At 67.7% G+C, this 57671-nt stretch carries 44 protein-coding genes (1 of these 44 cut by a window edge); 20 read left to right on the top strand and 24 right to left on the bottom strand.

Features of this window, described 5'->3' with window-relative positions; genetic code table 11:
* On the bottom strand, positions 1-158 hold the start of the coding sequence (sufB, locus tag FHS55_RS04625; protein WP_183188446.1) for a Fe-S cluster assembly protein SufB. It extends 1315 nt beyond the left edge of the window; 158 of the gene's 1473 nt are visible here — the first part of the coding sequence; the start codon lies at positions 156-158; its stop codon lies off the left edge, out of view.
* 180 nt (positions 159-338) lie between these two features.
* Positions 339-1505 (bottom strand): cysteine desulfurase family protein, encoded by a 1167-nt coding sequence (locus FHS55_RS04620; protein WP_183188445.1) that lies wholly within the window; start codon positions 1503-1505, stop codon positions 339-341.
* A gap of 345 nt (positions 1506-1850) precedes the next feature.
* Here FHS55_RS04620 and FHS55_RS04615 point away from each other — a divergent pair, with 345 nt between their 5' ends.
* Complete coding sequence (locus tag FHS55_RS04615; RefSeq protein WP_183188444.1) at positions 1851-2516, top strand: alpha/beta hydrolase; 666 nt, start codon at positions 1851-1853, stop codon at positions 2514-2516.
* A gap of 95 nt (positions 2517-2611) precedes the next feature.
* Here the strand turns inward: FHS55_RS04615 and FHS55_RS04610 are convergent, their stop codons facing one another.
* Positions 2612-2980: a hypothetical protein gene (locus FHS55_RS04610; protein ID WP_183188443.1), complete on the bottom strand. Its 369-nt coding sequence runs from the start codon at positions 2978-2980 to the stop codon at positions 2612-2614.
* 210 nt (positions 2981-3190) lie between these two features.
* Positions 3191-4360 (bottom strand): anhydro-N-acetylmuramic acid kinase, encoded by a 1170-nt coding sequence (locus FHS55_RS04605; protein WP_246339812.1) that lies wholly within the window; start codon positions 4358-4360, stop codon positions 3191-3193.
* A 183-nt stretch (positions 4361-4543) separates the two neighbouring features.
* On the opposite strand from FHS55_RS04605, the gene tyrS reads away from it, so the two are divergent.
* Together tyrS and FHS55_RS04595 are read left to right on the top strand one after the other, a co-directional pair.
* Positions 4544-5800, top strand: a complete 1257-nt coding sequence (gene tyrS / locus FHS55_RS04600) for a tyrosine--tRNA ligase (protein WP_183188442.1) — start codon at positions 4544-4546, stop codon at positions 5798-5800.
* A gap of 280 nt (positions 5801-6080) precedes the next feature.
* Positions 6081-6227 (top strand): hypothetical protein, encoded by a 147-nt coding sequence (locus FHS55_RS04595; protein WP_183188441.1) that lies wholly within the window; start codon positions 6081-6083, stop codon positions 6225-6227.
* A gap of 85 nt (positions 6228-6312) precedes the next feature.
* Here the strand turns inward: FHS55_RS04595 and FHS55_RS04590 are convergent, their stop codons facing one another.
* On the bottom strand, positions 6313-9843 hold the full coding sequence (locus tag FHS55_RS04590) for a YhdP family protein (protein WP_183188440.1): 3531 nt from the start codon (positions 9841-9843) through the stop codon (positions 6313-6315).
* 152 nt (positions 9844-9995) lie between these two features.
* Between FHS55_RS04590 and FHS55_RS04585 the strand changes: the two genes are divergently transcribed.
* On the top strand, positions 9996-10460 hold the full coding sequence (locus FHS55_RS04585) for a peroxiredoxin (protein WP_183188439.1): 465 nt from the start codon (positions 9996-9998) through the stop codon (positions 10458-10460).
* A 69-nt stretch (positions 10461-10529) separates the two neighbouring features.
* Here the strand turns inward: FHS55_RS04585 and prfB are convergent, their stop codons facing one another.
* Entirely contained in the window at positions 10530-11660 is a 1131-nt protein-coding gene (gene prfB / locus FHS55_RS04580) for a peptide chain release factor 2 (protein ID WP_183188438.1), read from the bottom strand.
* 269 nt (positions 11661-11929) lie between these two features.
* On the opposite strand from prfB, the gene FHS55_RS04575 reads away from it, so the two are divergent.
* Positions 11930-12547, top strand: coding sequence for a glutathione S-transferase family protein (locus FHS55_RS04575; RefSeq protein WP_183188437.1), 618 nt, complete (start codon positions 11930-11932; stop codon positions 12545-12547).
* 35 nt (positions 12548-12582) lie between these two features.
* Here the strand turns inward: FHS55_RS04575 and FHS55_RS04570 are convergent, their stop codons facing one another.
* Positions 12583-15021, bottom strand: coding sequence for a penicillin-binding protein 1A (locus FHS55_RS04570; protein WP_183188436.1), 2439 nt, complete (start codon positions 15019-15021; stop codon positions 12583-12585).
* 94 nt (positions 15022-15115) lie between these two features.
* Positions 15116-16444, bottom strand: a complete 1329-nt coding sequence (locus tag FHS55_RS04565; RefSeq protein ID WP_246339811.1) for an N-acetylmuramoyl-L-alanine amidase — start codon at positions 16442-16444, stop codon at positions 15116-15118.
* 869 nt (positions 16445-17313) lie between these two features.
* Here FHS55_RS04565 and FHS55_RS04560 point away from each other — a divergent pair.
* Positions 17314-20262: an Rne/Rng family ribonuclease gene (locus tag FHS55_RS04560; RefSeq protein WP_183188435.1), complete on the top strand. Its 2949-nt coding sequence runs from the start codon at positions 17314-17316 to the stop codon at positions 20260-20262.
* Between the two features lie 65 nt (positions 20263-20327).
* On the opposite strand, the gene FHS55_RS04555 is transcribed toward FHS55_RS04560, so the two are convergent.
* A complete protein-coding gene (locus FHS55_RS04555; RefSeq protein ID WP_183188655.1) occupies positions 20328-21497 on the bottom strand; it encodes a pyridoxal phosphate-dependent aminotransferase in 1170 nt (389 codons plus the stop codon).
* A 189-nt stretch (positions 21498-21686) separates the two neighbouring features.
* Between FHS55_RS04555 and FHS55_RS04550 the strand changes: the two genes are divergently transcribed.
* The 6 genes from FHS55_RS04550 (at position 21687) to aat (ending at position 27270) form a co-directional block, all read left to right on the top strand.
* Complete coding sequence (locus tag FHS55_RS04550) at positions 21687-23153, top strand: M48 family metalloprotease (protein ID WP_246339810.1); 1467 nt, start codon at positions 21687-21689, stop codon at positions 23151-23153.
* 53 nt (positions 23154-23206) lie between these two features.
* A complete protein-coding gene (locus FHS55_RS04545) occupies positions 23207-23980 on the top strand; it encodes a DsbA family protein (protein ID WP_183188434.1) in 774 nt (257 codons plus the stop codon).
* 168 nt (positions 23981-24148) lie between these two features.
* On the top strand, positions 24149-24586 hold the full coding sequence (gene aroQ / locus FHS55_RS04540) for a type II 3-dehydroquinate dehydratase (RefSeq protein WP_183188433.1): 438 nt from the start codon (positions 24149-24151) through the stop codon (positions 24584-24586).
* Positions 24587-24619: 33 nt separating this feature from the next.
* The gene (accB, locus tag FHS55_RS04535; protein ID WP_425485783.1) at positions 24620-25090 is read left to right on the top strand and encodes an acetyl-CoA carboxylase biotin carboxyl carrier protein; all 471 of its coding nucleotides are present in this window, start codon (positions 24620-24622) and stop codon (positions 25088-25090) included.
* 10 nt (positions 25091-25100) lie between these two features.
* A complete protein-coding gene (accC, locus tag FHS55_RS04530; RefSeq protein ID WP_183188431.1) occupies positions 25101-26453 on the top strand; it encodes an acetyl-CoA carboxylase biotin carboxylase subunit in 1353 nt (450 codons plus the stop codon).
* A 139-nt stretch (positions 26454-26592) separates the two neighbouring features.
* Positions 26593-27270, top strand: a complete 678-nt coding sequence (gene aat, locus FHS55_RS04525) for a leucyl/phenylalanyl-tRNA--protein transferase (RefSeq protein ID WP_183188430.1) — start codon at positions 26593-26595, stop codon at positions 27268-27270.
* Here aat and FHS55_RS23895 read toward each other — a convergent pair.
* The 3 genes from FHS55_RS23895 to FHS55_RS04510 all read right to left on the bottom strand — a co-directional run bounded on the left by FHS55_RS23895 (position 27201) and on the right by FHS55_RS04510 (position 29694).
* Positions 27201-27848, bottom strand: a complete 648-nt coding sequence (locus FHS55_RS23895) for a DUF2155 domain-containing protein (protein ID WP_183188429.1) — start codon at positions 27846-27848, stop codon at positions 27201-27203. The two genes, aat and FHS55_RS23895, sit on opposite strands and share 70 nt — an antisense overlap.
* A 145-nt stretch (positions 27849-27993) precedes the next feature.
* A complete protein-coding gene (locus tag FHS55_RS04515) occupies positions 27994-28449 on the bottom strand; it encodes an NADH:ubiquinone oxidoreductase subunit NDUFA12 (protein WP_183188428.1) in 456 nt (151 codons plus the stop codon).
* Between the two features lie 48 nt (positions 28450-28497).
* A complete protein-coding gene (locus FHS55_RS04510; RefSeq protein ID WP_183188427.1) occupies positions 28498-29694 on the bottom strand; it encodes an MFS transporter in 1197 nt (398 codons plus the stop codon).
* Between the two features lie 612 nt (positions 29695-30306).
* Here FHS55_RS04510 and FHS55_RS04505 point away from each other — a divergent pair.
* From FHS55_RS04505 to FHS55_RS04490, 4 genes are all read left to right on the top strand, one after another.
* On the top strand, positions 30307-34032 hold the full coding sequence (locus tag FHS55_RS04505; protein WP_183188426.1) for a vitamin B12-dependent ribonucleotide reductase: 3726 nt from the start codon (positions 30307-30309) through the stop codon (positions 34030-34032).
* A 59-nt stretch (positions 34033-34091) separates the two neighbouring features.
* Positions 34092-34340 carry a hypothetical protein gene (locus tag FHS55_RS04500; RefSeq protein ID WP_183188425.1) on the top strand — a complete coding sequence of 83 codons (249 nt, stop codon included), beginning with the start codon at positions 34092-34094 and terminating at the stop codon, positions 34338-34340.
* 82 nt (positions 34341-34422) lie between these two features.
* The gene (locus FHS55_RS04495; protein ID WP_183188424.1) at positions 34423-34974 is read left to right on the top strand and encodes a GNAT family N-acetyltransferase; all 552 of its coding nucleotides are present in this window, start codon (positions 34423-34425) and stop codon (positions 34972-34974) included.
* A 186-nt stretch (positions 34975-35160) separates the two neighbouring features.
* Positions 35161-38109 carry an autotransporter outer membrane beta-barrel domain-containing protein gene (locus FHS55_RS04490; RefSeq protein ID WP_183188423.1) on the top strand — a complete coding sequence of 983 codons (2949 nt, stop codon included), beginning with the start codon at positions 35161-35163 and terminating at the stop codon, positions 38107-38109.
* Positions 38110-38377: 268 nt separating this feature from the next.
* Here FHS55_RS04490 and FHS55_RS04485 read toward each other — a convergent pair whose 3' ends face one another.
* From FHS55_RS04485 to FHS55_RS04465, 5 genes are all read right to left on the bottom strand, one after another.
* Positions 38378-38593 carry a cold-shock protein gene (locus FHS55_RS04485; RefSeq protein ID WP_183188422.1) on the bottom strand — a complete coding sequence of 72 codons (216 nt, stop codon included), beginning with the start codon at positions 38591-38593 and terminating at the stop codon, positions 38378-38380.
* Between the two features lie 246 nt (positions 38594-38839).
* Positions 38840-39052, bottom strand: coding sequence for a cold-shock protein (locus tag FHS55_RS04480; RefSeq protein WP_183188421.1), 213 nt, complete (start codon positions 39050-39052; stop codon positions 38840-38842).
* A 261-nt stretch (positions 39053-39313) separates the two neighbouring features.
* Positions 39314-39631, bottom strand: a complete 318-nt coding sequence (locus FHS55_RS04475) for a glycine zipper domain-containing protein (protein ID WP_183188420.1) — start codon at positions 39629-39631, stop codon at positions 39314-39316.
* 179 nt (positions 39632-39810) lie between these two features.
* The gene (locus tag FHS55_RS04470) at positions 39811-40134 is read right to left on the bottom strand and encodes a glycine zipper domain-containing protein (protein WP_183188419.1); all 324 of its coding nucleotides are present in this window, start codon (positions 40132-40134) and stop codon (positions 39811-39813) included.
* 218 nt (positions 40135-40352) lie between these two features.
* Positions 40353-42632, bottom strand: a complete 2280-nt coding sequence (locus tag FHS55_RS04465; RefSeq protein ID WP_183188418.1) for an NADP-dependent malic enzyme — start codon at positions 42630-42632, stop codon at positions 40353-40355.
* 166 nt (positions 42633-42798) lie between these two features.
* On the opposite strand from FHS55_RS04465, the gene FHS55_RS04460 reads away from it, so the two are divergent.
* On the top strand, positions 42799-44868 hold the full coding sequence (locus FHS55_RS04460) for a hypothetical protein (protein WP_183188417.1): 2070 nt from the start codon (positions 42799-42801) through the stop codon (positions 44866-44868).
* Positions 44869-44970: 102 nt separating this feature from the next.
* Here FHS55_RS04460 and aspS read toward each other — a convergent pair whose 3' ends face one another.
* The 3 genes from aspS to FHS55_RS04445 form a co-directional block, all read right to left on the bottom strand.
* Positions 44971-46851, bottom strand: coding sequence for an aspartate--tRNA ligase (aspS, locus tag FHS55_RS04455; protein WP_183188416.1), 1881 nt, complete (start codon positions 46849-46851; stop codon positions 44971-44973).
* Positions 46852-47009: 158 nt separating this feature from the next.
* A complete protein-coding gene (locus FHS55_RS04450) occupies positions 47010-47783 on the bottom strand; it encodes an MgtC/SapB family protein (protein WP_183188415.1) in 774 nt (257 codons plus the stop codon).
* Between the two features lie 81 nt (positions 47784-47864).
* Positions 47865-48338 carry a DUF992 domain-containing protein gene (locus FHS55_RS04445; protein WP_183188414.1) on the bottom strand — a complete coding sequence of 158 codons (474 nt, stop codon included), beginning with the start codon at positions 48336-48338 and terminating at the stop codon, positions 47865-47867.
* A gap of 164 nt (positions 48339-48502) precedes the next feature.
* Between FHS55_RS04445 and rnd the strand changes: the two genes are divergently transcribed.
* Positions 48503-49663, top strand: coding sequence for a ribonuclease D (gene rnd / locus FHS55_RS04440; RefSeq protein WP_183188413.1), 1161 nt, complete (start codon positions 48503-48505; stop codon positions 49661-49663).
* A gap of 17 nt (positions 49664-49680) precedes the next feature.
* On the opposite strand, the gene FHS55_RS04435 is transcribed toward rnd, so the two are convergent.
* The 4 genes from FHS55_RS04435 to FHS55_RS04420 are packed head-to-tail and all read right to left on the bottom strand — an operon-like array spanning position 49681 to position 55437.
* Positions 49681-51195, bottom strand: coding sequence for a Ppx/GppA family phosphatase (locus FHS55_RS04435; RefSeq protein WP_183188412.1), 1515 nt, complete (start codon positions 51193-51195; stop codon positions 49681-49683).
* Between the two features lie 3 nt (positions 51196-51198).
* Positions 51199-53499, bottom strand: a complete 2301-nt coding sequence (locus FHS55_RS04430; RefSeq protein WP_246339809.1) for an RNA degradosome polyphosphate kinase — start codon at positions 53497-53499, stop codon at positions 51199-51201.
* A gap of 8 nt (positions 53500-53507) precedes the next feature.
* Positions 53508-54290, bottom strand: coding sequence for a P-loop NTPase family protein (locus FHS55_RS04425; RefSeq protein ID WP_246339808.1), 783 nt, complete (start codon positions 54288-54290; stop codon positions 53508-53510).
* A 25-nt stretch (positions 54291-54315) separates the two neighbouring features.
* Positions 54316-55437, bottom strand: coding sequence for an AI-2E family transporter (locus FHS55_RS04420; protein ID WP_183188411.1), 1122 nt, complete (start codon positions 55435-55437; stop codon positions 54316-54318).
* A gap of 204 nt (positions 55438-55641) precedes the next feature.
* On the opposite strand from FHS55_RS04420, the gene FHS55_RS04415 reads away from it, so the two are divergent.
* Both FHS55_RS04415 and FHS55_RS04410 read left to right on the top strand, forming a co-directional pair.
* A complete protein-coding gene (locus FHS55_RS04415) occupies positions 55642-56388 on the top strand; it encodes a class I SAM-dependent methyltransferase (RefSeq protein WP_183188410.1) in 747 nt (248 codons plus the stop codon).
* Between the two features lie 129 nt (positions 56389-56517).
* Positions 56518-57663: a benzoate/H(+) symporter BenE family transporter gene (locus FHS55_RS04410; RefSeq protein ID WP_183188409.1), complete on the top strand. Its 1146-nt coding sequence runs from the start codon at positions 56518-56520 to the stop codon at positions 57661-57663.
* Positions 57664-57671: the final 8 nt, after the last annotated feature.

Genomic DNA, 57671 nt, shown 5'->3' with positions numbered 1-57671 from the left:
CATTCCGGCTCGTCCTTCTTGGCCGAAATGAAGCGGACCGTGTCTTCGCTGAGGCCCTTCGGCGCCTTCTCGGATTCGATATCCGTGAAGAAACCGTACTTGTACTGATCGACATCGATGGAGCGGACCTGGTCCACTGTCTCTTGTACGGCCGGCATCGTCTCATCTCCTCTCCCGCGCGGGTTCAAGGCCCGCGGGTCAGGTCAACACGTCACATGCGCGAGCGGCATGGGCCGCTCCCCGCTCCGATCCATCGTCTGCACGATCGACCGGCCTTTGCCCCATGCCAAGCAGGCGGCATGGGCTGTTTCGTTGCGCCGCTCACGCGGCTCTTGGCCTTACGCCGCGCGGCGACGCAAAAGGCCCGGCATCACCCGGCGGAACGCGCCGAGTGCCCGGTGGGCATCGTCTTCGCCGCTCGACCAGCCGAAGGACAGGCGAAAGGCCGACCGCGCGATGCGCTCCGGCACGCCCATCGCCGCGAGCACATGCGAGGCGGCCACCTTGCCCGACGAACAGGCCGAGCCGGCGCTCACCGCCAGGCCCGCGAGATCGAGCGCGATGACCATGGTCTCGGCCGGCACGCCCGGGAGCGACAGGCAGGACGTGTTGGGCAGGCGATCGACATCCCCGACGAGCAGGACAAGCTCCGGAAATTCGCACCTTAGAGCGCTTTCAAGCCTCGCGCGCAAGGCAGCGATACGTATTTGTTCTGATTCCAAACTGGCCCGCGCGCTCACCGCCGCCGCGCCGAACGCGGCAATGGCCGGCACGTTCTCGGTGCCGCCGCGCCGCCCCCTCTCCTGCCCGCCGCCGGGCAGCAGCGGGGCGGGCCGCAGGTCCGGATCGGCGATGACGAGGGCGCCCGCCCCGGGGGCGCCGCCGATCTTGTGCGCGGAGATCGACATGAGGTCGACGCCGAGTGCCGCCATCGAGGCCGGCATGCGGCCCGCCGCCTGCACGGCATCGGTATGCATCAGCGCCCCGTGGGCGTGGGCGCGCTGTGCCGCCTCGGCCACTGGCTGGATCACGCCCGTCTCGTTATTGGCGAGCATGAGCGAGACCAGCGCCCGGTGGCCGGCTTCCGCGTGCCGGGCGAGCGCCGCGTCGAGCGCCTCCAGCCGCAGGCGGCCGCGCGCATCCACGGGCAGCACCTCGACCCGCTCGGCGGGGAAGCGATGGCCTCGCAGCACCGCAGCATGCTCCACCGCGCTGGTGATCAGGACATCGAGCGCGAGCGGCTCCTCGCCCCGCCGGTAATCGGGCGTCAGCGCCGACGCATTCGCCTCCGTCCCGCCCGAGGTGAAGACCACGCCGGCCGGATCGCCCTCGACCAGCGCCGCCACCCGGGCGCGCGCCAGATCCATCACGGCACGGGCCGCCCGCCCCTCGCCATGCACGGACGAGCCATTGCCGGTGGTGTCCAATGCCTCCAGCAGCGCGCTGCGCGCTTCCGGACGCACCGGCGCGGTGGCATTGTGGTCGAGATAGATGCGTTCATTCATTGTTGCGTCTGCGGGCTCGAATTCCGGCGTTCGCGATCTATATAGTCAACCAATGCCCGTTCCGCCTGTCTCTTGCTCGATTTGCTTGCAAAATAAGGCGGCCTCCTGCATAGCTTGGCTTCCGTCATCTCTGACAAAGGCGCCGGATCCGCAGGTTGTGGGCGCAACCACTGCAACCCGACGTAGAATATTAGAATTATTCTAATAAGTTAGGGTTCGCATCCCGTCTCGTCAAGGCGCCTGCGGTAGACTGCCGCTCTGCGAACGCCGCGCCAAGGCACTGCCGCCCGGCCGCGTTCGCGACGGAGAGCACACCGGGCGCGCCAATCCAAGGTCTCGAACTTCATGCCTGAAGTCATTTTCACCGGCGAGAAGGGGCGGCTTGAAGGCCGCTACCAGCCGGCCAAGACGCGCCACGCGCCGATCGCCATCATCCTGCATCCGCACCCCCAGTTCGGCGGCACGATGAACAATCCGGTGGTCTATAACATGTACTACCAGTTCGTGAATCGCGGCTTCTCCACGCTGCGTTTCAACTTTCGCGGCGTGGGCCGCAGCCAGGGGTCGTTCGACCATGGCCAGGGCGAACTGGCCGATGCCGCCGCGGCGCTCGACTGGGCGCAGTCGATCAACCCGGATGCGCGCGCCTGCTGGATCGCCGGCTTCTCCTTCGGTGCCTGGATCGGCATGCAGCTGCTGATGCGCCGCCCGGAGGTGGAAGGCTTCATCTCCATTGCCGCGCCGGCGAATCTGTACGACTTCTCGTTCCTCGCGCCCTGCCCGTCCTCGGGCCTGTTCGTGCATGGCGACAAGGATGCCGTCGTGCCCTTCTCCGCCGTCACCGGACTCGTCGAGAAGCTGAAGACGCAGAAGGGTATCGTCATCGAGCAGCAGACCGTGCCGGAGGCCAACCATTTCTTCGACGGCAAGACCGAAGACCTGATGGAAGTGGTCGGCACCTATCTCGACAAGCGCCTGCCGGGCACCGCGAAGAAGATCACCGCCGCCTGAGCCATCCGCGCGTTGCGGGATAAACCTGTCCTCTGCATGAAAAAAGGCCCGGCGCTCAACACGCCGGGCCTTTTTGCTGGGAGGAAGGCGTCGCGTCAGTTCAGCACGAGCCGCGAGGGCTCGTTGACGGTGACCACGTCGCCACGGCGCACGATCTCGACCGCGCGGGTCTCACCATCGATGGGACCGGGCACGGAGAAACTGACCGCCTGCTCCGGCTGCAAGGTCGCGGCAACACGGACCGGTGCGCCATCGGCGACGCTGAGCGTGGCGATGACGTGATAGCCGTCACGTTCCGGGGTGTAATAGGCCGTGCCCTTCACGTAGCCGAGCTGGATGCTCTGCGCGGTGGCCGGGCGCAGGCCCGCGGCCTTGTCGGCGGCACGGACCGGGGCGATGACGGCGACGGCAACGAGCCCGCCCGCGACGGCGAGGGGCAGAAGGTCTCGAATGAGGCTGCGCATGTCGACTGCTCCAAAGTTCTGTCCAGGCGTTTTGATAGGAAGCTGCCTGCCTGGCGAGCCGGACTTCCGGGAGCCCTCAAGATAGCCAACAATTGCTGCGACGCATCATTCGCTTCTGCATTGCACCAATGCATTTCAGGAATACTGCGACAATCCGGTCCGAATTTCAGATAAATTGAAAGTCGCCTTCAGCTTTCCTATCGGTAGCGGTTACTGGGCACCGCTTGGCCGTGTGACAACGCCGCCCGTCAGCGGCCGGGGCACGCCGGTGGTGGTCGGAAAGCTGATCGGCAGCCCGCGCAGCGCCCGCATGGCGAGAAAAGCGAAGGCCTGTGCTTCCAGCGTATCACTCGACCAGCCGACCTCCTCGGCGGTGTACACGGGCATGCCGAGGCGCGCGGCCAGCATGGCGAGGAGCGTGGGATTATGCGCCCCGCCACCGGCCGCAATCGCGAGCGCCGGGCGGCGCGGCAGATGCGGCAGTACGGCGGCCACGGTGGCGGCCGTGAGCGCGGCAAGCGTCGCCGCGCCGTCTTCCGTGCTCAGACCGTCCAGCCCGGCCCGCGCGGCGACCCATTCGCGAAAAGCGTTTCGATCCAGAGACTTGGGGGGCGGAACGGCGAAAAAGGGATGATCCATCAGCCGCGCGATCGCCGCCTCGTCGACCCGCCCGGCGGCGGCGGCGGCGCCATTGCGGTCGATCGGTGCGCCGGTGCGCGCGCTCATGAAATCGTCGATGAGCGCATTGGCCGGGCCAGTGTCGCAGGCAATCGGATCGGCGTCTCCGTCGAGATAGGTGATGTTCGCCACCCCGCCGAGATTGAGCACCAGCACCGGCCCGGCCTGCGGCAGGCCGCGCACGAGCGCCTGATGATAAACCGGCACGAGTGGCGCCCCCTGCCCGCCCGCCGCGACATCGGCCGCGCGCAGGTCATGGACCAGCGTCGGCCCCGGCGGACCGGTCAGCGTGCGGAGGCCCTGCGCCAGCGCCGGCCCGTCGCCGATCTGCACGGTGAGGCGCTCCTCCGGCCGGTGCAGCACGGTCTGGCCGTGGAAGCCGACCACGGCGACATCGCGATGCTCGGGGAATTCCTGGAAGAAGGCCGCCAGCGCCGCCTCATGGCGCGCGGTGAGCCGCTGCTCGGCTTGCCCCAGCACGCCCGGGCGGGCCGCGCGGTCGGCCAGCCCGCGGGCATCTTCCAGCGCGCGGGCGAGCAGTGCGCGGTCGGCCGCGTCATAGGGATAGGTGCGACCGGGCCCAAAGGCGGCAACCGTCTTGCCATCGGTCTCGATCAGCGCCACGTCGACGCCGTCGAGCGAGGTGCCGCTCATCAGGCCGATCGCCTTCAGGGCCTTCATCGTCAGAAGGGTCTTCGCCATCACATGCGTCTCCCGAACTGGCGCCGGGCCTCGCGGGCGCTATGCGCGCATCCCGGGGTGCTTTCGCCACACGAAACTGATACATGACCGCGGACCCGAAGGCTCCCACCGGGGCCGATCGGTTCGCCCGATCATGATCTAATTCGCCGTTCCTAACATGGCGTTGATGCCGGCAGGCCCGAGATGAGCACGTTCCGATCCGATTTCCTCCGCACCCTCGACGAGCGCGGCTTCATTCATCAGATTTCCGATGAGGAAGGCCTCGACAAGCTGTTCGCGACGGAGACGGTGACGGCCTATATCGGCTTCGATCCCACCGCGCCCAGCCTGCATGCGGGCGGCCTGATCCAGATCATGATGCTGCACTGGATGCAGGCGACCGGTCATCGCCCGGTCTCGCTGATGGGCGGCGGCACCGGCATGGTGGGCGATCCCTCCTTCAAGGATGACGCCCGCCAGCTGATGACGGTCGACACCATCGAAGCCAACATCGCCTCGATCAAAAAGGTGTTTGCGAACTACCTCGCCTATGGCGAGGGCCCGCGCGACGCGCGGATGATCAACAATGCCGACTGGCTGCGCGATCTCAACTACCTCGAATTCCTGAGGGATGTCGGCCGCCATTTCTCGGTCAACCGCATGCTGTCCTTCGACAGCGTGAAGACCCGGCTGGATCGCGAGCAGTCGCTGTCCTTCCTCGAATTCAACTACATGATCCTGCAGGCGTACGACTTCGTCGAGCTGAACAAGCGCTACGGCGTGCGTTTGCAGATGGGCGGCTCCGACCAGTGGGGCAACATCGTCAACGGCATCGATCTCGGCCACCGCATGGGCACTCCCCAGCTCTACGCGCTGACTTCGCCGCTGCTCACCACGGCCTCGGGCGCCAAGATGGGCAAGTCGCTGAACGGCGCGGTGTGGCTGAACGCCGACATGCTGGGCGCCTACGAGTTCTGGCAGTACTGGCGCAACACCGAGGATGCCGACGTCTCGCGCTTCCTCAAGCTCTACACCACGCTGCCGATGGACGAGATCGCGCGGCTGTCGACGCTGGCCGGCTCCGAGATCAACGAGGTCAAGAAGATCCTCGCCACCGAGATCACCGCCATGCTGCACGGCCGCGCCGCCGCCGAGGCGGCCGCCGAAACGGCCCGCAAGACCTTCGAGGAAGGCGGCCTCGCCGCGGACCTGCCGAGCGTCGAGGTGGGTTCGGTCGAACTGGAAGCGGGCATCGGTGTGCTTGCGGCCTTCGCCGAGAAGGCCGGGCTGGTTGCCTCCAATGGCGAGGCGCGCCGGCAGGTCAAGAGCGGCGGGCTCAAGGTGAACGACGTCGTCGTCACCGACGACAAGCAGGTGCTGACCCCTCGCGACCTTACGCCGGAGGGTGTGATCAAGCTCTCCTTCGGCAAGAAGAAACACGTGCTGCTGCGGCCTGCCTGAACGGCGGCGCCCGACATCTCCCCCCGCGACGGTGCTGCTGGATGCCGTCTTGATCAGGAAGCCTTGCGCGGCCTGATTTGGCGGCGCCGGAGGCCTTGGCGCCGCAGGTCTTGGAGCCGCAGGTCTTGGAGCCGCGTGTATTGGCGCCGCGGGTATTGGCGCCGCGGGTATTGCCCGAGACGACAGAGTGGCGTGAGCGCGCGATAGCCGCCGGCCGGCCGCCGGCTGCCGGCTGCCGCCTGGAAACATGCTCACTTCCAAGACCTTCGGGAGTTTTTCGGTGAGATCGATTCAACCGATCGACATCAACCGCAAGCAGCGGGCCGACGCTCCCGAACGCCGCGACATCGGGCATCCCTGCGAGGGCCGTCCCACGGTGGCTGGCCGCCGGCGCTCCGCCTGGAAGCGCCAGCGCACTTCAACGTGAATTCCGGTTCACCCGAAATGCTCCAGGTTCATGTCTTGACGCGTTTTCTTCACGCGAACCGGAACCCGCTTCGCGCGAAAACGCTCTACCGGGTCGGCACCGGCACCAGCGCTGGCGGCGTCGGGTCGGGCGCCTGGCGGAATTCGAAGATCTTGCGCAGGAAGCCGGGCGCAACAGCCGAAATCGGGTTTACCCGCAGGGTCGGCCCATTGAGCGGCCCGACCACCTCATAGGTCACGCCGACCAGCCCCTCATTGGGCCCGCCGCCCAGCAGGAAGCCAAGCACCGGCAGCCGGCTGAACAGGTTGTTCAGGCCATAGGCCGGGACATAGGTGCCGCGCACCGAGATCCGGTCATTGGCGAAATCGAGGTTGCCGTCGAAGGTGGAACCGATGGCCGGCCCCCAGATGGCGCCGTCGCGAATGTCGAGTTGCTCGGCCGTGCGGGTGAATTCCACCTGCAGCTTCTGGAAGGCGATGGCCGAGCCCGGCGAAGGTCGCCCGTCGCCGCGCGCGGGGGCGGCGGCGATCAGCCGGTCGAGCCCCGGCTCGCCGCGTATCACGAAGTCGCGCATGTTGATGACGCCGGCCTGCGGCGCGCCATCGCCGCGCGGCGCGTCGACATCGAGCCACAGGTCGCCGCCATAGATGCGGGGATAGAGATTGACGAAGCGCAGCAGCGCGCCGGCATCGCTGGTCGCCACGCGCAGCCTCGGCTGGCCGCCATTGGCGATGAGATCGCCGTTCACCGCCCCGCCACGCCCCACCAGGGCACCCAGCGAGAAGGCGGTGAGGTTGCCGCCCCGCCGCGACAGCTTGAGCACGGCGTTGCGCAGGGTTTCACCGCTATTGCCGACCACGACGTCGAGATTCACGTCGAGATCCACGTCGAATGGCTTGTCGTTCTTGCGCCCGGCGATCGGCGCCTGCAGCAAGTTCTTGAGGAAGGCGCGCGCCTCGATGATCTCGCCGCGCACGGTGAGGCGCAACACGCCGTCCGAATTGTCCGCCTTCACGCTGGCCTTGTCGCCGTCGGAGAGCTGGAAGGTGGGGAGATAGGCGGAGACGAGCCCCGCCTTGGCATCGAGTTCCAGCGTGCCGCGAATATCGACGCCCTGCCCGCTGATCACCAGATTCTCGAACTTGGTGCCGTTGCTGGTCGAGGAGGCCTTGGCGGTCAGGCGCGCCGGGCGTCCCGGCGGCTTCGACCAGCCGGGCACGAGTTCGGCCAGACGCGCACCTGTGAGATCGACATCGACATCGGCGACCCGACTCTTCGGGCCGATCGTCCCCGTGAGCTTGACGCCGATCGAGCCCGACACGCCGGCCAGTTCAAGATTGAGCTTGGTGCGCGCGGCGTCATCCAGCGTCGCCGCCAGCACGAAGGTGGGATCGCCGGTCTTGGGCCGGGTGAACTCGAAGCTTGCCGGCGCGCCGCCGATCTTGCCCTCGCCGCGCAGCACCGTGGCCGCAGGCGTCATGAAAGCCCTGACGCTCGCGTCATCCAGCGTCTGGCCCAGAAAGACCTTGTCGGCGGTGAAATTGGTGAGATCGGCGTCGAAGGCGTAGTCGACATCGGCGGGGGTGATGTGGTCCGACAGCTTGATGTTGACCTGCGCGGTGCCGGTGAGCGTGCCATGCACCGATTCAGGATCGATCTGCTCGTTCGACACCCCCCGCAGGGGCGGCATCGAGGCCAGTTCGACCGCGGCGGAAGCGGGGCCGTCGAGCGACACCACCACCTTCGCGGGCGGAAAAAGCATCGCCGTCTCCGGCACGTCGAACACCACGTTGGAGAGGTTCATGTGCCGGCCTTCGGGCGTGTCCACCGTGCCGTTGGTCGCCGTGACATGGGTGCTGCGGGCATCGACGCGCACCGCGACGTCGGCGCCGCGGATCGCCGGCAGTTCCGGGACCGGCTGCAGCCTGGCGCCGGTGCCCTGGATATTGATGGCGATCGATTCGGGCGGCAGCTTGATCTGCGGGTTGCCGATGGCGCGCAGCGGCATATTCAGCGCGATGTCGGCCTTCGTCACGTCGCCGGCGATGACATGCTCGCCCACCCATTTGCGCACGTCCGGCGCCGCCGTGATCGGCCACATGCGCTTGAGCGCATTGACCGGCAGCGACGTCATGTTGGCAGTGAGCGAAAAGAACGGATCGGCCGCGCCGAGGTCGAGCACAAGGCCCAGCGTCATGCCGCCCTGCGGCCCCTTGAGCGTGCCGGGCAGCACGGTGAAACGGCGGTTCGCCAGATCGATCTGGCCTTCGAGCGCGACATTGTCGAGCACGAAGGGCGGCTCCTTCTCCGCGTAGGGGCCGCCGCCGGCGAAATTCGCGGTCGCCGAATCGATCTTGATCCGCCACACGCCGTCATCCGTACTGCCGTTGACGACGGCGACGATCTGGGTGGCGAACGGCCCCGCCTTGATGCTGACAGGCTGGAGATTGATCACATGCAGCGCCGGATCGAAATGGAAGGCCACCGAGGCCTCGTCGAGCCGGAACCGGCTGGCCTTGTCGGTGCCAAGCTGCACGTCACCGGCGCCGATGACCGCCCGTCCCTCGCTGGAGAGCAGCGTGCCGGCGGCATCGATATGAGCGGCGATGTCCAGCGACAGCGGCGAGGTGGCGACGAGGTCCGCGTCGGCCTTGCCCGCCGCGATCAGCAGATCGCGCGGCGACAGGTCGCGCAGGCGCAGGGCAACCGCGCGCTGCCCGTCCGCGAGGCCGCCGACGGTGGCCCGCGCCGACCAGCGTCCGCCGGTGCCGCCGGAGCCGAGGTCGAATGCCACGCCCCCCTCGGCCGGGCGCGACACCGAGATATCGATGTCGTCGAAGGTCCACTGGCGGCCGCTGATCTCGCTGCGCACCAGCAGGGTGCCGTCCTTGAGGCCGATCTGGTCGAGCACGCCGCCATCGAAGCCGCCGCGGTCGATGCCGTCGGCGATGGCGGCCAGCGCGGCAAAGCGCAGCGGCCCGCCGGCGGTCTGCCGGGCTGTCTCGCTGGCCGTGTCCCCGGCCGGTTTGCCGGCAGCCACCTCCGGCGAGGGGGGCGGCAATGTCGTCTTGCCGGGCGCGGCGCCCAGTGGGCGTCCACCTTCGGTGGAAATCGCGACGGCGCCGTCCTTGTCGATGACCACCGTGACCTTGACGCCGACCAGATCGACGCGGCGCGGACGCATGATCCAGGGCAGCAGCGAGTTCTGCATCTCCACTTCGGCCTGCGGCGCAAGGGCGATCACCTCGCCGGCGGGATCGCGCACGACGATGTTGCTGGCCTGCAGCAACATGCCGCCATCGCTGGCGCGCTCGGCCGTGATGGCGCCGATCTGCACGGTCTGGCCCGGCCCGAGGCGTGCTTCCAGCGCGCGCTCCACATAGGGCCGCGCCATGTCGACGGTAATGATGCCGGTCATGAAGAGGGCATAGATCACCAGGCTCGCGGCTATGGCGAGCCCGAACGTGCCGCCGGCCGACCAGCCGCAGACGCGCAGCCAGCGCGGCGCGCGCCGGGCACGCGCGGCGCGATGGGCCTCGCCGGGACGGCGAACCCGGAGCCGCTTGACGCCCCGCTTGGCGTGAGCATCCACTTTCCGCGACGTCGGCTCTTTCATGAACGGCTCGATTCCCCGCACGCTACGCCATCATGCCCACAGGCCACCGCCAGCGGCGACCCTTTTCGGCACCCGGCGCGATGCCGGGCGGTCAGCCGCTTGGTCGTGGCCAAACCAGCCGATCCATTTAAAACCCGCCGAAAGGAAGGCAAATGACAATCGCTGTCGGCAGTACCGCACCCGACTTCTCACTTACCACCGATACGGGGGAGAGCGTAGATCTCGCCGGATCGTTGGGTCACAAGCTCGTGCTGTATTTCTATCCCAAGGCGGGAACCCAAGGTTGCACCATCGAGGCGCATGACTTCAACCGGCTCAAATCCCAGTTCGACGCAGCGGACACGCGGGTGATCGGGGTCTCGCCTGATTCGGGCAAGGCGCTGGCGCGCTTTCGCGCCAAGGAAGGGCTGGACTTCGCGCTCGCTGGCGACGAGACGCACGGGCTGCTCGAAGCCTATGGCGTCTGGACCGAGAAAAGCATGTACGGCAAGAAATACATGGGGGTGGAGCGCACCACCGTGCTGATCGGCCGCGACGGCCGCATCGCCCGGATCTGGCCGAAGGTGAAGGTCGCCGGCCATGCCGAGGAAGTGCTGGCCGCGGCGCAGGCGCTATAGCCGCGCGCGCACCGGAGGCGGCGCCGGGAGCGCCGCCGCTGGGCTGCCGGGCTGCTCAGCTGCCGCGGCTCAGTCGACGTCGTCGATGCTCGCCGGGCCGCCGCCATAGGCGCGCTGGGCGAGCGCCGCTTCCATGAACGGGTCGAGATCGCCGTCCAGCACTTCCTGCGGGGTGCCGGAGGTGACGCCGGTGCGCAGGTCCTTCACCAGCTGATAGGGCTGCAGCACATAGGAGCGGATCTGGTGGCCCCAGCCGATATCGGTCTTGGCGGCCTGATCGGCGGCGGCCTGCGCCTCGCGCTTCTTCAGCTCCATCTCGTAGAGCTTGGCGCGCAGCATTTCCCACGCCGTGGCACGGTTCTTGTGCTGCGAGCGATCGCCCTGCGCCACCACGGCGATGCCGGTGGGGATGTGGGTGAAGCGCACCGCCGATTCGGTCTTGTTGACGTGCTGGCCGCCGGCGCCGCCCGAACGCATCGTATCGATGCGCAGGTCGCTTTCCTTGATGTCGACCACGATGCGATCGTCGATGACGGGATAGACGTCCACCGACGAGAACGAGGTCTGGCGCCGCGCATTCGAATCGAAGGGCGAGATGCGCACCAGCCGGTGCACGCCGCCCTCGGTCTTCAGCCAGCCATAGGCATTGTGGCCTTTCACGAGGATGGTGGCGGACTTGATGCCGGCGGTTTCACCGCCCGATTCGTCGACGATCTCCACCTTGAAGCCGCGACGCTCCGCCCAGCGCGTGTACATGCGCAGCAGCATCAGGGCCCAGTCCTGGCTGTCGGTGCCGCCGGCGCCGGCATGGACTTCGAGGTAGCTGTCATTGGCGTCGGCCTCGCCCGAAAGCAGCGCCTCCAGCTGGCGACGGGCGACCTCGGCCTTCAGCTTGGCGAGCGCTGCGGCGGCCTCGGCGACGATGCCCTCGTCGCCCTCCATCTCGCCCAGCTCGATGAGCTCGACATTGTCGTTCAGCTCGCGCTCGATCCGCTCCAGCGAATTGAGCCCGTCCTCCAGCGTGCCGCGCTCCTGCATCAGCTTCTGCGCGCGCTCGGGGTCGTTCCACAGGTTGGGGTCCTCGGCGAGCGCGTTGAGCTCGGCCAGGCGGGCCTTGGAACGGTCGAAATCGATGTGCTGCCGGAGCAGGCCGGCCGCTTCGCGGATTTCGTCGACGCTCGTGGCGAGCTCGGCGCGCATATTGGACACTCTCGGTGAGGACGGCAGAAGGCGGCGGAAAATAGAGACGTTGCGGGGGGCTGTAAACGCCCGCCACGCACAGACACCCCGCGAGGCACGCGATTACGCGGCGATCGCACCCGGCCCGAGCGTTTTGCGCGGGAGTGGATCGACCGTCGCGATTGGAAAGCAGCTCAGCTTATTGAATCCATAACGTTTTCTCATCGATCAGGTCGTTCCGTCCGATGAACAAGGGCTCTAGGCTGCTCCGCTCAAATGGAGACTGGCCAATGCGCCTCATCGGTATGCTCGATTCTCCCTATGTCCGCCGGGTGGCGATTTCGCTCACCCTGCTCGATCTCCCCTTCACGCACGAATCGGTCTCCGTGTTCCGTCACTATGACCATTTCGCCGGCATCAACCCGGTGGTGAAGGCCCCGACGCTTGTCACCGATGACGGCGTGGTGCTGATGGAGTCGACGCTGATCCTCGAACATGTCGAGCGGCTGGCCGATCCGGCGCGCACGCTCGTCCCGGGGGAGATCGGCCGGCACGCGCAGCACCAGCGCATTGTCGGCCTCGCGCTCGCCACCTGCGAGAAGGCGGTGCAACTCGTCTACGAACACCAGCTGCGCCCGGCCGAGAAGCAGCACGCCCCCTGGATCGAGCGCGTGCGCGGCCAGCTTCTCGCCGCCTGCCGCCTGCTGGAGGACGACGTCGCCGGCCGTTCGGGCTGGCTGCTGGAGGATCGCCCCTCGCAGGCGGACATCACCACTGCCGTGGCCTTCACCTTCACGCGCAACATGCTGCCGGACATGGTCGGCGCGGGCGTTTTCCCCGCGCTCGACGCCTTCACCGCCCGCGCCGAGGCACTGCCGGCCTTTCGCGCCGCCCCCTATGATGGCTGAGGCGGCGGTCCGGGAAGCCGCTGGGTGGGCGGGCTTCAGTAGAGCCCGCCGGTTCCGCTGCCGCCGATGGCGCGGTCGGCCTCCGGCGTCACGCCGAGCGGCTTGCCCGACGAATCGCTCGCGCCGATCACCGAATAGCTGTCCGGCGGCGCGGTGCCGGGCTTGAACGCCTCGAGGATCGAGTTCTCGCCCGGGCCGGCGCGCAGGCCTGTCTTGGGGTTGATGCGGATCAGCTTGATGCCCGGCGGCACGCGGAACGGAACGGCCGGACGGTCGGCCAGCGCCACCTGCATGAAATCGCGCACCACCGGCGCGGCGATGAGGCCGCCGGTCGAGCCCTTGCCCATGGGCTTGGGGGTATCGAAGCCGAGATAGACCGCCACCACCATGTCCGGCGTGAAGCCGACGAACCAGGCGTCCTTTTCCTCGTTGGTGGTGCCGCTCTTGCCGGCGACAGGCTTGCCGAGCGCCTTCAGCGCCGTGCCGGTGCCGCGCTGCACCACGCCTTCCATCATGCCGACCATCTGATAGGCGGTCATCGGATCCAGCACCTGCTCGCGACGGTCGATCAGGGTCGGCTCGGGCTGGTCCTGCCATTGCGCGGCATCGCAGCCGCGGCATTCGCGCTCGTCATGCTTGTAGATGGTCTTGCCGTAACGGTCCTGCACGCGGTCGATCAGCGTCGGCTTCACCTTCTTGCCGCCATTGGCGAAGATCGAATAGCCTCCCGCCATGCGCAGCACGGTGGTCTCGCCGGCGCCGAGCGACATGGAGAGCACCGGCAGCAGATTGTCGACCACGCCGAAGCGCTTGGCGTAATCGACGATGATCGGCATGCCGAGATCGTTGGCGAGCCGCACCGTCATCACGTTGCGCGATTGTTCGAGGCCGAAGCGCAGCGTCTGCGGGCCATAGAACTTGCCGGAATAGTTCTCCGGCCGCCATGTCGCCTGCCCCGCCTGGTTGAGTTCGAACGGCGCGTCGAGGACCACGCTGGAGGGCGTGTAGCCATTGTCGATCGCCGAGGCGTAGACGAAGGGCTTGAAGGACGAGCCCGGCTGGCGCTGGGCCTGCGTGGCGCGGTTGAACTGGCTTTCGTCGAAGGAGAAGCCGCCGGCCATGGCGAGCACGCGGCCCGTCCAGGGGTCCATGGCGACCAGCGCGCCCTCGATGCGAGGCTCCTGCCGCAGGCGCCACTGGTCCGGCTTGCCGTCGACCGGCTCGACATAGATTACGTCGCCCGGCTTCAGCACGCTGGCGACGCCCTGCTTGTTGCCGCGCACCGCCCATTTGGCGCCGTCCGCGGTGATCACGCCGACCTCGCGCTGGGTGGCGAGCACGCCGGAGCGGTCACGCTGCGGCTGCAGGCCGATGCGCGCGCTCTGCGCATCCGATTCCAGCACCACGGCGAGGCGCCAGGGAATATCGGTGAAGGTGCGCACATCGGCGAGGCGCGCGCCCCAGTCGCCGCCGGTATCGATGCGGGAGACGGCGCCGTGCCAGCCGCGCTGCTCGTCATAACGGGTCAGCCCGTCGAGCAGCGCCTTCTTGGCGGCCTGCTGCAGCTTGGGATTGAGCGTGGTGCGCACCGAGAGGCCGCCGCCATACAGCTTGTCCTCGCCATAGCGCTCGAAGATCTCGCGGCGCACCTCCTCGGCGAAATATTCGGCCGAGAAGATATGCGCGCCGGTCGGGCGCAGGGTGACGGTGAGGTCGGTGGCCTTGGCTTCCTTCGCCTGCTCGGCGGTGATGTAGCCGTTCTCCTCCATGCGATCGATCACCCAGTTGCGGCGGTCGACGGCGGCCTCGTGGCGGCGGAACGGATGGTAATTGTTCGGGCCCTTCGGCAGGGCGGCGAGATAGGCCGCCTCGGCGATGCTCAGCTCGGCGACCGACTTGTCGAAATAGAGCAGCGAGGCGGCGGCCACGCCATAGGAGCCAATGCCGAGATAGATCTCGTTGAGATACAGTTCGAGGATCTTGTCCTTCGAATAGGTGCGCTCGATGCGCAGCGAGAGCAGCGCTTCCTTGACCTTGCGGTCGAGCGATACCTCGTTGGTGAGCAGGAAGTTCTTGGCCACCTGCTGGGTGATGGTGGAGGCACCCTGCGGGCGGCGGCCGGAGCCGTAATTCTGCAGGAACGAGTAGGCGGCGCGGCCGATGCCGGTCAGGTCGATGCCGCCATGGGAATAGAAATTCTTGTCCTCGGCCGAGATGAAGGCTTCCTTCACCAGGTCGGGAATGTTCTGGATCGGAAGGTAGAGCCGCCGCTCACGGGCATATTCGGCCAGCAGCGCGCCATCCGCCGCGTGGATGCGCGTCATCACGGGCGGCTCGTAGTTCTGGAGCTGCGTGTAGTCCGGCAGGTCCTGGGAAAACTTCCATACGAAGTACCCGGCTACCGCGCCACCGACGACAAACACAATCGTACCGAGGGCGAACATAAAGCCCAAGAACCGCAGAAGCAGCCGCATGCGGCCGTGCCCCCTAAAGCTGGGACAGCGGCCGCGCGAAACGCGCGGCGTGTCCGATTACCTGACGTCGCCCGGGTCCCCGTGTGGGGGGCAACTATGGCCTAATCGCGGCCGGGGCGGGCTTCGCGCCACCGGCGGATTCTCCGGCGGTACGATCCATGCTTGCCGGCATGGCCCCCGGGTGCGCTTCGCCCGGCTTCTGCGCCGCGAAATAGGCCTCGATGGCCGCCACCATGGCATCGGTCACATTAGACTGCCAGTCGGGCGATGTCATGAGTTCGAGGTCCTTGGCGCTCGAGAGATAGCCGAGCTCGAACAGCACGGAGGGCACGTCGGGCGCCTTCAGTACCTTGAAGCCGGCCGATTTCAGCGGCGATTTGTGCAACCGCGCCGCCTCCGACACGTTGCCTGCCAGCGTGCGGGCGAACTGGGCGGAAAAGTTGCGCGTCTCGCGCTGGGCGAGGTCGAACAGGATGCCGGCCACGTCGGCCGGTTCGTCGGAAAGGTCGAGCCCGACGATCATGTCCGCCTTGTTCTCCGAATCGGCGAGGCGCTGGGCTTCCGCGTCGGAGGCGCGGTCGGAGAGCGTGTAGATGGTGCCCCCGCGCACGCCACCGTCGCGGGCGGAGAGCGAATCGGCATGCAGCGAGATGAACAGCCGCGCGCCGCTCTCGCGCGCGAAGCGCACGCGCTGGCCCAGAGCGACGAAAGTGTCGTCGTTGCGGGTCATCAGCGCGCGGTAATGACCGGTGCGGTCCAGCTTCTCGTGCAGCAGGCGGCCGATCGCCAGCACCACATCCTTCTCCGTGACGCCGAAGGCTGTGTTCACCGCACCCGAATCGATGCCTCCATGGCCGGGATCGATGACGATCACCGGCCGCGTGTCGCCAGCCGCGGAGGCTTCGGACTTCGGCGCCGGCGGCTCTTCAGCCGAGCGCAGGGGCGCGGCGACATGCTTGAGGAAGGTGGGGCGGTCGGTCTTGACGAGGTCGACCACGAGGCGCGCCGGTTGCCCGTCCATGGGTTCGAGCACGAAGGCCTTGTCGATCGTCACCGGGCCGGAGAGGTCGAGCACGATGCGCGCCTTGCCGGGAGCGAACAGGCCGAAGCGATAGGCGGTGACCAGCCCCCGCCCCTCCTGCCCGGCCGAGGCGGGCAGCGTGAAGATGACATCGGGCACGTCCACCACGACGCGATACGGGTCGGCGAGCGTGAAGGCGCCCAGCGGGACGGCGCGAGAGAGGTCGACCACGAGACGGGTACGCTCGCCATCGCCGGCCAGCCGCGCATCGGTGGCGACGGCGGGTTCCTGCGCCTGCGCCGGCTGCCGCCCCGCCCAGGGCAGCACCAGAAACACCAGCACCAGAAACGCCAGCACCAGCAATGCCCGCACCGACCCGATCATCGCGTCACGCCACTTCATCGTCTGTTGTCCGGCTCCTGCTGGCGCGTGTCGGGCATAGGCGGCGAAATGGCCCAGAGTTGGGCCGCTTCATATGCATTAGGAACCGACGGTTAACCTTTCGTTGCCCCCGGCACCACGACGCGACTCGCGGGCGCCGCAGGGCGGGCCGACGGGGTGCCGGCGCGAACGCTTGCACAGCGCGCAGGCGCGGCGCAATCGGATCACGCGCGATCTGGGACGCGATGGAGACGCAATCCTTGCCAAATCGTCACGCATGCCGCTATTAAGGGCATGCATATGGTTCGCATTTCCGGGTCGCTCGCTTGACTCCCGGCTTGCGCGGCCCGTCGGCGTTGGGCGATCCAGCAATGGGGATGCCCGGCACCGTCACGATCGGCCCATGGCGATCGGCCCCATGACGACCTGCCCCCGAGGGGGCGGACCTGGGGCGGACCCGCAAGGGTGCGTGACCGTGCCGTGAGCCATCGCGCTCCATTCGCCCTCGGAATCGCGCCCGGCCGACGTCGTTCACGGGCATCGGACGCGGCATCAGGCGCCTGCTTCGTGTCGGGCGCGCCCGCGGATTTCGCCGCCATGTGTCTTGAGCCGGATCGCCCGCGGTCGCGGCTTGTCCTGTTCGGTCGAGGAAATGGACGGCACCATACGATGACGCGTCAGCCGGCAAGTGCGGAACATATGCGGGACGGCCTCCGCCGTCGTGCATGTGACCGCCGGGCGGCGTCAGGCCGGTTCCCCCAGCACCACGTCGACCAGGCAAGGCTTCCCTATTCCCACCTCCCTGACCGGTTTTCGGTCACCGCTTACAGGCGCGGCCCCGATCGTCGGGCGTCCCTTGCGACGTCGACGCTGCCGCATATGAGAGTTCAATGGCCAACAAGATGCTCATCGATGCCACCCACCCGGAGGAGACCCGGGTGGTGGTGGTGCGCGGCAGCCGAGTCGAGGAATTCGACTTCGAGGCCGCCAACCGCAAGCCGCTGCGCGGCAACATCTATCTCGCGAAGGTAACGCGGGTCGAACCGTCCCTGCAGGCCGCCTTCATCGAATATGGCGGCAACCGGCATGGCTTCCTCGCCTTCAGCGAGATCCATCCCGATTATTACCAGATCCCGGTCGCCGACCGGCAGGCGCTTCTCGCCGAGGAAGAGCGCCAGCAGCGCAAGGACGCCGAGGACGAGGGCGAGGAGAAGCCCAAGGCCCGCTCCCGCCGTCGCGGCGCCGCCAAGTCGTCCGGCGATGACGAGACCGTCTCCGAGGAGGCCGGCACCGACGATTCCGGCGAGACCAGCGAAGAGACCGAGCGCGTCCCCGCCCGCCGCTCGCGGCGCCGTCCGTCCTCGGACGATGAAGGTGGCGGCGGCGAGGTCGAGGAGATCGCCGGCGAGGAAGACATCGTCGACGAGGTCGGCTCGGACGACGCGCTGGAGGAAGTGCCCGAGCGCGCCGCGCCGCGCACCCGCGCCCGCACCTACAAGATCCAGGAGGTGATCAAGCGCCGGCAAATCATGCTGGTGCAGGTCGTGAAGGAAGAACGCGGCAACAAGGGCGCCGCGCTCACCACCTATCTGTCGCTCGCCGGCCGCTATTCCGTGCTGATGCCCAACACCGCGCGCGGCGGCGGCATCTCCCGCAAGATCACCTCGGCCGAGGATCGCAAGCGCCTGAAGGAGGTCGCCTCCGACCTCGAAGTGCCGGAGGGCATGGGCGTCATCCTGCGCACCGCCGGCGCCAACCGCACCAAGCCGGAAATCAAGCGCGACTTCGAGTATCTCCTGCGCCTGTGGGAGAATGTGCGCGAGCTGACGCTGGGCTCGACCGCGCCCTCGCTGGTCTATGAGGAAGGCTCGCTGATCAAGCGCTCGATCCGCGACCTCTACAACAAGGACATCGATGAAGTCCTCGTGCAGGGTGACGAGGGCTATCGCGAGGCCAAGGACTTCATGCGCATGCTCATGCCGAGCCATGCGAAAAACGTGAAGATCTACAAGGACCTGCAGCCGGTGTTCACCCGCTTCGGGGTGGAGAGCCAGCTCGACGCGATGTTCCTGCCGCAGGTGCAGCTGAAGTCCGGCGGCTACCTCGTCATCAACCCGACCGAGGCGCTGGTCTCCATCGACGTGAACTCGGGTCGCTCGACCCGCGAGCACAATATCGAGGACACCGCGCTCAAGACCAACATGGAGGCGGCCGAGGAAGTCGCCCGCCAGCTGCGCCTGCGTGACCTTGCCGGCCTCGTCGTGATCGATTTCATCGACATGGACGAGAAGCGCAACAACCGTTCGGTCGAGCGCAAGCTCAAGGACTGCCTGAAGAACGATCGCGCGCGCATCCAGCTTGGCCGGATCTCGCATTTCGGCCTGATGGAGATGAGCCGCCAGCGCATCCGCACCGGCGTGCTGGAGAGTTCCACCGAGGTCTGCCCGCATTGCGGCGGTACCGGCCATGTGCGCTCCTCGCCCTCCGTCGCGCTGCAGCTGCTGCGCGCCGCCGAGGACACGCTGCAGCGGTCCAACGCCTATAATCTCATCGTGCGCACCCGCACCGAGAACGCGCTCTACGTGCTCAACCACAAGCGCGCGCATCTGCACGAGCTGGAAGAGCGCTTCGGCGTGGTCATCACCATCAGTGCCGATCCGACGCTGACCGGCCTGACCCCGTTCGCGGTCGACCGCGGCGAGGCGATCGCCAACCCGATCCCGATGCCGCGGCCGCCCGAACTGGTCGTCGAGCCGGAAGACGAGATCGAGCCGGTGGCGGCCGAGGAGCCGGAAGAGCTGGAGGAGGCTGTCGAGGAAGAGGTTCGCGAGAGCCGGCCCGAGGCGCCCCCCGCGGCAGGCGAGGCCGGCGAGGCCGCACAGGGCGACGGCAACCGTCGTCGTCGGCGGCGGCGGCGGCGGCGGCGCGGCGGTCCGAACGGCAATCGCCCGGAGGAGAACGGTTCCGGCGAGGCGGATGGCGATTCCGCAGGCGCGGAATTCGAGGATGACGGCGACGAGGCTGAGGAAGCCGCGGACGGCGAAGCCCGCGAGCTCGTTGCCTCCGAATCGGGCGAGACCGATGTGGCGGCGGCGGATGTGACCGCCGAAGCCCCGGTTGCCGGCGAAGCCGCCGAGCAGGCGCTGGAACTCGTGGAAACCGCCACGGCTTCCTCCGAGCCCGTGGCGGCCGTCGACGCCGGCCCGGTGTCGACCGAAGCCCCGACCGAGGAGGCCCAGACCGAGCAAGCCACGGTCGTCGACGCGCCTGTCGACGTTCCCGCAGCCGAGGAAGCCCCCGCCGAGGACGACAAGCCGCGCCGTGGTCGTCGTGGTGGACGCCGGACGCGCGCCAAGGCAACGGAGGAAGCTGTCGCCGGGGACGCGGCGGCCGAGGTTCCCGCCGCCGAGGCGGCCACGCCGGATGCAGCCAAGTCCGAGGAGGCCAAGTCTGAAGAGGCCAAGTCCGAAGAGGCAAAGCCGGCGGAGCCCAAGCCGCGCCGTCGCCGCTCCACCGTGCGCGAACGTGCCCCGGTGATCGCGGCCGAGGCGGTGGAAGCCGTCGTGTCGGAAGCGGTTGCGGGCGAGACGGCGGCGGTTGTCGACGCTCCGGCTTCCGAGACCATGATCGCGGAAGCTGGGGTGACGGAAGCTGCTGCCGCCGAAAGCGCGCCGGCGCATGACGCGCCTGCCGAAGAGGCGGGACACGAGGCGCCCCCGGCTGCCTCGTCGCCCGTCGAGACGGAGAACGCGACCGCGAGCCCGGACGCACCGCCGGCGGATGACCCCGATCGCCCGCGCCGCACCGGCTGGTGGCAGCGCAAGATCTTCGGCGAGTGACGCGCGATTTCGCCTGACGACAAAGGAACGCCCCGCCTCGCGCGGGGCGTTCTGCGTTTGAGGCCTCAGCCGCGACGCAGGAAATCGCCGATCCGCTCCACCGCCTCGCGCATTTCCTCGGCAGCCCCGGCATAGGACAGGCGCAGATAATGCTGGCCGCGATGCGGGTCGAAATCGACGCCGGGCGTCGTCGCCACATGCGCCTCATCCAGCAGGCGGCGGGCCAGGGCGGCGGAATCGTCCGAAAAGCGGGACACATCGGCATAGAGATAGAACGCGCCGTCGACCGGCAGGAATTCCGGCAGGCCGGCCTCGGGCAGACCGCCGGTGAGGATCAGCCGGTTGGCCTCGTAGCCGTGCTTCACCGCCTCCATCTCCGCCGCGCCGTCGAAGGCCGCCTCGGCCGCGACCTGCGAGAGCGTGGGCACGGAGATCATGAGGTTCTGCTGCAGGCGCTCCACCGCGCGCACCAGCGGCTGCGGCATCACCATCCAGCCGACGCGCCAGCCGGTCATGCAGAAATATTTCGAGAAGGAGTGGATCACCGTCGCGTTCGGACTGATCGCCGCGGCCGTGGCGGCGGGGAAGGCATAGTCCAGCCCGTGATAGATCTCGTCGGAGATGAAGCGGATGCCGAGCCCCTCAGCGGTGGCGATGAGTTCCGCCAGCGCCTCCGGGCGCATCATCGTGCCGGTGGGATTGGCCGGGCTCGCCACCAGCACGCCCTTGAGCGGCGCGCTCGCATGCGCCTGGGCCAGCGCCTCGGGCGTGATAACCCAGCGCGAGGCGGCATCGGTTTCGATCAGCACCGGCTCGCAGCCCAGCGCGGTGAGGATATGGCGATAGGGCGGATAGCCCGGATTGGCGATCGCCACCCGGTCCCCCGGCTCGAACAGCGCGAGGAAGGCCAGCAGGAATCCGGCGGACGAGCCCGTCGTCGCCACCACCCGCGCCGGATCGATGTCGACATCGTAGGTTTCCCCGTAATGGCGGGCGATGCGGGCGCGCAGCGAGGGAAGGCCGAGCGCGGTGGTGTAGCCGATCCGCCCGTGGTCCAGCGCGCGACGTGCCGCCGCCCGCGCGCTGTGGGGCGCGGGGGCGGCCGGCTGGCCCACCTCCATGTGGATGACATGCCCACCCGCCGCCTCGATCCGGGCGGCGCGCTCCATCACGTCCATCACGATGAAGGGAGCGATCTCGCTGCGGCGCGAGGCGCGCGCGAGAATCTCCGCCATTGCGGCTGCGGTGGGCACGTCGTTTGGCGTAATCGCGGGCTTCATGTTGCTCAACCTTGCGGGACCGCCGCATCCGCGCCGCAATCTCCGGCTGGTCTCGGCCCGTGTTCAATCGAAGATGATGACCGCACGGCTTGACGCTGCCGCCACGGCAGCGTCAGTTCCCCCGCAATCGCATGAAGCCGATGGATGATGCTTCTGGCCCGCCGTGACAACCCCTCGCTTGCGCGACGCGAGCCCCGCGCCCGCGCTGCACGCCCCGCGCGGCTGCGGCAGTTCGCCCTGCGCGCCGCGGGCGCGCTTGCCTGCCTTGCCACCGCCCTGCCCGCCGGGCCGGTGGCGGCGCAGCAGCGCCAGCCGACCATCATCCGCGACGCCGAGGTCGAATCGCTGCTGCGCGATTACACGCGCCCCATCTTCAAGGCGGCCGGGCTGCAGCAGCAGAACATCCAGATCGTCATCATCGGCGACGATTCCTTCAACGCCTTCGTCGCCGACGGCAAGCGCATCTTCATCAATACCGGCACCCTCAAGCAGTCCACCACGCCGGGCGAGGTGATCGGCGTGCTGGCGCACGAGACCGGCCACATCGCCGGTGGCCATCTCTCGCGCATGCGCCAGCAGCTGGAGACTGCGCAGACCGCGGCCATCGTCGCCATGCTGCTCGGGGTCGGTGCCGCGGCCGCCGGCGCCAGTTCCGGGGCGAGCGTCGGCAATGCCGCCGCCGGCGCGGTGCTTCTGCCGCAGGAGGTCGCCCGCCGCACGCTGCTCTCCTACCAGCGCAGCCAGGAACAGGCGGCCGACCGCTCGGCCGTCACCTATCTGGACGCCACCAAGCAGTCGGCCAAGGGCCTCCTCACCACGATGGAGCGGCTGCAGAACGACCAGATGTTCATCAGCCAGCGCATCGACCCCTACGTGCTCAGCCATCCGCTGGCGCGCGAGCGCGTCGCGGCGCTGGAGGACATCGCGCAGAAGAGCCCCTATTTCACGGCGAAGGATGCGCCGGCGCTGCAGGCGCGGCACGACATGATGCGTGCCAAGCTGGTGGGCTTCACACAATCCCCGGATTCGGTGAGCCGGGTCTATCCCGCCTCCAACACCTCGCTGCCGGCCCGCTATGCGCGGGCGATCTCGGCCTATCGCTTCGGCAGCATTCCCGATGCGCTCCGGCAGATCGACGCGCTGATCGCCGAGCAACCGGGCAATCCCTATTTCCATGAGATCAAGGGCCAGGCCCTGCTGGAGGCCGGGCGCGCCCGCGAGGCGGTGGCGCCGCTGCGCAAGGCGGTGAGCCTGTCCGACGGTAACCCGCTGATCCGCATGCTGCTCGGCCAGGCGCTGGTGGCCAGCAACGACAAGGCGACCATGGACGAAGCCGTGCGCGAGCTGAATTTCGGCCTGCAGCGCGAGCCCGCCTCCCCGCTCGGCTGGCGCTACCTCGCGATGGCCTATGGCCAGCGCGGCGACCTGCCCAATGCCGATCTGGCCTCGGCACAATCGGCGTTTCTGAACGGCGATTTCCGTCTGGCGCGCGAATTGGCCACCCGCGCCAAGGACAGGTTCCCACTCGGCTCACCCGGCTGGCTCAAAGCCGACGACATCCTGAACTACAAGCCGCCGCCGCAGCTGGTTCGCCGCTCGTCGACACCCTGAACCAGACGCGCTACAGCCCTCTCGCACCCTTTTCGACCGATCCGGAGATCACCATGCCGCCGCTGACCCTCATAAGCCGACTTGGCCGCGGCGTGCTCGCTGCCGCGCTCGCCCTCGGCATCGGCATCGCTCCGGCCGCCGCGCTGGACGATGCACAGCGCAAGGAATTCGAGACCGTCATCCGCGACTACCTGCTCAAGAACCCGGAAGTAATCCAGGAGGCGATCGGCGAATTGCAGAAGCGCCAGGCCGCCGTCGAGGCCGGCCAGCGCCAGCAGGCGCTCGCGGGGCTGAAGCCGCAGATCTTCGATTCCGCCCATGCCGTCACGATCGGCAACCCGAAGGGCGACATCACGCTGGTCGAGTTCTTCGATTACAATTGCGGCTACTGCAAGCACGCGCTGGCCGACATGCAGAAGCTGGTGCAGAACGACCCCAAGCTGCGGGTCGTGCTGAAGGAATTCCCGGTGCTCGGCCCGGGCTCGGTGGAAGCGGCACAGGTGGCGGTGGCCGTGCGCCTCCTCGCCCCGGACAAGTATTACGCCTTCCACCAGAAGCTGCTGGGCGATCGCGGCCAGGCCAACAAGGCCAAGGCGCTCGCCGTCGCCAGCGATCTCGGCATCGACACCGCCGCGATCGAGGCGAAGCTCACCGATCCGGAAATCAACGCCACGCTGCAGGAGAGCCTGAAGCTGGCGGATGCGCTCGGCATTGACGGGACGCCGAGCTACGTGGTCGGCGACACGGTCATCGTCGGCGCGGTCGGCCACGACCAGATCCGCAAGGCGCTCGATTCCGTGCGCAACTGCGGCAAGGCCCAGTGCTGAGCGCGGCCGGCAGCGAGCCGAATCGGATGTCGGGCACGCGAAATCGCGTGACGGCTGGGGTTAAGTGACCCGCGGCAAACGCAAGGGCTTGGCGCGCGTCACGTCCTTGCCTATAACCCCGCGTCGGTCCTTGCTCGGGCCGGTTGTCGCGAGAGTTCCCGAGGTGCAATGCCCGACACGGTGCATGTCCTGAACGGACCGAACCTGAACCTGCTCGGCACACGCGAGCCGGAGATCTACGGCCGTACGACTCTCGCCGACCTGGAAGCCGCCTGCCGCGACAGCTGCGAGCGGCACGGGCTCAATCTCGTTTTCCGCCAGACCAACCATGAGGGCGAACTCGTCACGCTGCTTCAGCAGGCGCGAGGATCGCTCGGGGTTGTGCTGAATGCGGCGGCCTATACGCACACTTCCATTGCCATCGCCGATGCGATCAAGGCCGTCGGCCTCAATGTCGTCGAAGTGCATCTTTCCAACGTTTTCGCGCGAGAACCCTTCCGCCATCATTCGTACATCTCGCCGGTCGCGCGCGGTGTCATCTGTGGCCTGGGGATCGACGGCTACCGGCTTGCAATCGACGCGCTTGCCGCGAGCCGCAACAGCTGAGGGGGGCGGGCAAGCGACCGTCACAGGACAATGATGAAGACAAGCAAGCCGAATATCGACCCCGCGCTCGTGCGCGAGATCGCCAATCTGCTGTCCGAAAGCGACCTGACCGAAATCGAGGTCCAGCACGAGGACCTGCGCATCCGCGTGGTTCGCGCGGCACCGACCGTCTATGCCACGGCGCCCGCTCCGGCTGTGGCGGCTCCGGCCCCCGTAGCAGCCCCGGTGGCCGTTGCCGCTCCGGCGACGAGCGCGGACCCGGCGAAGCATCCCGGCGTTGTGCCCTCGCCCATGGTCGGCACCGCCTATCTCTCGCCCGAGCCGGGTGCGCGCGCCTTCATCGAGGTCGGCACGGTGGTGAAGGAGGGCCAGACGCTCCTCATCGTCGAGGCGATGAAGACCATGAACGCCATTCCCGCGCCGCGCGCGGGCACCATCACCCGTATCCTCGTGGAAAACGCGCAGCCGGTCGAATATGGCGAGCCGCTCGTGATCATCGAGTGAGGGGCGTCTAATGTTCGGCAAGATCCTGATCGCCAATCGCGGCGAGATCGCCTTGCGGGTGCTGCGCGCCTGCAAGGAACTCGGTATCGCGACCGTCGCGGTTCACTCCACCGCCGACGCCGACGCCATGCATGTGAAGCTCGCCGACGAGAGCGTGTGCATCGGCCCGCCGCCCGCCAAGGACAGCTATCTCAACATTCCCGCCCTGCTCGCCGCCTGCGAGATCACCGGCGCGGAAGCGGTGCATCCCGGCTACGGCTTTCTCTCCGAGAATGCCCGCTTCGCCGAGATCCTCATCGATCATGGCGTCGCGTTCATCGGGCCCAAGCCCGAGCATATCCGCGTCATGGGCGACAAGATCGAGGCGAAGAAGACCGCCAAGCGGCTCGGCATTCCTTGCGTGCCCGGCTCCGAGGGCGGGGTTTCGACCGACGAGGAGGCCGCCCGCGTTTCCGAGGAAATCGGCTTCCCCGTGCTGATCAAGGCCGCTGCCGGCGGCGGCGGTCGCGGCATGAAGGTGGCGCGCTCGCCGGAAGAACTGTCCTCCGCGCTCTCCACCGCGCGGTCGGAGGCCCGGGCCAATTTCGGTGACGACGCGGTCTATATCGAGAAATATCTCGGCACGCCGCGTCATATCGAAATCCAGGTGTTCGGCGACGGCAAGGGCAACGCGGTGCATCTGGGCGAGCGCGACTGCTCGCTGCAGCGTCGCCACCAGAAGGTTCTGGAAGAAGCCCCCTCCCCGGTCATCACCCCGGAGCAGCGGGCGCAGATCGGCGAGACCGTCGCGAAGGCCATGCGCGACATGAAATATCTCGGCGCGGGGACCATCGAGTTCCTGTACGAGAATGGCGAGTTCTACTTCATCGAGATGAACACCCGCATCCAGGTGGAACATCCGGTGACGGAGGCCATCACCGGCTTCGACCTGATCCGCGAGCAGATCCGCGTCGCCGCCGGCGAAACGTTGAGCTTCACCCAGGACGACGTGGTGCTGACCGGCCATGCCATCGAGTGCCGGGTGAATGCCGAGCATCCGCGCACCTTCCGCCCCTCGCCGGGCAAGATCGGCTACTGGCATGTGCCCGGCGGGCTCGGCGTGCGCATCGATTCAGCGGTCTATCAGGGCTATACGATCCCGCCCTACTACGACAGCATGATCGGCAAGCTCATCGTCACCGCCGCCACCCGCGACGAGTGCTTGGCGCGGCTGAGCCGGGCGCTGGACGAGTTCGTGGTGGAGGGCATCGAGACCACGCTGCCACTGTTCCGCGAATTGGTGCGCAATGGCGATATCCGCCGCGGCGCCTATGACATCCACTGGCTCGAGCAGTTCCTTGCCGAGGGCGAACCCGGCAATTGATGCATGCGCCATCGTCCGGTGGCGGTCCCGCGGCATGAACTCCGGTAAGGCGCCCCCATGGGCGCCTTACGCGCATTTGGGTGCCGCATCACGGCCGCGACGCCTTCACAGCGCCCGACATGTCGGCCATTCTGGCGTCATGTCACTGCCGCGCGAGCATCAGGTTGAAATCACGCCCGAGGTCCTGCTGAAGGCCTATGCCTGCGGCATTTTTCCCATGGCGGAAAGCGCGGACGATCCCGGCCTCTACTGGATCGAGCCGGAGCGGCGCGGCGTTATTCCGCTCGACGATTTCAACATCTCGTCCCGCCTCGCCCGCACGGTGCGCTCCGACCGTTTCGAGATCCGCATCGATCATGATTTCGAGGCGGTGATCGACGGCTGCGCGGCGCCGGCGGAAGGGCGCGGCTCCACCTGGATCAACCGGCGCATCCGCAAGCTCTATTGCGACCTGCATGCCAGCGGCCATTGCCACTCCGTGGAAGCCTGGGACGACCGACGGCTGGTCGGCGGCCTCTATGGGGTGCGGCTGGGGCGCGCCTTCTTCGGCGAGAGCATGTTCCACCGCGTGCGCGATGCGTCCAAGGTGGCGCTGGTGCACCTGGTGGCGCGGCTCAAGCACGGCGGATTCGTGCTGCTCGACACCCAGTTCGTGACCGATCACCTGCGCAGCTTCGGCGCCATCGAGGTATCGCGGCGCCACTATCACACGCTGCTCACCCAGGCGATCGAGGGCGAAGGCAATTTCTACTGCTGGGCGGCGGGCGAAGCGATCACCGGCGCGGTCTGCTTGCAGTCGGTCAACCACACGTCATAGATCGGGTGCTCGACGCCGTGCAGGCCGGGGCTGGAGGCGAACATCCAGCCGCCGAACAGCGGCTGCACCTTGCCATCCAGCGTGATCTCCTGGATCTCCACGAAGCCGGTGGTGTTCTGCGTCTCGCTGGGCGGGCGGGTGTAGCAGGCGCGCGGGGTGATGCGCAGCGCGCCGAACTGCACCGTCTCGTTGATCGACACGTCGAAGGAGATGATGCGGCCGGTGATCTTGTCGAGGCCGGAGAACACGGCCGTCTTGTTGACCACCTTCTCGGCCGGTGGCTGCACCACCTCGATATCGCCCTGCGGGCCGACGGTGGCCTGCCCCGGCACGTCCGGCTGGGCCGGAGCGGGCTGGCGTGGCTCGCCACCCTCGGGCGGCGTCATGATGGACGGCACGCCCGGCCCGCCGACGGGCGAATCGGGGTTCTCGACGGGGCCGCCCGATGGGGCGCTCGGCGCATCCAGCGGCTGCGATTCGACGCCCCCCTGCCAGCTCTGCTGGGCGGCAAGCGGGCCGTTCAGCGCGAGGATGGCCGCGAGGGCAAGCAGCGGAGTGCGCATCGAACCGGGAAACATGGAAGAACCTCGCTTGCCGCGCAGCGGCACGCGCGCGCGTTCGACGCCAAGATGCGGGGCAATGAGGCGATGTCGGGGCGGACGCCCGCCCGTTGGGGCGTCCGGCGGCGGCAAGGGCGTCACGCCAGCGTCGCCTGAACGGCTCTCACTCCGGCGTCCAGGCCTTGTAGTCGCCGGTGACGGTGGGGCGATGACCGAGGCCGATGGTGGAGCCGGGCGGGTGATAGGCGGCCGGCGTGCCGGTCGGGTTGGGGCGGTGCGGCTTCTGCCACTCGCGCGGCGTGTAGCTCTCCTGCGAGGGCGGCACGTCCGAGCGCTGGTGCATCCACGCGTGCCAGCCCGGCGGAATGGCGGTCGCCTCGGCCGGGCCGTTGAAGATCACCCAGCGGCGCTGGAAGCCGAGCGTCGGGTCGATCTTGCCGCCCTTGGTGCGATAATACCTATTGCCGAACTCGTCCTGGCCGACGAGTTCGCCGTACCGCCACGTGTGGAATCGCGTACCCATCGTCTGGCCGTTCCACCAGGTGAAGGTCTCGATGATGACGTCGGAAAACTTCACGGAAATCGTCCCTGCGCGCGCCTTGGAGCTCGGCCGGAACATGCCACCCGCGCCGCCCGGTGTCCAGCCGGGCCATACGGGCGGCATGCTTTAGCCGCGGCGGAATTCGCTGGCATAGTAGGCAAGCGCCAGCAGCACCGCCGCGATGCCGGCGATCGTTACATGGCTCCAGCCGCCCAGCTGGTAGAGCGGGCTCGCCACTGCCGAGCCCAACACGCCGCCGAAGAAGAAGGTGGCGATGTAGAGCGCGTTGAGCCGCGAGCGGATCTCGGGGGCCAGCATGAACAACGCGCGCTGGCCGAACACGAGGTTGGCGGTGGCGGCGCAGTCGAGCACGATGGCGCCCACGGCCAGCACCACGACCGAGCCCACGCCCACGCCGATCTGCGTGAGCAGCAGACCGATTCCCGCCAGCAGCAGTGCCCCGCCGGTCGCCGCGCGGGAATAGCCCTTGTCGGCAATCCAGCCGGCCAGCGGCGAGACGACGACGCTCGCCGCCCCCGCCAGCGCGAACAGGGCGATTCCCTCCTGTCCGAAGCCGAAGGCCGGCGCCGCCAGTTGCAGCGGCACCGCGGTCCAGAACAGGATGAACACACCGAACATCACCGCCTGATAGGCCGCGCGGCGGCGCAGGACGGGCTGGGAACGCATCAGCGGCCAGAGCGAGGCGACCAGCGCGCCATAGGCCCCGCCCCCGCCGGTCGCCGCCGGACGGCGGGTTGGCAAAGCCAGGCGCAGGCCGACCGCCAGCACCAGAATCATCAAGGCGGCGAGCGCGAACACCGCCCGCCAGCCGAAAAAATGGGCCACGATGGAAGCGACCGGCCGTGCCAGCAGGATGCCGGTCATCAGCCCGCTGACCACGCTGCCGACCTTGCGCCCGCGCTCCTCCGGGCGGGCGAGATGGGCGGCGAAGGGTACGGCGATCTGCGCCACCACCGAGCCGATGCCGAACATCAGAGCAGCCGCGAGGAACAGCGCCGGCGTCGGGGCGATCGAGGCCAGCGCGAGCCCGGCTGACGCACAGATGAGGATGAGCGCGATCAGCCGTCTGTTCTCGACGATGTCGCCGAGCGGCACGAGGAGGAGCAGCCCCAGGATATAGCCGGTCTGGCTGACGGTGACGACGAGGCTGGCCAGCGTCTCGTCCAGTCCGATGTCGTCGGCGATCAGCGCGACCAGCGGCTGGGCGTAATAGAGGTTAGCCGCCCCCAGACCCGCTGCCAGGGCGAGCAGAAAGAAGGTGACGGCACCCGCCTGGGGGGCCGGCGTAGTCTCGGAGCGCATGGGAAGGACCGCACGGGAGGGAGTTGACCCGCCATGTGTGCCCGGGCCGCCCGCCTGTCCAGATGCCGCAGGGGCAGGTCCGGCGCCGCGCGCGGTTGATCAAGAGCCGTTTGCCGCCCCCAGCGGAGCTTCGCCGCCTGCGACGACCGGCATGGGCCGGGCGCCCCGCCATTGCGCTTCACGCGCGCCCATTCCATGATTTTGGCTGTCTCAGCCGATTCTGATCCACGCTGCACAGCTGTGCGCGCGTGACCAGTGCGTTCGGCGTGAAATCCCCGTTGTTCAGGCTGTCGAGAGCTGAATTCGCCTTCTCGCGACGGGGGAATCCCCGTTCGATCAAGATGGCGTTAAACTCCTATCAATCTTTCAAGCCGACACTACATATAGATGACATTGAGCTGTCATCCACAAGGGATTGCCGTCCGGATGGAAACGCAATTGCCAGCCAGACGGAATCGGGGCAGTTTCGGGGCACATCCACGGACCCGGCGGAGCCGGTTTTTCCGACAACACAGCCCTGAAGCTCGCTGGCGCCCCTTGAAGCGTCTGGCGTGAGCTATTTTGACCATTTTTCGGCGTCCTCTTGGCAGGGTGCCGTGGGGGACGAAGATCATGCGCATCGAGCGCCGTTACACCAAGGCCGGCCGTTCACCCTATGCGGACATCGCTTTTCGCCAGGCGACGAGCGAGATCCGCAATCCTGACGGATCGGTGGTGTTCCGCCTCGAGGGCATCGATGTGCCCGAGCATTTCTCCCAGGTCGCCAGCGACATCCTCGCGCAGAAATATTTCCGCAAGGCGGGAGTTCCCGCGCGTCTGAAAAGGATAGAGGAAGAGACCGTCCCCTCCTTCCTGTGGCGCGGCGCGGCCGATGAGAAGGCCCTCGCCTCCCTGCCGGAGAAGGAACGCTTCATCGGCGAGAGCGACGCGCGGCAGGTGTTCGACCGCCTTGCCGGCACCTGGACCTACTGGGGCTGGAAGGGTGGCTATTTCGACGGCGAGGAGGACGCGCAGGCCTTCTTCGACGAGCACCGCTACATGCTCGCGATGCAGATGGCCGCGCCGAACAGCCCGCAATGGTTCAACACCGGCCTGCACTGGGCCTATGGCATCGATGGCCCGAGCCAGGGCCATTTCTACGTCGACTACGCCACGGGTAAGCTCACCCGCTCCAAGACCTCCTACGAGCATCCCCAGCCGCATGCCTGCTTCATCCAGTCGGTCGGCGACGATCTGGTGAACGAGGGCGGCATCATGGACCTGTGGGTGCGCGAGGCGCGCCTGTTCAAGTACGGTTCGGGCACCGGCTCCAACTTCTCCGCGCTGCGCGGCGAGGGTGAGAAACTCTCGGGCGGCGGCCGCTCCTCCGGCCTGATGTCGTTCCTCAAGATCGGGGACCGGGCCGCCGGCGCCATCAAGTCCGGCGGCACCACCCGCCGCGCCGCCAAGATGGTGGTGGTCGATGTCGATCACCCCGACATCGAGACCTATGTCGACTGGAAGGTGAAGGAAGAGCAGAAGGTCGCCGCCCTCGTCACCGGCTCGAAGATCGTCGCCCGGCACATGAAGGCGGTGATGAAGGCCTGCGTGAACTGCGAGGGCGAGGGCGAGGACTGCTTCGACCCCGAGAAGAACCCGGCCCTCAAGCGCGAGATCCGTGCCGCCAAGAAGGCGCTGGTGCCGGACAATTATATCCTGCGCGTGGTGCAGTTCGCCCGTCAGGGCTACACCGACATCGATTTCCCGGTCTACGACACGGACTGGGATTCGGAGGCCTATCTCACCGTCTCGGGCCAGAACTCGAACAATTCCGTGCGGGTGGACGACGCGTTCCTGAACGCGGTCGAGGCCGATGCGGACTGGAACCTGACCTCGCGCACCACCGGCAAGGTGACGAAGACGCTGAAGGCCGCCGAGCTCTGGGAAAAGATCGGCCACGCCGCCTGGGCTTGCGCCGATCCGGGCATCCAGTTCCACACCACCATCAATGACTGGCACACCAGCCCGGCAGGGGGGCCGATCCGCGCCTCCAACCCGTGCTCGGAATACATGTTCCTCGACGACACGGCCTGCAATCTCGCCTCGCTGAACCTCCTGCAGTTCCGCAACGCGGACGGCACGTTCGATGTGGAGAGCTATGAGCATGCCTGCCGCCTGTGGACGGTGGTGCTGGAAATCTCGATCCTGATGGCGCAGTTCCCCTCCAAGGAAATCGCCAAGCTCTCCTACGACTACCGCACGCTCGGCCTTGGCTACGCCAATATTGGCGGCCTCCTGATGACCTCGGGCATCCCCTATGATTCCGAGGAGGGCCGTGCCTATTGCGGGGCGCTGACCGCCATCATGACCGGCGTCGCCTACGCCACCTCGGCCGAAATGGCCTCGCAGCTCGGCCCCTTCCCCGAATACAAGCCCAATGCCGCGCACATGCTGCGCGTCATGCGCAACCACCGCCGCGCCGCCTATGGCGAGCGGGCCGGCTATGAGGGGCTGTCGACCGCCCCGGTGCCGCTCGATCACGCCAAGGTGCCCGAGCCGCTGCTGGTGACGCGCGCCAAGGCCACCTGGGACCTCGCGCTGGAACTCGGCGAGGCGCATGGCTACCGCAACGCCCAGACCACGCTGCTCGCGCCCACCGGCACGATCGGCCTCGTCATGGACTGCGACACGACCGGCATCGAGCCCGATTTCGCGCTGGTGAAGTTCAAGAAGCTGGCCGGCGGCGGCTACTTCAAGATCATCAACCGCGCCGTGCCGGAGGCGCTGCGCACGCTCGGCTATTCCGAGAGCCAGCTCGCCGAGATCGAGGCCTATGCGGTCGGCCACGGCTCGATCACCCAGGCGCCGCACATCAATCACGGTTCGCTGCGCGCCAAGGGCTTCGACGACGCCATGCTGGCGAAGATCGACGGCAGCGTGAAGGCCGCGTTCGACATCAAGTTCGTGTTCAACCGCTGGACGCTGGGCGACGAGACGCTGGCCAAGCTCGGCGTGCCGGCCGACAAGATCGTCGACCCGGCCTTCGACCTGCTGTCCTTCCTTGGCTTCTCCAAAAAGGACGTCGAGGCGGCGAATGTTCACGTCTGCGGCGCGATGACCCTGGAGGGCGCCCCCTTCCTGAAGCTGGAGCACTACCCGGTATTCGACTGCGCCAATCCCTGCGGGCGCATCGGCAAGCGCTACCTCTCGGTGAAGAGCCACATCCTGATGATGGCGGCGGCGCAGCCCTTCCTCTCGGGCGCGATTTCCAAGACCATCAACATGCCGAACGACGCCACGGTCGAGGATTGCAAGGAGGCCTACCTGCTCTCCTGGCGGCTGGCGCTGAAGGCCAACGCGCTCTACCGCGACGGCTCCAAGCTCTCGCAGCCGCTGAACTCCCAGCTCGTCGCCGATGACGACGAGGAGGAGGATGCGCTCGAGGCGCTGCTGGAAAAGCCCGCCGCCGCCCGCACCACCCAGATCGTCGAGAAGGTGGTGGAGAAGATCGTCGAGCGCATCGTCGCCGTGCACGACCGCGAGAAGATGCCCGACCGCCGCAAGGGCTACACCCAGAAGGCCGTTGTCGGCGGCCACAAAGTGTATCTGCGCACCGGCGAATATGATGATGGCCGCCTCGGCGAGATCTTCATCGACATGCACAAGGAAGGCGCGGCGCTGCGCTCCTTCATCAACAACTTCGCCATCTCGGTGTCGCTGGGCCTGCAATATGGCGTGCCGCTGGAGGAGTATGTCGACGCCTTCACCTTCACCCGCTTCGAGCCTGCCGGCCCGGTGCAGGGCAATGACACGATCAAGTACGCGACCTCGATCCTCGACTACATCTTCCGCGAACTCGCCGTGTCTTATCTCGGCCGCAACGATCTCGGCCATGTCGATCCGGGCGAGTCGAATTTCGACGCGCTGGGCAAGGGCGTGGAAGAGGGCAAGGCGCCGACTGCCACCCCGGCCTCGCGCATGGTCTCCAAGGGGCTGACGCGCGGCCGTTCGGTCGGGCTGATGGTGGTGCCCGCCGGCACGACCGTGGCGCCGACCGCCTCCAACGTCACCGCGCTGCGTGGTGGCATCCAGGGGGCGGGCATCCAGGGAGCCACCGCGCTCAAGGCCGAGCCGCAGGAGGACGAGGACGCCGCGATCGGCGAGACCAGCGCCCTGCCCTGGTCCGCCCCGACCCCGGCCGCCGCTGCGGCGGGACCGACCAAGGCGGAAGCCCGCGCCATCGCCCGCGCCAAGGGCTATGAGGGCGAAGCCTGCCCCGAGTGCCAGAACTTCACCATGGTGAGGAACGGCACGTGTCTCAAGTGCGAGACCTGCGGCTCGACGACGGGCTGCAGTTGAGGCCATCCCTCCGCAGAGACACCGTTATCTGACGTGCGGCGAACACAAGGAATGCGGTGATGTCCGTCAATAGAAAGCAGACGTCTTCAGGCATAGCGACAAAAGCCGCCTCCACGCTGGCAGATGCAAATGCATCTGCCATTGCCAGGAGTTTGGCAGGTTCGGCTTTGGCACAAGCTCGATCTGGTAGCCAGACTGGGGCCGAAATGGAGGACAAGGCTGCTCGCGTCCTTGCCAGTACGAAATACAGTGAAGAAACGAAGGAGCTTGCGGGCTCCGTTCTCGCGCAGTCGAACAAGGCGCGCTGACATAGATTGATGCTTAACGAGATACGGCGGCCGGGCATTGCCCGGCCGTTTTCGTTGGACGCCCCATGGACCGGAGACGCCTATGACGCCCCCCACCCTCCCCACGCCCCGCCTCATCCTGCGCCCGCATCGGCGCGCGGATTTCGAGGCCTATGCTGCCATGTGGGCGGAGCCGGCGGTGGTGCGGTTCATCGGCGGACAGCCCTTCGCGCGCGAGGCGACGTGGAGCCGGTTCCTGCGCCATCCCGGCCTGTGGCAGTTCCTCGGCTTCGGCTCCTTCGTAGTGGAGGAGCGCGCCAGCGGCGCCTTCATCGGGGAAGTCGGGTTTCATGACTTCAAGCGCGACCTCACGCCCTCCATCGCGGGGACGATGGAGGCGGGCTGGGTGTTCGCCGGCGCGGCCCATGGCAAGGGCTATGCGCGCGAGGCGATGGGCGCCGCACTCGGTTGGGCGGATGCGCATCACCCCACACGGCGCATCACCGCGATGATCGAGGAGAGCCACGCCGCATCGCTGCACATCGCCGGCACGCTCGGCTTCACCCGATTCGCCGGGGCACGCTATGGCGGGCGGGAGATGGTGCTGCTGGAACGCCTTCGCGATGGCGCGGGGTTGGTCGCTCCCACGCGCTGACGCGCTCAGGCGCACGGCCCCGACCCATCATGATGCCGGCGAGGGCAAGCATATGCAGGTCCGCAGGCGGGCCGCGATACGTCAGCATAGCTGCCTGACTTTTTTTGATCGCATCCCGTCGACCGGCTTACCTCACTACCCAAGCTCTCTATAGTTCCCTTTGCCCGATGGGCTGGGGGATACATCATGAAACCTACAAAAAGACGCCTTCGCGGGCGCCTGCTGGCTAGTTGCGCCTGGCTTCTACTTCCTTCCTGCGCACAGATCGCATATGCCGACAACGAGCTCAACTATATCAATCTCAATTACCCTCTCGCGGAAGCGAACTTCACGGGTATTCGCGGCGCCAATATTGTCGGAAACTACCTCATTCCGGACGGCAGCGGCGCGTCCGGCGGGATTCTCTACCGCACGGATACGCAAACGTGGGTGGCCATTCCCACCGCGACGGCGTCCGGGGTCAACTATCCCGGCGTCTACAGCGCCTCGCCCTATGGCCCGACCTTCGGCTCGCCCGACGGCGGCGTGTTTCGGGTGGTCGGCTCCTACAAGCTGACCTCGTCCTCCGGCGACACCGGCTACATCTACGATGCCGCCGCCGCGCCCGGCGAGCAATATACTGATCTGTTCATGCCCTCGGCGCCCGGCCTGACGGTCATCAACACCATCCCGCACAGCACCTTCGGCAATAATGTCGTCGGCAGCTTCGACACTTCCGAGGGCCAAGGCGGCGCCTTCCTCTACAACATGGTCAGCAAGACCTACACGCAGCTGAGCGGCCCCGGCGCCGTCGTCACCACCGCGTACGGCATCTATGGCGACAAGGTCATCGGCGGTTACACGGACTCGGGCGGCTCGAATGCCCAGCACGGTTTCCTTTACGACATAACCACCGATACCTACACAAGCTACGACCACCCTGGCGCCATCGCCACCCATTTCCAGGGTATCACCGGCGGCGGGCGCAACGGCTCCTATAACCTCGCCGCCGACTGGATCGATGCCCAGGGCGGCCTGCACGCCGCCATACTGCACATCAATCCCGACGGCTCGACGGTATGGACCGAGCTGGACGTTCCCGGCTCGCTCACTACCTCCATCGATTCGATCTATGCCGGCAACGCGGTGGGCTTCTACTTCGACGCCAGCGGCACGATGCTGAACTATTTCGTGACCGTGCCGGGCGTCTACGATCCCATCCGCAATATCAGCGACCTGACGGTCTCCGCCGATGGCGCCACGGGCATCACCGGCATCCGCGGCGACGACATCGTCAATGATAGCACCATCACCGTCAGCGGCGCCGGCGCGGCCGGCATCCATTCGGACACCTATGGCGTCGTCACCAATAACGGCACCATCACGGTGACGGGCGCCGGCGCCTCGGCCGTGGAACTCGGTGGGCTCGACGGCACGCTGCTGAACGTCGGCACCATCACCGCCGCGCCAGGCAGCTATGCCATCACCACGGCCGCCGACGCGGAAGGCACCATGGTGGTGAACACCGGCATCATCGACGGCCAGGTGGCGTTCCTGCCCCTCGCGCAGGGCCGCTTCGAGAATAGCGGCTGGCTGGGCATCACCGCCGCCGGCGCCGGCACGACACAGCAGATAGCCGGCGTGTTCGCGCAGACCGCTTCCGGCACGCTGGCGCTGCGCATCGATGGCGCGAGCCATGACCTGCTGGCCGTGGACGGCGCCGCGCGGCTCAACGGCACGCTGGCAACGAGCTTCAGCGACAGCCAGTCGCTGCTGAAGAGCTACACCGTCGTGACCACCACCGAGGGCGTCACCGGCAGCTTCGCCAGCCTCGATACCGAGGGGCTGCCGTCCTTCTTCAGCGCGACTCTCGGCTACGCGACAAATGACGTGACGCTCAATGTCGCGTCCTCGCTCGCCGCCCTGCCCGGCCTTTCCGCCAACCAGACCTCGGTCGGCGCCGGCATCGACCGCGCGCTCAACAACGCGCCGGGTGCCGCCATTGGCACGCTGCCAGCCGGGCTGTCACCGTTCTACGACCTCTCGGCGAGCCAGATCCCCGGCGCGCTGGACGCCCTCTCCGGCCAGTCCTATGCCAGCCAGCGGTCGGTGCTGATCTCGGATGGTTATTACAGCCGCCAATCGGTTCTGGGACGCCTGCGCCAGAACGCCTATGCCGGCGAGGAAGGCCCGGCGGCCGCCCTCGCCTTTGGCGGGCCGACGACCGCGCAGCCCGGCACCGGGGCCACAACGGTCACCGCCTCCGAGCCGCTCGCCTATGTCACCAAGGCTCCGGCGGCGCCCCCCGTCGTCGCCACCACCGAGGGGCCGGTCTTCTGGGCCGAGGGCTTTGGCGGCTGGACCACCTATGACAGCACCGGCAACACCTCCGCGGCGGATTCCTCCATCGGCGGGATCATCTCCGGCGCCGACGTCGCTGTCGGCGGCTGGCGCATAGGTGCGGCGCTGGGCTATTCCCAGTCCGACACCAGCGTCGACGACCTGAACGCCTCCAGCACCGTCAATTCGCTGCTGCTCGGCCTTTATGCCGGCACCAACCTTGGGCCGGTGAAGCTGCGCCTCGGCGCCACCTATGCCTTCAACGACATCCGCGCCGACCGCACCATCGCCTTCCCCGGCTTCGCGGAGACGGCCGATGCGGACTATAGTGGCGGCACGACGCAGATCTTCGGCGAGGTGGGCTATGGCCTCACCTGGAGCACGCTGGCGCTGGAGCCCTATGCCGGCTTGGCCTGGGTTCATCTGAACACCGACGGCTTCACCGAGACCGGCGCTTCTTCCGCCGGGCTCACGGCGGATTCGACGTCTGAGGATGTCGGCTACAGCACGCTGGGGCTGCGGGTTGCCACCACCATGACGCTGGATAACGGCATGGTGCTTGCGCCGCATGGGTCAATCGCGTGGCAATATGCCTTCGGCGATACCACGCCGACCTCGCAGCTCGCGCTCTCGGCGCTGCCGGCGGCGTCCTTCACGGTGTCCGGCCTGCCGCTGGCGGAGAACACCGCGCTGGTGCAAGCCGGGCTCGACATGGTGGTGAACGCCACCACGCGGATCGGCGCCGCCTATATCGGGCAGTTCGCCGACAACACGACAGTCAACGCCTTTCAGGTGAACCTGATCGTGAAGTTCTGACGCCCCCGCAGGGCCGCACGTAACGACGCGCGACGCCCCGCGATCGACGTCGCGCACAGCGCGACGGGGTGATCGACGTCGCGCACAGCGCGACGGGGTGATCGACGTCGCGCACAGCGCGACGGGGTGATCGACGTCGCGCACAGCGCGACCGGGCGGGGTGACAGCCGGACCGGCCTGCGCCCGCCCGGTCGCCGGCACAAAAAAGCCGCCGCTCCGGCGGGAGCGGCGGCTTCATGCGGGACGCCTGGCGCGACCCGGAGGCTTATCAGCCGACGCTCAGGTTGACCGCCGAGGTCTTGCCCGAGCGCTGGTCGGTGTCGAGTTCGAAGGACACCTTTTCGCCGTCGCGCAGGCCCTGGAGGCCCGAGCGCTGCACGGCGCTGATATGGACGAACACGTCCTTGCCCGAGCCATCCGGCTGAATAAAGCCGTAGCCCTTCTGATCGTTGAACCACTTAACGGTACCGGTCAGCTTCGCCATAAAGGTGGTCTCATGTGTGAAGGTTAGGCATTCAAGAGGCACCTCGCCCCTGACTGCCGGGTCAAATCGGGTAGAAAGCTGATCGTGCACCGGCTTGAGCCGGATGACACGTTCCAGAAGGCCGGCCAAGGTCCGACGGCGAGGCTTCCGCAAGCAGCTGGGGAACGTCGCCATGCCGCAAGGGAATGGCGACAATTACTGGCTCCAGACAGAGTTTCCAGCCCGCAAGAAGGGCTTAGCCCTCACTCAGAGCGGGCGCAGGTTGACCGCGGAGGTCTTGCCCGAGCGCTGGTCCGTCGAGAGTTCGAAAGACACCTTCTCGCCCTCGCGCAGGCCCTGAAGGCCGGAACGCTGCACGGCGCTGATATGGACGAAAACGTCCTTCCCGCCGTTATCGGGCTGGATGAATCCATAGCCCTTCTGCTCATTGAACCACTTAACGGTGCCGGTATCAGCCATAGAACGAAACCTTAGAGGCCAGAATCTTCGGTCAACGACCCCTCAGGGGACCGCCGCTTGCAGCCAATTCTCGCGAAAGAAACCGGTCGCCCCATCAAGGACCGGCCAGTCGTTCGGTCAAATCCGTGCTGCGCACAGCTTGGTCAAAATTATGGCTTTTGCACGGCACATTTCACCGCATTCCCGCCGTAAAGCTGGAACGTGCGCAGCCCCGCTCCCACGGGGCCGGGAAAGCCCGGCGAGGGGCTGCGGCGCGCCGGCTCAGCGCCGGCAATGGCGCGGATTCGAGCGCAGCACGCGGCCATTGGACTGGCGGTAGTAGCAATTGCCGTTGCGCCAGAAATGGTAGGATCGGCTGTTGCGGTTGCGGCTCGCGCCAATCGCCGCGCCCGTGCCCGCGCCGAGGGCGCCGCCCACCAGCGCCCCGCGCCCCGTACCGGTCACGGCGCCGCCGACCACGGCACCGGTCGCGCCACCGATGACGGCACCGCGCGCCGTGCTGTTCTGCGCGGCGGCAGGCTGCGCGACCCAGAACGCCAGAAGGGCCAGAAGGGCGGCGGCGCAGGCGTGGCGAAGCATGTCGGAAATCCCGTGGGGTGCGTAGGCGAGAGGGATGGCGATCCTCTGCCGCCGCCGCCCGCTTGTCGATAAGGCAGATAGTCCCGCCCTAGGATGATTTGTCACCGATGCGCCACGGGCATCATCGGCCGGTCGCCCTTGAGGCGAGCGCCGGTTTGCCAGAGGCCAGCCGCACGCCGTCAGCGACAGCGGCTGTTCTTGGTGGGAACGACGTAACCGTTCGGCTGACGATAGTAACAGGTGCCGCCGCGCCAGTAATAATTCGAGCTCTTCTGGTTCTGGCTGGCGCCGATGGCGGCTCCCGTGCCGGCACCGACCGCCCCGCCGACCACCGCGCCGGTGGCATTGCCGGTGACGGCGCCACCGACCACCGCGCCCGCCACGCCGCCAAGGATGGCGCCAGTAACCGCCTTGTTGCCGGCCTGTGCCGGCTGCGACGCGCAGATCGCAAGGGAGGTCGCGAGAGTAGCCGCGAGGGTCGCGGCGGCTGTGAAGCGGAACATGCGTGCATTCCCTGTGATCCGCGGCGCGGGAGGGTTGGAGCTTTGGCCGGGCGAGCTATGGGACGCGCGAGGTGTGGGCCCGGCCGGAGCTCACACCTCGCAACAAACCGGCGAGGGGCTGATCCGCGCCAGGCGCCAGCTCATCGCGGCCGGTCGGGCACCCGCAACGAGAGCCCGACCCAACACCGCAGCATCGTGCGGCGGCGTCGTGCGGCGGCTCAGTGCTCCTGAGCCTCGACGACCGCGATCGCCGTCATGTTGACGACGCCGCGCGCGGTGACCGACGGCGTCAGGATGTGGGCAGGGCGCGCCGGGCCGAGCAGAATCGGCCCGACCGGAAGCGCATCGCCGAACACCTTCACCATCTGGTAGCCGATATTGGCCGCATCGAGATTGGGCATGACGAGAATGTTGGCCACGCCCTGCAGCCGGCTGCCGGGCAGCACGCGCTCGCGCATTTCCGGTATCAGCGCGCTGTCGCCTTCCATCTCGCCATCCACCATCAGGTCGGGCGCCTTCTCCTGGATGAGTTCCAGCGCCCGGCGCATCTTGGTCGCGCTCTCGTCGTCGCGGCTGCCGAAATCCGAATGCGACAGCAGCGCCACCTTGGGCTCGATGCCGAACCGGCGAACATGGGCGGCCGCCAGTTGCGCCATCTCGGCCAGATCCTCGGCGGCGGGATCGAGCGTCACCTGCGTGTCGCACAGGAAGAAGGCGCCCTTCGCCGTCAGCAGCATGGAGAGCGCGGCGACATCGCGCACGCCCGGCGCCAGCCCGATAATGGTGCGGATGTGGCGCAGGTGGCGGATGAAGCGCCCTTCCACGCCGCAGATCATCGTGTCCGCATCGCCCCGCATCACCGCCACGGCGGCGATCACGGTCGGTGTCGTGCGCACCAGCGTGCGGGCAAGCTCGGGCGTCACGCCGCGCCGGCCGGCGCGCTCGACATAGGTCTGCACATAGTCGCGATAGCGCGGGTCGTCCTCGGGGTCGATCAGGTCAAAATCGACGCCGGGGCGGATCGACAGGCCGAAGCGCTGCAGGCGGGTGTCGATGACGCTCGGGCGGCCGATCAGGATCGGGCGGGCAATGCCCTCCTCGATCACCACCTGCACCGCGCGCAGGATGCGCTCATCCTCGCCCTCGGCATAGATCACGCGCTTGGGCGCCTGCTTGGCGAGGGTGAAGATCGGCTTCATCACCAGGCCGGAGCGGAACACGAAGCGGTCGAGCTGCTCCTGATAGGCCTCGAAATCGGCGATCGGCCGCTTGGCGACCCCTGAATCCATCGCGGCCTTTGCCACGGCCGGCGCCACGCGCAGGATGAGGCGCGGGTCGAACGGCGAGGGAATCAGCGAGTTGGCGCCGAAGATCGGGGTCTCCCCGCCATAGGCCCGGGCCACGACATCGGAGGGCGTGTCGCGCGCCAGCTCGGCAATGGCGTTCACCGCCGCGATCTTCATCTCCTCGTTGATCGTGGTCGCGCCGGCATCCAGCGCGCCACGGAAGATGAAGGGGAAGCACAGGACATTGTTGACCTGGTTGGGAAAGTCCGAGCGGCCGGTGCAGATCATCGCGTCGGGCCGGGCCTCGCGCGCCAGCTCCGGCATGATCTCCGGCGTCGGATTGGCCAGCGCCATGATCAGCGGCCGGTCCGCCATCGCCTTGAGCATTTCCGGCTTGAGCACGCCGCCGGCCGAGAGGCCGATGAAAATGTCGGCGCCGGCGATCACCTCGGCCAGCGTGCGCAGCTCGGTCTTCTGCGCGAAGACCCCCTTATAGGGGTCCATCAGCTTCTCGCGGCCCTCATAGACCACGCCCTCGATATCGGTGACGAAGATGTTCTCGCGGCGGGCGCCCATCGACTCCAGCAGGTTCAGCGTCGCGATGGCGGCGGCGCCGGCGCCCGAGGTGACGATCTTCACGTCCTCGATCTTCTTAGCCCCGATATGCAGCGCATTGACGATGGCGGCGGCGACGATGATCGCCGTGCCGTGCTGGTCGTCATGGAAGACCGGGATGTTCATCCGGTCGCGCAGCTGCCTCTCGATCTCGAAGCATTCCGGCGCCTTGATGTCTTCCAGATTGATACCGCCGAAGGTCGGCTCCAGCGCCGCCACGACGGTGACGACATGGTCGACCTCAAGCGCATTGATCTCGATGTCGAACACATCGATGCCGGCGAATTTCTTGAAGAGGACGGCCTTGCCCTCCATCACCGGCTTCGAGGCGACCGGGCCGATATTGCCCAGGCCGAGCACGGCGGTGCCGTTGGAGACCACCGCGACGAGGTTCTGCTTGGCGGTCAGCTCGGCGGCGAGCGCCGGGTCGGCGGCGATGGCCTCGCACACGGCGGCGACGCCGGGCGTATAGGCGAGCGCCAGATCGCGCTGGTTGGCCAGCGGCTTGGTGGGCTGAATTTCCAGCTTACCCGGGCGCGGCAGCCGGTGATAGATCATCGCTCCCGAGCGCAGATCATCGGAAATATACGAAGCCATGGCATGTCCTTCCCCGAAACGGCGGGCGGAGAATAGGGATTCTGCTCCGCCGTACAACGTCTTTCCCATTTTCTGATGCCCGCACTTGGGCGGTTCGTCTAAGCTGGCTGCACGGATGCGGCCCGGAGCTGCAGGGTCGCCATCGTTCGCTTTCAGGTCAAACGGCATGCGCAAGCCACTTATCATCGCTCTGGTCGCTCTTGGCGTCGTCGGCATCGGCGGCTTTTTCAGCTTCAACCTCGTTGTGGACCTGCTGGCCCGGCGCCAGCTCGACGCGTTGTTTGCCCAGCTCGGCGTCGATGGAATCGAGGCGAAGCGGGGCGATCTGCACTACGATTATTTCAAGGGCACTTTCGAGGTTCGCGGGCTGTCCTTCTCGGCGCCCGGCCAGGGCACGCTGACCCTTGCCTCGTTCCGCGCCGAGGGGCTGGAACAACGCCCGGCCGCCCGCCTGTTCGCCCGCCATGTCGAGCTTACCGACCTCGCCTTCGAGGGCCCGCTGCCGCTGACGCCCGGGATGGAGGGCAGCTATCGCGCGCCGAAGGTCGAGGCGGAGGGCGTCGAATTGCCGGCCGCCGCGCCGAAGAGCCCCGGCCGCCCATGGCTGGTCGCCCGGCTGGCGCTGGAACAGACGCAGGCCGACCGGATCAGCATCCCCGAATCGCTCGCCATCACCCGCTCGGGCGCCGGCGAGAGCCGCGTTGAGACCGACATCACCCATGGCGCGGCCAGCCTTCGCCAGCTGAAGGACGGCATCATCACGGACGCGAGCGTGGAGCCCTCTCGCTTCACCATCGGCGGCGCGCCGGCCTATGCCGCCAAGGGCACGCTGGGGCGCGTCAACGCCCACACCATCGATGTCGGCGCCCTGCTCACCGTGCTGGATCCACAAAGCCGCGAGGCGGCAACCGAGTTCCGCACCGTCTATGGCTCCGTAACGATCGATGGTTACGCCATCACGGCGGAGAACGGCATCACCCAGAGCTGGAGCGCAGCCGAGATTCGCGAGGTGGCGATCCGCCCGGCCTCCATCCCGGCGGAAGACCTGTTCGCCCTCGGCACGCGCCTGCAGCAGGCTGGCGGCAAGGCGCCGCCGGATCTTGAAGTGGACCTGCTGCGCACCGTCGCCGCCACCTATGACGGCGTCAGCTTCACCTCCGTCGCCTTCCGCGACCTCGCCGGACGCGAGCCCGATGGCAGCAAGGCCGAGCTTGCCGCGCTGACCGCCGGCCCACTGGCGGGCGGGCGGATCGAGAGCCTCGCGCTGGATCGTCTCAAGGGCGTGGATGCGTCCGGCAAGGTCATCCGCATCGATAGGCTGAAGATCGGCGGCCTGCGCCCCGGCGCGCTGATGGACGTGGCCGCCGACGTGGCGGAGGATCCCGGCAACGCCCGGGCGATTGGCTGGATCATGCGGCTGTTCGGTCTGCTCGACAGCGTGACGATCGAGGGTGCGGAGGCTCCCGCCCCCTCTGGTGGCGAGCCCGTGGTGGTGGACAGGTTCGCGCTTTCCTGGAAGGGCGAGACCGACGCCATCCCGACGCAGGTGAGCGCGACGCTGCGGCTTTCCGGGCCGACCTCGGCCTTTCACGATGACGGGCCGCTCTTCGCGCTGGTGCCGGACGGACTGAAGCGGGCCAGCGTGGCGCTGGACATTGGCGGGCAGTGGGACGAGGCCGGCAGCACGCTCACCCTCGCACCGCTCTATGCCGAAGTGTCGGATGCCTTCGCGCTCTCGGTGAAGGTGAGGCTGAAGGATGTCGACGATTCGCTGTTCTCGCCGCAGCCCGACGAGGCGCTGGCCGGTGCCATGGCGGCCAATCTCCAGTCGATCGACATCACCGCGATCGATGCCGGCATCTATCAGCGCAAGCTGGAGGACGCGGCGAAGGAACAGGGCCTTGATCCCGAGGGAACCCGCCAGCTGCTGGCCGGCTTCGCCGAATTGCTGTTCTCGGCCACGCTCGCCGACCGGCCGGACTTGGAAGCGGCCTCGCAGAGCTTCATCGGCTTTCTGCAGCGGCCGTTGGGAACACTGGCGCTGCGCATCACCCCGCGTGGGAATGATGCGCTGCCGGTCGGCATGATTATCGAGACCCTGCAGGGCGAGGATCCGCTCGACCTGATCGACGAGATCAACGTCACGGTGATCGCGCCGGACGCGCCGCCGGTACACACCGCCAAGCCGGTGCAGCCCGCGAAACCAGCGCTGCCGGCCAAGCCCGCGAAGCCGTGAGAGCTGGCCGGGCTTGGCCCGGCCAGAAAAACGCAAGTGGCCAGAAATCGAGGTGAGGACAGGACGCAGGTGTGAGGCCTTCGCCTCACACCTGCGTCCTGCTCACTTTTCCTGGATATTGGTGCGGATGTGCAGTTCGCGCAGCTGGCGCGGGCTCGCCTCGTTCGGCGCGCCCATCAAGATGTCCTGCGCCTGCTGGTTCATCGGGAAGATGGAGATTTCCCGCAGGTTGGTGACGCCGCAGAGCAGCATGACGATGCGGTCCACGCCCGCCGCCATGCCGCCATGGGGCGGCGCGCCATACTGGAAGGCGCGGTACATGCCGCCGAAGCGCTCCTTCACCGTCTCCTCGTCATAGCCCGCCAGCTCGAACGCCTTCACCATCGCCTCGGGGCGGTGGTTGCGGATGCCGCCCGACGCGATCTCGTAGCCGTTGCAGGCGATGTCGTACTGAAACGCCTTGATGGTGAGCGGGTCCTGCCCGTTCAGCGCGTCCATCCCGCCCTGCGGCATGGAGAAGGGGTTGTGCGAGAAGTCGACCCGCTTGTCGTCCTCGTTCCACTCGTAGAACGGGAAGTCGACGATCCACGCCAGCTCGAAACGGTCGAAATCGACCAGCTTCAGCTCCTCGCCCACCTTGGTGCGGGCGCTACCGGCGAACTTGACGAACTTTTCCGGGTTGCCGGCAACGAAGAAGGCGGCATCGCCGGCGCCGAGGCCGAGCTGCACGCGGATCGCCTCCGTGCGCTCCGGGCCGATATTGTTGGCGAGCGGGCCGGCGCCAATTGGGTGGCTGTCGATGAAGTCGCTTACCTTCTCATGCGGAAGCTTCTCAAGAATCTCACGCTCTACATTGCTTATTGGCACGGGACCGCCGGCTGTTGCAGCCCCGGCCTCCCCCTCGCGCCACATGATGTAGCCAAGTCCCGGCTGGCCCTCGCCCTGCGCCCAGCTATTCATGCGGTCGCAGAAGGCGCGCGAGCCGCCGCCCGTGCCGGGAATGGCCCACACCCGGTTCTTCGGGTCTTCCAGCAGCCGCGCGAAGACCTTGAAGCCCGACCCGCGGAAATGCTCGGAGACGTCCTGCATCTCGATCGGGTTGCGCAGGTCCGGCTTGTCGGTGCCGTATTTCTGCATGGACACCGCATAGGGAATGCGCGGCCAGTTCTGGGTGACCGGCTTGCCCTCAGCGAATTCCTCGAACACGCCCGTGATGACCGGCTCGACGGCGGCGAACACGTCTTCCTGCTCGACGAAGCTCATCTCCAGATCGAGCTGGTAGAACTCGCCCGGCAGGCGGTCGGCGCGCGGGTCCTCGTCGCGGAAGCAGGGGGCGATCTGGAAGTAGCGGTCGAAGCCGCTCATCATGATCAGCTGCTTGTACTGCTGCGGCGCCTGCGGCAGCGCGTAGAACTTGCCGGGATGCAGACGGCTCGGCACCAGGAAGTCGCGCGCGCCTTCCGGCGACGAGGCCGTGAGGATCGGCGTCTGGAACTCGAAGAAGCCCTGCGTCTTCATGCGTCGGCGCATGGCGTCGATGATGGCGCCGCGCGTCATGATGTTCTTGTGCAGCTTCTCGCGGCGCAGATCGAGGAAGCGATAGCGCAGCCGCGTCTCTTCCGGATACTCGACATCGCCGAAAACGGGCAGCGGCAGCTCGGCGGCGGGGCCCAGCACCTCGATCTCGGTGGCGTACATCTCCACCTGCCCGGTCGGCAGGTCCGGGTTCTCGGTGCCGGCGGGGCGCGAGCGCACGCGCCCATCCACGCGGATCACCCATTCCGCGCGCACGGTCTCGGCCAGCTTGAAGGCCGGGCTGTCGGGATCGACCACCACCTGAGTCAGGCCGTAATGGTCGCGCAGATCGATGAACAGCACGCCGCCATGGTCACGGATGCGGTGGCACCAGCCCGAGAGGCGGGCGGTTTCGCCGATTTCGCTCGCGCGAAGGGCTCCGCAGGTGTGCGTGCGATAGCGGTGCATGGCTTATTCCCGAGGCTGCTTGCGGCCCCTGCCGGGCCGTCAAAGGTCAACACCCCTCTCGCGGGGCGCGCGGAGGGGTGCATGCAGGCACGCGTTTTGTCAATGTCCAAGCGTCGGTCCACGCGGCGATGACCCCGCGTCCCGGCGGGGCCTGCGGCCTATTCCGGCGGGGCGGTCGAGGTCCATTTCGCGGCGAAAATCTGCGGCGAGGCGCTGAGTTCGCCCACCAGCCGCTCCACCAGTTCGTCCTCCTCCCGCGCGCAATAGACGATGGCCTCCACCTCCACCGAACCGCTGGCCGCCAGGGCGTGGCTCTCCAGCGCGTGCAGGCGCAGCTCATGCACCTGCATCGCCGCCAGCAGGCGGGCACGGATATCGGCCTCGTCCGGCGCGGCGCATTTCAGCTCGATTACGTAGAAGCGCTCCACCGCCTCGCGCTGCGGGGCGAAGCGCTCCAGCACGCCCCCCAGCCGCGGCAGCACGAGATTGATGGCGATGACGAGGCCGGCGGCCTCGATCGCCGCGATCGGCTGGCCGTATCCCGCCAGCGTGCCGATCGCCCCGGTCGCCCACACCGTGGCCGCGCTGGACAGGCCGCGCACGCTGAGCCCATCGCGCATGATGAGGCCGGCGCCGAGAAAGCCGATGCCGGTGACGACCTGCGCGCCCATGCGGACCTCGGGACCGTCGCCGATGAGGAGCGCAAGCGAACTGAACGCCGCCGCTCCCAGAGCGACCAGCGCATGGGTGGTGAGCCCGACGAAGCGCTGGCGAAATTGCCGCTCAAGACCGACCAGCGCCCCGAGCGCCACCGCCAGCAGCAGGTTCGGCGCGATCGACAGTCCGTCATAGCCGATCGCCAGCGCAGGACTGGCAAGCGAAGGACTGGCAAGCCCGGGGCTCGCAAGCGCGGGAATGGCAAACGAGACCATGCGCATCCCCCGATGGATGCGGCCCGGCCGGAAGGACCGGGCCGTCACTCCCGGTCCCCCGCGCGGGGGACCGTCTCTACATCACGGCTTGGACACGAGCGTAAGCCCGGCCACGCCGAGCGCGAGCGAGGCACCCACATTGCCCTCGACCGAGACCGGGTTCAACGCGAAGGAGTTGGAATTGCCCACCAGCACGTTGGCGCCCACGCCCACGCCGACGGCGACATTGCCGGTGACACCGCCATAGGGGCCCGCCAGCGCCCCGGCCGTCACCGGATCCTTGGTCACGGCAAGCACGCCCCAGGTCATCACGCCGCTGCCGGTCACGCCGAGATCGATGCCGATCGTGGTGATGGTGCCGGCATAGTGCTGCACCGCCGAATTGTCGGAAGGCGTGAAGGTGCAGGCGAGTTCCTGCTTGGATTCGACGATCATGCCGATGCTCGAACCCGCATTGCACACGAGAACGCCGGCATTGAACCGATCGGCCGCACCGGCCTGCGAGACGGAACCGGCAAGAGCGATGGCCGCGATCGCGAAGAGCGTGTTCTTCATGAAACCCCCATATGGCCGGCGACGCCGGCCGAGCAAATCCTGCCGTCTATCCGGTCCTGGCGAATCACATCGCGACCGTGACGACACAGGGGTAACGCTTGCTGCAAATTGCGTCACGATTCTGTGTCGTCTCGCGGCTCCGACTCCGTTATGAGACGTCGGACATGAACATGATCACGACAACTGACGCCCTTATCGAGGCTTGCGAGCGGCTCGCCCGCCATCGCTTCATCACCGTTGACACGGAATTCCTGCGCGAAACCACGTTCTGGCCGAAGCTCTGCGTCGTGCAGATCGCCAGCCCGGACGAGGCGATCGTGATCGACGCCATTGCCGACGGACTGGACCTCGCCCCGTTCTTCGCCCTCATGGCGAATGAACAGGTGCTGAAGGTGTTCCATGCCGGCCGGCAGGACATCGAGATCGTCTGGCACCTCGCCGGCATCATCCCGCGCCCGGTCTTCGACACGCAGGTCGCCGCCATGGTGCTCGGCCATGGCGACTCCATCTCCTATGACCAGCTGGTGCAGCGCCTCACCGGCCAGTTGCTGGACAAGTCGCTGCGCTTCACCGACTGGTCGCGCCGTCCCCTCTCCGCCGCCCAGATCGCCTATGCCGAAGCCGATGTCACGCATCTGCGCGACGTGTTCCTCAAGCTCGATGCCGACCTGCAGAAGCGCGGGCGCGCCGATTGGGTGGGCGAGGAAATGGCGGTGCTGACCTCGCCCGACACCTATCGGCAGGAGCCCGCGCGGGCCTGGGAGCGCCTGCGCTCGCGCGCGCGCAAGCCCAAGGACCTCGCCGTGCTGATGTCGGTCGCCGCGTGGCGCGAGCAGGAGGCGCAGGCGCGCGACATTCCGCGCTCGCGCATTCTCAAGGACGACGTGATCGCCGAGATCATCTCGCAGCACCCGACCACGATCGAGCGGCTCGGCCAGCTGCGCTCCATGCCCAAGGGGTTCGAGCGCTCCCGCGTGGGCGAGCAGATCATCGAGGCGGTCAAGGCAGGGCTCGCGCTCGACCCCAAGACACTGCCGCGCATCGAGCGCGACAAGCCGCTCTCCAACGGCGCCTCGGCAACGGTCGAGCTGCTGAAGGTTCTGCTGCGCATGACATCGGAGCAGCATGGCGTTGCCGCCAAGGTCATCGCCACCATGGACGATCTCGAAATGATCGCCTCGGATGACGAGCCGGACGTGCCGGCTTTGCACGGCTGGCGGCGGGAGCTGTTCGGCGAGCGGGCTCTGGCCCTGAAAGCCGGCCGCCTCGCCCTCGCCATGCAGCGCGGCCGGGTGATCGCGCTGGAGCGGACGGCGAGCGAGTGATCGCCGTCCGTTGACGATCAGGTCACGATCAGCGGTTCGCGGCCGATCAGCCGGGCGAGCGTGCGCAGGCGGTTGGCCACGCGCTCGCCGCCGAGCGGGGCGAGGTCGTCCTTCAGCTTCAGCACCAGCTTGCCGTGATCCACCGCCAGCGGCGCCGTGGGCAAGGTGCCCGGCATCGCCGCCGAGAGGATGTAGCCCACCCTCAGTGCCGCGCCGAGGATGCGCGCGCGGTCGAGAATGCGCGCGGAGACCAGTTCGCGGATGCGCGGGGAGAGATCCTCGTCGATCAGGCCGACATGGCGGTAATAGATGGCGAGGCCGAGGAACGCCCGCCCGGGATGATCCACCCCGATGAAAGCCGCGTGGGTGATGAGATTGAGGCTCTGCTCGCCGCGATAGTCGGGATGCGCGCGCCAGCTGATATCGGCCAGCAGGCAGGCGGCGTGTCGCAGCCGCTTTTCCTCCACGCTCTCGTCGATGCCGGTGGAGGCCATGAAGCGGTCGGTCCACTCCACCAGTTCCCAGCCGTGCTTCGGCGAGCGCGAGCGCACCTCGTTGAGTTCGGCCGTGGCGGCCACGAGCGGATCGATCACCCGCTCCTCTTCGTCGAGCATCTCGTAGAGCAGGCCCTCGCGCACGCCCTGCGCCGAGATGAAGACATTGGCGGGCTTGCCGACGCGCAGGATCTGCTCCATCACCAGCGCGCCATAGGCGAGCAGCTGCCGGCGGCCCTCCGCCACCGTCTCGATGCGCGACAGCGTATCGACCGGCACGCGCTGCACCAGCCGCACGAATTCCAGCGCCTCCTTGGCGGGAATGATATAGCCGTGCATCACATGCAGCGGATAGCCGCGCTGGAACATGTGCAGACGCGCCAGCGCGCGCCATGTACCCCCGACCGCATAGAAGGTGCGGCCCTTGAGATGTTCCAGATGCGTCTCCTTGGCGAGCGCATCCTTCACGATCTTGGCGGCCTTCTTCAGCGAGCGGCCGGACGTATCCTGCAGGGCGAGGCCGCCGAGCGGGAAGGTGACGCCGGAGCCGATGCGCTGGCCGTGCAGGTCCGCAAGCTCCAGCGAGCCCCCGCCCAGATCCCCCACCACGCCATTGGCATGGTGCACGCCCGAGAGCACGCCCAGCGCGGAGAGCTGCGCCTCGCGCTTGCCGGAGAGCAGGCCGACCTCGGTGCGGCAGATATCGGCGCAGGCGGCGACGAATTCCGGGCCGTTGGCGGCATCGCGCGCGGCGGCCGTGGCCAGCACGAACAGTCGGCCGACGCCCATCCGATCGCACAGAACGCGGAAGCGCTTCAGCGTCGACAGCGCCTTGGCCACCGCATCCGGGTTCAGCCGCCCGGTGGTCGCCACTTCGCGACCCAGCCCACAGGACGCCTTCTCGTTGAAGATCGGCGTCGGGCTGCGCGACAGGCGCTCATAGACGACAAGGCGGACCGAGTTCGAACCGATATCGATGACGGCGATCGGCGCGCCGGAAACGAGGCCCGTATGGGCCTCGTGGGAAACATCATTCATGCTTCAGGTACGCTCACGTCGACGGACGAGGTTGCGGGGAGGAGATTCCTTCAGTGACTTGCCGCGCCCGGAAAGGCTCGGATTGGTCATGAAATATTTCTGGGCGTTGAAGCGCTCCTCACCCTCGGCCGGCACTATGCGTTGTGCCGAGCCGTCCGGCAACACCAGCCAGCTCTGCTGGTTGTCCTGCAGGTTCGCCACCATGATCTGGTTGATGATCTGCTCGTGCACGGTCGGGTTGGTGATCGGGCACAGCGACTCGACGCGGCGGTCGAGATTGCGCGGCATCAGATCGGCGGAGGAGATGTAGAGAGCCGCGCCGGGGTTGGGCAGGCCGTGGCCATTGCCGAAGGCGTAGATGCGCACATGCTCCAGGAAGCGGCCCACGATCGACTTCACGCGGATGTTTTCCGAGAGGCCCGGCACGCCGGGGCGCAGGCAGCAGATGCCGCGCACCACGATGTCCACCGGCACGCCGCTCTGGCTGGCGCGATAGAGCGCGTCGATGATCGTCGGGTCGACCAGCGAGTTCATCTTCAGCCAGATCGCCGCCGGCTTGCCGGCCTTGGCAAACTCGACCTCGGCGGCGATATGGTCGAGGATGCGCTTCTTCAGCGTCAGCGGCGCGATCGACAGCGCCTCCAGCTCGGCCGGCTCGGCATAGCCGGTGATGAAGTTGAAGATGCGCGCCACGTCGCGGCCGATCACCGGATCGGCGGTGAAGAAGGACAGGTCGGTGTAGATGCGGGCGGTGATGGGGTGGTAGTTGCCCGTCCCGACATGGCAGTAGCTGGCCAGCGAGCCGCCCTCGCGACGCACCACCAGCGAGAGCTTGGCGTGGGTCTTCAGCTCCAGGAAACCGAACACCACCTGCACGCCGGCGCGCTCAAGATCGCGCGCCCAGCGGATATTGGCCTCCTCGTCGAAACGCGCCTTCAGCTCGACCAGCGCGGTGACAGACTTGCCGGCCTCGGCCGCCTCGGCCAGCGCCTTGACGATCGGGCTGTCGGAGGAGGTGCGGTAGAGGGTCTGCTTGATGGCGACGACATTGGGGTCGCGCGCCGCCTGCCGCAGGAACTGAACCACCACGTCGAAGGACTCATAGGGGTGGTGAACCACCAGATCCTTCTCGCGGATGGCGGCGAAGCAATCGCCGGCATGGTCGCGGATGCGCTCGGGGAAGCGCGCATTATACGGCTTGAACTTGAGGTCCGGCCGGTCGACGCCAACCAGCTGGCTGAACTCGTTCAGCGCCAGAAGGCCGTCGACGATGAAGATCTCGTCCCCGGCGACGCCCAGTTCGCGGCCGACGAAGTTGCGCAGTTCCTCCGGCATGGAACTGTCGATCTCGAGGCGGATGACCTGGCCGAGGCGGCGGCGCTTGAGGGCGCGCTCGAACTGGCGCATCAGGTCCTCGGCCTCTTCCTCCACTTCGAGGTCGCTGTCGCGGATGACGCGGAACCCGCCCTGCCCCTTCACCTGATAGCCCGGGAACAGGCGGCCGATGAACAGGCCGATCATCTGCTCCAGCGTGATGAAGCGCTGCAGGCCGTTCTCGCCGTCCGGCAGCCGGATGAAGCGATCGATCTTGGCCGGCACGCGGATCAGCGCGTTCATGGTGCGCCCGTCGCTGATGCGCGACAGCTGCAGCGCCAGCGAGAAGCCGAGATTGGGGATGAACGGGAAGGGATGCGCCGGGTCGATGGCGAGCGGCGTCAGCACCGGGAAGACGTGGCTCAGGAAGAACTCGTCCAGCACGGCGCGATCGGACTTCTGCACGTCCGCGCCGTCCACCAGCACGAGCCCGACCTTGACCAGCTCGACGCGCAGCTCGCGCCAGCGCGCCTGCTGGTCCTCGCCCAGCGCCACCACGGCGGCGCCGATCAGCGGCAGCTGCTCGGCCGGCGTCAGCCCGTCCGGGCTCTTGCCGCTATAGCCTTCGCGCACCTGCTCCTTCAGGCCCGCCACGCGGACCATGAAGAACTCGTCGAGATTATTGGCCGAGATGGACAGGAAGCGCAGCTGCTCGAGCAGCGGATGCTCGCGATTCGAGGCTTCCTCCAGCACGCGGCGGTTGAACTGCAGCCAGGAGAGCTCACGGTTGATGAAGCGCTCGGGCGAGGCCATCAGCTCCTCTTCAAGAGGGCGGGGCACCACGGGCTCTCGTGCCTGCAACTGTCCGAGTTCGCTCTCCGCGACCAGCTGGGTCTCATTCTCGGTCACCGACGGCACTCCATTTTTGCTGCGGCTGGCGCGTTTGGGTCGGCGGGAAGGTCGCTGGGCATCGTGACGGCTGGATGACATGAATTACCTTAACTTGCCGAGTGATCGCGGGGCGAATCGAGCAGACCGCCTGCCGCTTCCTCTCGGGCCCGGAGGAGCTCGGAAGCGAGCGCCCGCGTCAAGGGCCGCTTGCGCGCCAGCGCCTCGCGGTCCAGCGCCGCGATGACCTCGCGCAGCGCGGCGATCGAGCGCTCGACCCGCGGCAGGAGATAGCTCAGCAGCCCTTCGTCGGGCACGATCTGCCGGTCGGCAAACAGCTTCAGTGCCACCACCGCGAGCAGCGCATCGTCCGGCGCGCCGAGCGCGACGACGGGCATGGCCCGCAGGCGCGAACCGAGGTCGCGGATGGCGCAATGCTCGGCCAGCGCGGCCGGCGAACGGCGCGCGGTGACGAGCACATGCGCGCGCTGCTCGGCGGCGAGGTTGAGCAGATGGAACAGCGCGGCTTCCGGCACCGCGCCCTCGCCGAGATCCTCCACCACCAGCGCGCCGCCCGCGAGCAGGCCCGGCAGCGCGGCGATGTCGAGCGCGCGGGCCTCGACCACGCTCGCCCCGCTCGCCTGTGCGAACAGGGCGGCGAGATGGGACTTGCCCGAGCCCTCCGGGCCGACCAGCGCCACCACGGGCGCCGGCCAGCGCGGCCAGGCATCGATGAGCGCCAGCGCGGCCTCATTGGCCGGGCCCGGCAGGAAATCATCGCGCGCGCGGCTGTCGTGATGTGGCAGATCGAGGGCAAGCTGGCGCGCCTCGGGGGCGACGGCGGAGAGCGGCGCAGACTGGGCTGCAACCTTGGCTGCAGAAGGGGCGGACATGCTCGGCGAACCTTTCAGCGCAGCTTCAGCGAAGCTGCCGGGACGGAACGGCCGGCACCTGCGGCGGCGGAACCGCCGCGGGTTGTTCCGGCTCGCCGGTATAGAGCGGACTTTCGAGATACTGGTCGATGGCGAAGCGCACCAGCACCCCGCCGGCGGCGGCCAGCGGCACCGCCAGCAGCAGGCCGAGGAAGCCCAGGAGATAGCCGAAGGCGAGCAGGGCGAACATGAGCCAGACCGGGTGGAGGCCGACGCTCTCGCCCACCAGCTTGGGCGAGAGGACATAGCCTTCGAGGAACTGGCCGAGAACGAAGATGCCGATCACCAGCCCGATCATCGAATAGTCCGGGAAGAACTGCACGATGGCGACGCCGCCCGCCAGCACCAGCCCGGTGAGCGAGCCGACATAGGGAATGAAGGTGATGATGCCGGAGACGAAGCCGATGACGAAGCCGAAATTCAGCCCGGTCATGGTCAGGCTGATGGCGTAGAAGCTGCCGAGGATGACGCACACCATCGACTGGCCGCGCACGAAGCCGGAAATGGCCTGGTCCATCTGCCGGACGAGGCCGCGCACCACCTCCCGGTGCTTGAGCGGCACCCAGGAATCGACCTTCACCACCATGTGGTTCCAGTCGTTCAGGATGTAGAAGGCCACCACGGGGGTGATGACCAGCAGAGAGAAGAGCGAGATCAGCGCCTGCCCGCCGGTCCACAGTCCCTGGATCAGGGTCAGCATGTAGGCCGCGCCCTGCGAGACCAGGTCGCCCAGCCCCTGCTGGATGGAGGGCATGCGATCACCGACGAAGTCGCGCAGCCATTCCGCCCGCTCACCGGTCATCAGATGCTGCAGCTTGACGATGTATTCCGGCAGCCGCTGGATGAAGGCGGCAAGCTGGGAGCCGAAGATCGGCACCACCAGCAGCATCAGGAGGATGCCGATCAGCAGGGTGAAGGTGATCGTGGCCAGCGCGGCGACCAGCCGGCTGACGCCCCAGCCTTCCAGCCGCGACGTTACCGGGTTGAGGAAATAGGCCAGTGCGAGGCCGGCGACGAACGGCAGCAGCACGCTCGACAGCAGCCAGGACGCCGCCACGAACACCGCCAGCATCACCACCCAGAACGTCACCTGCTTGTACCAGGCCATCCAAACCTCTTCGCGCGGACCATCCGCGTCATGCATCCATAGATACAGGAAAATTCTGGCGGGGCGATTGCGTCTCCCCGCAATTCAACGACCGAACTGCCGCTTCGGCACCCGCAAAAAGCGATATGGCCGCGCGCGCCCTGCGGCGATTGACATCGCGGCCGCCGCGACTTCCCCTTCGCCCTCCGCGCGGAGGAAGACAACATGCAGCAGCAGGACCCGCTCTACACCGATGCCTCGCTTGTCGCGTTCTATGACGCCGAGAACGACTGGGGCGAGGATCGCGCCTTCTGCGCCGCCCTTGCCCGCGGCGTCGGCTCGGTGCTCGATCTGGGCTGCGGCACCGGCGCCTTCCTCGCCGGGATCGACGCACCCGTGCGGGTCGGCGTCGATCCCGCGCGCGCCATGCTCGACGTCGCGCGCGCCCGACCCGGCGGCGAGAGCGTCGAATGGATCGAGGCGGATGCCCGCCATCTCGATCTCGGCCGGCGATTCGATCTCATCGTGATGACCGGCCATGCCTTCCAGGTTTTCCTCGACGCGCACGACCAGCGCGCCGCCCTCGCCGCCCTTGCCCGCCATCTGGCCCCCGGCGGGCGCTTCATCTTCGACAGCCGCAACCCGGCCTGCCGCGAATGGGAGGAATGGCAGCCGCACAATTCCCGGCGCCGGATCGACCACCCGCTGCACGGCGCGGTCGAGGCGTGGAACGCGGCCGAACACGCGGCGGCGAGCGGCATCGTCACCTACCAGACGTTCTACCACCTCGCGGATGGTCGCGAATGGAGCGCCTCCAGCCGCATCCGCTTCACCGAGCGGGCGGAACTCGCCGGGCTGATGGCGGAGGCGGGCCTCGCGGTCGAGCGCTGGCTCGGCGACTGGTCGGGGAGTCCCTTCACCGAAACGGCGCCCGAGATCATTCCGTTGGGCCATCTCGCTTCCCGCGCATGAGGGCGCGTGACGCGCGGGCCATAGCGAAACACCGGCTGGCGTGGCACAAGGCGGTGTCCGGATCTGCCGGCCGGTGATCCTGCCAAGCGTGATCCTGCCAAGCGTGCCCCTCCCAAGCGTGATCCTCCCATGCGCTCCTCCGTCATCACCTCCGCCGTCGTCGCCGCCCTGGTGGGCTTTGGCGGCACTCTTGCCCTCATCGTCGCGGCGTCGCAGGCGGTCGGCGCCACGCCGGCGCAGACCTCCTCGGCGGTTATCGGCCTGTGCCTGTCGATGGCGGCGAGTTCGGCCTTCCTTGGCTGGCGCCACCGCATTCCGATCATCACCGCGTGGTCGACGCCGGGCGCCGCGCTGATCGCCGGCTCGCACGGGCTGGTCATCGAGACGGCGGTGGGCGCCTTCCTGCTGGCCGGCGTGCTGCTGCTCGTCACGGCCGCGGTGAAGCCGCTCGGCGCGCTGGTGCAGCGGCTGCCGGTCGCCATCGCCGCCGCCATGCTGGCGGGCGTGCTGTTCCGCTTCTGCACGGCGGTGTTCACGGCCGGGCAGGTGGATCCGCTGCTAGTGCTGCCGCTGGTGCTGCTATTCCTCGTCGCGCGGCGCATCAGCCCGTTCGGCGCCGTGCTGGCCGTGCTGGTGATCGGCATCGCGCTGGCCTTCTTTCTCGGGCGGGTCGGCCCCCTGCCCGCGGGCATCCCACTGCCGACGGTCGAGCTGGTGATGCCGCGCTTCGAACTGCAGGCGCTGATCGGCATCGGCCTGCCGCTCTATGTCGTCACCATGGCCTCGCAGAACCTGCCCGGCTTCGCGGTGCTGCAGGCGGCCGGCTACAAGCCGCCGGCGCCCTCGATCCTCGCGGTGACGGCCATCGCCTCGCTGGTGACGGCGCCGATCGGCTCGCTCACCTCCAACCTCGCCGCCATCACCGCCTCGATCTGCACCGGCCCCGACACCCACCCCGATCCGGCCAAGCGCTGGCCGGCGACGAGCTTCTACGCGCTGTCCTATCTGGTGCTGGCCGCGGGCGGCGCCTCGGTGGTGGCGCTGATCGCCGCGCTGCCGCCCGGGCTGGTGGCGACCTTCGCGGGCCTCGCCCTGCTGGGGCCGCTGGTGAATGCGCTGGGCACGGCGATGGCCGATGCGCCGCGCCGCTTTCCCGCCGTGCTGACGCTGGCGGTGACGGCCTCCGGCGTCTCGCTGCTCGGCATCGGCTCCGCCTTCTGGGGGCTGGTGGCCGGGTTGGTGGCGCTGGGCATCGAGCATACGGGACGGCGCTGACCCACAGG

The organism is Ancylobacter tetraedralis (assembly GCF_014195655.1).
Lineage (GTDB): Bacteria > Pseudomonadota > Alphaproteobacteria > Rhizobiales > Xanthobacteraceae > Ancylobacter > Ancylobacter tetraedralis.
The sequence above is the reverse complement of the archived record's forward strand: the minus strand, read 5'-3'. Positions and strand labels throughout refer to the sequence as shown.

Coding starts and splice junctions, on each gene's coding strand:
- FHS55_RS04620 (WP_183188445.1), bottom strand. CDS start 1,505: ATGAATGAACGCATCTATCTCGACCACAATGCCACCGCGCCGGTGCGT.
- FHS55_RS04615 (WP_183188444.1), top strand. CDS start 1,851: ATGCCTGAAGTCATTTTCACCGGCGAGAAGGGGCGGCTTGAAGGCCGC.
- FHS55_RS04610 (WP_183188443.1), bottom strand. CDS start 2,980: ATGCGCAGCCTCATTCGAGACCTTCTGCCCCTCGCCGTCGCGGGCGGG.
- FHS55_RS04605 (WP_246339812.1), bottom strand. CDS start 4,360: ATGGCGAAGACCCTTCTGACGATGAAGGCCCTGAAGGCGATCGGCCTG.
- tyrS (WP_183188442.1), top strand. CDS start 4,544: ATGAGCACGTTCCGATCCGATTTCCTCCGCACCCTCGACGAGCGCGGC.
- FHS55_RS04590 (WP_183188440.1), bottom strand. CDS start 9,843: ATGAAAGAGCCGACGTCGCGGAAAGTGGATGCTCACGCCAAGCGGGGC.
- FHS55_RS04585 (WP_183188439.1), top strand. CDS start 9,996: ATGACAATCGCTGTCGGCAGTACCGCACCCGACTTCTCACTTACCACC.
- prfB (WP_183188438.1), bottom strand. CDS start 11,660: ATGCGCGCCGAGCTCGCCACGAGCGTCGACGAAATCCGCGAAGCGGCC.
- FHS55_RS04575 (WP_183188437.1), top strand. CDS start 11,930: ATGCGCCTCATCGGTATGCTCGATTCTCCCTATGTCCGCCGGGTGGCG.
- FHS55_RS04570 (WP_183188436.1), bottom strand. CDS start 15,021: ATGCGGCTGCTTCTGCGGTTCTTGGGCTTTATGTTCGCCCTCGGTACG.
- FHS55_RS04565 (WP_246339811.1), bottom strand. CDS start 16,444: ATGAAGTGGCGTGACGCGATGATCGGGTCGGTGCGGGCATTGCTGGTG.
- FHS55_RS04560 (WP_183188435.1), top strand. CDS start 17,314: ATGGCCAACAAGATGCTCATCGATGCCACCCACCCGGAGGAGACCCGG.
- FHS55_RS04555 (WP_183188655.1), bottom strand. CDS start 21,497: ATGGCGGAGATTCTCGCGCGCGCCTCGCGCCGCAGCGAGATCGCTCCC.
- FHS55_RS04550 (WP_246339810.1), top strand. CDS start 21,687: ATGATGCTTCTGGCCCGCCGTGACAACCCCTCGCTTGCGCGACGCGAG.
- FHS55_RS04545 (WP_183188434.1), top strand. CDS start 23,207: ATGCCGCCGCTGACCCTCATAAGCCGACTTGGCCGCGGCGTGCTCGCT.
- aroQ (WP_183188433.1), top strand. CDS start 24,149: ATGCCCGACACGGTGCATGTCCTGAACGGACCGAACCTGAACCTGCTC.
- accB (WP_425485783.1), top strand. CDS start 24,620: ATGAAGACAAGCAAGCCGAATATCGACCCCGCGCTCGTGCGCGAGATC.
- accC (WP_183188431.1), top strand. CDS start 25,101: ATGTTCGGCAAGATCCTGATCGCCAATCGCGGCGAGATCGCCTTGCGG.
- aat (WP_183188430.1), top strand. CDS start 26,593: ATGTCACTGCCGCGCGAGCATCAGGTTGAAATCACGCCCGAGGTCCTG.
- FHS55_RS23895 (WP_183188429.1), bottom strand. CDS start 27,848: ATGTTTCCCGGTTCGATGCGCACTCCGCTGCTTGCCCTCGCGGCCATC.
- FHS55_RS04515 (WP_183188428.1), bottom strand. CDS start 28,449: ATGTTCCGGCCGAGCTCCAAGGCGCGCGCAGGGACGATTTCCGTGAAG.
- FHS55_RS04510 (WP_183188427.1), bottom strand. CDS start 29,694: ATGCGCTCCGAGACTACGCCGGCCCCCCAGGCGGGTGCCGTCACCTTC.
- FHS55_RS04505 (WP_183188426.1), top strand. CDS start 30,307: ATGCGCATCGAGCGCCGTTACACCAAGGCCGGCCGTTCACCCTATGCG.
- FHS55_RS04500 (WP_183188425.1), top strand. CDS start 34,092: ATGTCCGTCAATAGAAAGCAGACGTCTTCAGGCATAGCGACAAAAGCC.
- FHS55_RS04495 (WP_183188424.1), top strand. CDS start 34,423: ATGACGCCCCCCACCCTCCCCACGCCCCGCCTCATCCTGCGCCCGCAT.
- FHS55_RS04490 (WP_183188423.1), top strand. CDS start 35,161: ATGAAACCTACAAAAAGACGCCTTCGCGGGCGCCTGCTGGCTAGTTGC.
- FHS55_RS04485 (WP_183188422.1), bottom strand. CDS start 38,593: ATGGCGAAGCTGACCGGTACCGTTAAGTGGTTCAACGATCAGAAGGGC.
- FHS55_RS04480 (WP_183188421.1), bottom strand. CDS start 39,052: ATGGCTGATACCGGCACCGTTAAGTGGTTCAATGAGCAGAAGGGCTAT.
- FHS55_RS04475 (WP_183188420.1), bottom strand. CDS start 39,631: ATGCTTCGCCACGCCTGCGCCGCCGCCCTTCTGGCCCTTCTGGCGTTC.
- FHS55_RS04470 (WP_183188419.1), bottom strand. CDS start 40,134: ATGTTCCGCTTCACAGCCGCCGCGACCCTCGCGGCTACTCTCGCGACC.
- FHS55_RS04465 (WP_183188418.1), bottom strand. CDS start 42,632: ATGGCTTCGTATATTTCCGATGATCTGCGCTCGGGAGCGATGATCTAT.
- FHS55_RS04460 (WP_183188417.1), top strand. CDS start 42,799: ATGCGCAAGCCACTTATCATCGCTCTGGTCGCTCTTGGCGTCGTCGGC.
- aspS (WP_183188416.1), bottom strand. CDS start 46,851: ATGCACCGCTATCGCACGCACACCTGCGGAGCCCTTCGCGCGAGCGAA.
- FHS55_RS04450 (WP_183188415.1), bottom strand. CDS start 47,783: ATGGTCTCGTTTGCCATTCCCGCGCTTGCGAGCCCCGGGCTTGCCAGT.
- FHS55_RS04445 (WP_183188414.1), bottom strand. CDS start 48,338: ATGAAGAACACGCTCTTCGCGATCGCGGCCATCGCTCTTGCCGGTTCC.
- rnd (WP_183188413.1), top strand. CDS start 48,503: ATGAACATGATCACGACAACTGACGCCCTTATCGAGGCTTGCGAGCGG.
- FHS55_RS04435 (WP_183188412.1), bottom strand. CDS start 51,195: ATGAATGATGTTTCCCACGAGGCCCATACGGGCCTCGTTTCCGGCGCG.
- FHS55_RS04430 (WP_246339809.1), bottom strand. CDS start 53,499: ATGTCATCCAGCCGTCACGATGCCCAGCGACCTTCCCGCCGACCCAAA.
- FHS55_RS04425 (WP_246339808.1), bottom strand. CDS start 54,290: ATGTCCGCCCCTTCTGCAGCCAAGGTTGCAGCCCAGTCTGCGCCGCTC.
- FHS55_RS04420 (WP_183188411.1), bottom strand. CDS start 55,437: ATGGCCTGGTACAAGCAGGTGACGTTCTGGGTGGTGATGCTGGCGGTG.
- FHS55_RS04415 (WP_183188410.1), top strand. CDS start 55,642: ATGCAGCAGCAGGACCCGCTCTACACCGATGCCTCGCTTGTCGCGTTC.
- FHS55_RS04410 (WP_183188409.1), top strand. CDS start 56,518: ATGCGCTCCTCCGTCATCACCTCCGCCGTCGTCGCCGCCCTGGTGGGC.